Genomic DNA, 50,280 nt, shown 5'->3' with positions numbered 1-50,280 from the left:
TCCCCGCCGCTCCGCGGCTTCGCTCTGTTCTGGCCCGGCGCGGTGGGGGGTGGTAGTTAGTTGGTTCCGTTTGGCGCTCCCGGCCCCCCCCCACTACATGCGCCTCGGCTTTATTTGCCGCGTTCCAGCACCAGTAGCGGGTCGATGCGCGTGTCGAACCAGTTCATGCCCCAGTGCAGGTGGGGGCCGGTCGCTCGGCCGGTTGCGCCAACCGCTGCGATGTTCTGCCCCTGCTCGATCCTGTCACCGACCTTTACATCGATCCGCGATAGGTGCAGGAAATTGGAGCTGATGCCGAAGCCATGGTCCAGCACCAGGGTGCCGCCAGTCAGGTACAGATCCGGGCCTGCAAACGTCACGATGCCAGCTGCGGGCGCCTTCACCGGCGTACCCGTAGGCACGGCTATGTCCATGCCGGAATGGCCGCTGCCTGGCTGTCCGTTGTAGACGCGGGCATTGCCGAAGCGGCCGCTGATGCGGCCCTGCACCGGCCAGATGAAGGTCTGGGTGAAGTCGGTGCGGTTGTCGTCGCGCTTGCGCGATTCAGTCACCTGCGCCTGTTCACGGGCAATCCGCTCGGCGATTTCCGGCGGCGGATTCACCGTCTTTGGCGGCACGCCATTGACCCGCTCTACCGGCCAGTCGCGCGCAGTCACTGCAATCGAAACGACCTCGCTGCCGCCATCCGGGCGTTGCACCTGTACCTGCAGCGGGCCTTTCTCATCGCGGCCGATGCCGAACACCACGCTGCCGTAGCTGCTGACCCGCAGTTCACGGCCGGCATAGCGGACCGTACTGCCAGAGGGCACCTTGCCGATCACCATCGCGCCCTGCGAGGCGCTGGCCGGGAACACCACCCGGTTGTCGAGCAGGTTGCCGATGCCATCCTGAGCCTGCAAGGGTAGGGCGGTAAGCAGGGGCGCTGCCAGCAGCAGCGCGCCCATCATCAGGACCGAACGCATCAACGGTCGTAGGTCATGCGCTGGCCGGCCGGTGCGCCCACCAGCTTGCTGCCGTCCCACACCTGCTGGCCATTGACCCAGGTGGAGGCAATGCGCGAACTGAAGGTGGTGCCTTCAAACGGCGACCAGCCGCACTTGGACAGCACGTCCTCGCGCTTGACCGTGAACGGCACGTCCTCGACCAGCACCAGATCGGCGAAGTAACCCTCGCGCAGGAAGCCGCGTTCTTCCACGTCGAACAGCTGCGCCGGGGCGTGGGCGAACTTCTGCACCACCTGTTCGCGGGTCAGTTTGCCTTCGTGCACGCGCTCCAGCGCGGCGACCAGCGCGTACTGCACCAGCGGCAGGCCGGACGGTGCCTGTGCGTAGGGCTTCTGCTTCTCTTCCCAGGTGTGTGGAGCATGGTCGGTGGCCAGCACATCGAGCACGTCGTCGGCCAGTGCGGCGGTGATCGCCTCGCGGTCGGCCACTTCCTTGATCGCCGGGTTGCACTTGATCAGGTTGCCCTTGGTTGCATAGTCCGGGCGCGCGAAATGCAGGAAGTGCACGCAGGTTTCGGCGGTGATCTGCTTGCGGCTGCCGTCGGCGCGGATCAGTGGACCCTTCTCGAACAGTGCCAGCTCATCGGCGGTGGAGATGTGCAGCACATGCAGGCGGGTGCCGTGCTTCTTCGCCAGCGACATCGCCAGGCGGGTGGACTTGATGCAGGCCTCGCGCGAGCGGATATCCGGGTGCATGTCCGGGGTCAGCGCGTCGCCGTATTTTTCCTGGAACGCCTTCATGTTGGCGTCGATCATCGGCGTGTCTTCACAGTGCGTGATGATCGGGGTCGGGCACTCGCGGAAAATCGCGTCCAGGGTTTCCGGGTTGTCGACCAGCATGTTGCCGGTGGAGGCGCCCATGAACACCTTCACGCCCGGGGCTTTCTTCGGGTCGAGCACCCGGATCGCCTCCAGGTTGTCGTTGCTGGCGCCGTGATAGAAGCCGTAATTGGCCCAGGCGCGGCCCTTGGCCAGCGCGTACTTGGCTTCGAGGATGGTCGAATCCAGGGTCGGCGGGTTGGTGTTGGGCATGTCCATGAAGCTGGTCAGGCCACCAGCCACTGCGGCTGCCGACTCGCTGGCGATGTCGCCCTTGTGAGTCAGGCCTGGTTCGCGGAAGTGGACCTGGTCATCGATCATCCCGGGCAGCAGCCAGCGTCCGCCCGCGTCCACCACCTGCTCGCCATCGCGCGGGGTCAAGCCGCTGCCGATCTGCGCGATACGGTCGTTCTCGATGCGCAGGTCGCCGTCGAAGGTACGACCTTCGTTGACCATACGGGCATTGCGGATAAGCGTGGAGGACATGTCAGTGTTTTCCTGTGCAGCGGCAAGAGGGGGAATCGGCGCGCTCCGGGACCGGATCCAGTCCGCCCGGATGGAACGGATGGCAGCGCCCCAGCCGGCGCAGGGTAAGCCAACACCCCCGTAGCGGACCGTGTATACGGATCGCGTCCATGGAGTATTCCGAGCAGCTGGGATAGAAACGGCAGCGCGGCCCAAGCAGCGGGCTGATGAAGCGCTTGTAGGAGCGCAGTACGGCAATGAGGAGTCGGCCGATCACGGTTAAATGATAAGCCACTTGGCAAGCGAGCAGTATTTGTCGCAGGATGCGGGATGGCGCCGGTAAACACTACGTGCTTTCCGCTGCCAGCCAGGGGCGATGGCGCGCCTGGTTACGTTCCGAACTGCGCGAAACGGTCCGGTGACGCCACCGGACCTGTACTGCACGGGTCGGGCATCCGTTCACATACGGTGCCCGGCGCGGTTGCTGCTGCTGGTCGGGTAGGCTATAAAGGCCCGCTTTCCCGGGCCCCGGGGGAAACAAGGAAGAGCGTTTCGTGGCTGCTAAAAAACCTGCAAAAAAGGCCGTCAAGGTCGCCAAGAAAACCGCCAAACCTGTAGTGAAGAAGGCGGTGTCGAAGCCGGTTGCAAGCAAGCCGGTCGCCAAGGCTGCAAAGCCGGCCGCGAAGAAAGCACCCGCCACCAAGGCGGTTGCAAAGAAAACGCCGGTCAAGCAAGCAGCTCCTGCCAGCAAACCCGTCGCCAAGAAGGCTGCGGTTAAGACGGCAGTCGCTAAAAAGGCGGCCCCTGCCAAGAAGGCAGCGGTCAAAAAGGTGACCAAACCGGTTGCCGCGCCAGTTGCCAAGAAAGCAGCTGCGCCGGTTGCCAAGGCCACCAAGCCCGCTGCCAAACCCGTAGTCAAGAAGGTGGCCGAACCAGTGGCTGCCAAGACGCTCAAGACTCCTGTCAAACCCGTGGTCAAGTCCGTACCGAAGCCAGCTGCAAAGCCGGCGGCGGCCAAGTCTGTCCCGGTCGAAGTCGCCAAGACGGCCCCAGCTCCGGCACCTGCGCCGGTCGCTGCCAAGCCGGCTCCAGTGGCCAAGACCCCGCAATCCAAGAATCCCGTGCCTGTTTCGAAATCCAACGTCAAAACTCCCGTCAAATCCACCGCTCCTGTTGCCGTCCGTCCGGTCGGCAAGGTTGCAGTCGCTGTCACCGCGCGTTCGACCGCTCCGGCACCGCGCAGCAAGTACAAGGTTGTCGAATACAACATCGACGAGACCACTGGCCGTCCGATCCTGCCGGCTGGCTATAAGCCGTCCGCAGATGAGGAGTACATGAGCACGCTGCAGCAGGAGTACTTCCGCCAGCGCCTGTTGAACTGGCGTGCGGACTTGGTCGAGGAATCGAAGCAGACCATCGAGAACCTGCGCGAGGAAGTGCGTGACATCGGTGATGAGGCCGAGCGTGCAACCCGCGAAACAGAGAATTCGCTGGAACTGCGTACCCGCGACCGCTACCGCAAGCTGATCGGCAAGATCGACAGCACGCTCAAGCGTCTGGAAGCCGGCGACTACGGTTTCTGCGTCGATACCGGCGAAGACATCGGTCTGGATCGCCTGGAAGCCCGTCTCACCGCCGAGCGCACGATTGATGCGCAGGAGCGTTGGGAGCACCTGCAGAAGCAGCAGGGCGACTGAGTCCGGTTGTATCTGTTGAACAAAAACCCCGCTTCGGCGGGGTTTTTGTTTTTCGCTGCCCGGCAGGTCTTCTCAACCCACCGTCCTGCGCCGCGCTGACGCCCGGCAGTAACGAGGCAGCTGTCCGCTAAGGCAGAGTTGCCCACCTTGGCGGCATCAGCTGACCTGTACGGCTTGCTGCAGGCGCTGCAGATAGTCTTCGAAGTGCTTTTCCAGGTTGACCTTACCCGGGTGGCGCAGCCACAGCAGCTGTAAGCCATCCATCATGGCAATCAGTTCGGCGGCGATCTGGTCTGGATCAACTGAGGGGCTGATTTCACCGGTTTCCTGGCCATGCCGCAGGCTGTGCGCGATGTACTGCAGCATCAGTCCTGTGCGTTGGCGGAACCAGTCCTGTGCGGGATGATCGTCGCTGAGGCTTTCTGCGTTGAGCAGCGAGAAAGCCTTGATCACGCCCGGAATGTCGGCATTGGCGCGATTGGCCAGGCGCAACTGATCCAGCACCTCCGACCAGGGAAGCGGTGGTCCCGCTGCGGCATCTTCAAGCGTGTAATCCTGCGGGTAGCCTGGCAGGCGCGGACTGCGTTGATCGCGGACTTCCAATACCGCCAGCAGCATCTCGGCCTTGCTCGGAAAGTAATGCAGCAGGCCGGGCAGGGTGAGGCCGACATCGGTTGCGACCTCGGCGATGGAGGCATTGCTGTAGCCATCGCGCGCGAACACGCGCATTGCCGCATCCAGGATCTGTTGGCGGCGCATGTCGCCCTTTGGCGAACGTCGGCGTGGGCGGCTGACGGACGAGGTCTGCGTTGAGGTGGGCAAAGTTCAATCCCGCGTCGTGTGATCGCGCAGTGTATCCGCGCTGTCGGCCTGTGCCATCCGTGTTCAAGCTGTACCCACGTCACAGTTTTTGACAAACCTACCTGTCGATAGGTTTACTGCCGCGGCGTCGGCGCAACGGCCAAGAGTCGTACCGCTGTAACAACATCCCGGAGGGGGATTGCACGCAGTTGCACCGGGCCGCCGCAGTTATCGCGGTGGCATCGCAACGGCAAGCCCCACCTGATGAAGAACGTGCCGGAAGGCCGACGTCGGGGCAGCTGGTTGGACCAAGGCGTCCCCAATGCATGCCGAACTGTTGTGTCTGCGCGGGAGGCCGCCGGGATGGCGCTGGCTGCTCTTCATCAACCTGGGAGAGATAGGCAATGAACACGTATTGTTGTAACGGGAGGGGCATCATCTTCAGCAGGATGGTGATGGCCACTTGTCTGGGACTCGCCGCGTCAACGGCTTACGCCTTGCCTGGTGTCGAGTCTGTTGCTGCACAGTTGCCGGACGAAGCGTCCGCAAGTGAGCCGCAAGACGGCTCCTCATCGGCGTCGGAGTCAGCAACATCCACGCGCCCAAGTTGCCATGACTACGATGCTTTCGTCAGTCGCGGGTCGGAAGCGCCCATCATCACTACCTGCGAAACCCTGTCGCCGGAACTGTTGGGCCTGCGGCCGAGGTTGTACGACAACGGCTGGATGTTCATGGGTTACTACAGCGCCGCCGAGACCTATGATCTGCGCGGCCAGGAAGCGCGCCCGCAGACGTACAACGGACAGCGGCCCAGTTTCAGTGGGACGCTGGCGACCATCACCACCTACGACTTGTCGCGACTGGGTTGGTGGGGCAAAAAGTCGCAGCTCACCTTCGAAGTCAACAGTTGGCGAACCGTGTACCGGGACGCGGGCCTGAATGATGATGCTGCAGTCAGCCAGTTGTCGGTTGAACAGGAGTTTGCTGACGGCCGCGTACGTATCCAGTATGGCTACTACGGAATGCTGGGCCAGTTTATAGGCTTGTTCCTGGGTGCAAGTACGGCATCTTCCGCGCTTGGGCCCACCAGCATCATTCCCAACCTAGCCGGTATGGCAGCCTTCAAGCCCGTGCCGGGCATGGATATCCGCTTGTACTCGAAGAGCGGTCGCTTCTACGACCACTTTGGTGTGGCGCGCTCGCAGAGCCCCGACGGCTTTCTCGCCGACAGCGAGGCCAATCCAACCGGGTTGAAGTGGAGTGTGAAGGACGCCAAGCCGATCTACGTCAACGAAATCGGCTATCGGGTTGCCTCCAGCGCCAATACCCGCATGACTTGGATACGCCAAGGCACGGTTTACAACCGCACGCTCTACAGCGACTTCCGTAATCCGGATAGCAGGGGCACCAACCGCGCCTTCTACCTGGTGGCCGACCATCAGTTCACCCAGCCCGATGTATCCGTCCCCTACCGCGGCTGGTATTTCAACCTGAAAGCCAACTACGCCCCGGCCGAGCACAATATTTTCAGCTCCGACTACGCAGTGACCTTATACAGCCTGGCACCTTTCGCCAAGCGACCGGGTGACATGGTGTCGCTGGGTTATACCCGGACCGAGGTAAGCGATGACGCACGCCGCTACCTTGCTGCGCAGGGCATGGATCCGGTGCGCTTCAGCTCAACTGCTTCGGCTTCGTACGCCCTGCGCGCATTTCGTGGCATCTACTGGGTCAATACCTTGAGCTATACGCGCAACCCGGTAGTGGTCACGCAGCACCCTGATGCGGTGAATCTGCAGAGCCAGCTGACTTTCTCGTTCTAAGCCGTGACCGGCCACACCTGCTGGCCGCGCGTTCGCATTGCAGCAAGCCAGCGGGGAAGGATGGGCATGCGCCGACGGCGAGGTGGTGCCTGCGGTATCACCGAGATGACGATCAAGCGCTGCCTGGATGCGGGCGCGTCACTTCCATAGATGCAGCGTCCTGTGCTGATGCGCGGGCGCAAACCGGAGTATGTGAAATGGCAAAGATGCAGAAAACAATGGTTCCCGTGCCGCTGTTGATCAGCATGGCGGCAACTGTGCTGGTGACGAATCCGGTCCAGGCCAGGGAGCTTCCGCAGTTGGGGAAGGCGCCGCTTGCACAGGTGGTGGCGGCGATGACCTTGCAGGAAAAGGTCGAGCTGGTCACCGGCCAGGGCATGAGTTTCCCCGGACTGCCGGATGACATGCAGGCGCCGGTGGTCGGTGCCATTGAAGACAAGGTCGCCGGTGCGGCGGGTGCAACCGTGTCCGTGCCACGGCTGGGCATTCCGTCATTGGTATTGGCCGATGGTCCGGCCGGCGTGCGTATTGCGCCGACCCGCAAGGACGCGCCAGGCAAAAATTTCTACGCCACGGCATTTCCGATAGGCAGTGCCCTGGCCAGTTCCTGGGACACGGCCTTGGTGCGTCAGGTGGGCGCAGCCATTGCGGACGAGGCGGCGGCCTACGGTATCGATGTGATGTTGACGCCGGCGCAGAACATCCATCGCTATCCTTTGGGTGGGCGCAACTTCGAGTATTACTCCGAAGACCCGTTAGTCAGCGGTGAGACCGCAGCGGCGTTGGTGCAAGGTTTGCAGGAGCGCGGCGTGGGTGCGTCGGTAAAGCACTTCGCGGTCAACAACCATGAGTGGAATCGCAACACCCTCAATGCAAAGGTAGATGAGCGAACGTTGCGCGAGATCTACCTGAAAGGTTTCGAGATCTCGATGCGCAAGGGCCAGCCGTGGACGGTGATGTCCAGCTACAACAAGCTCAATGGTACCTATACCTCGGAAAGTCCCTGGTTGCTGAAGGATGTGCTGCGCGCGCAATGGGGTTACCAGGGCGTGGTGATGACGGATTGGTTTGGCGGGCAGGACGCGGTTGCGCAGATGCGGGCAGGCAATGAATTGTTGATGCCGGGCACCGGCAAGCAGCGCAAGGCGATTCTGGCAGCAGTGGGTGATGGCACGCTGGACGAGGAGGTGCTGGATCTCAACGTCACCAAGGTGCTGGAGCTGGTGCTGCGCAGCCGCGCATACAAGCGGCTCCCGCATTCGGATCAGCCCGACCTGCAGGCAAGTGCGGAAATCTCGCGCAGCGCTGCTACCCAAGGCATGGTACTGCTGAAGAATGAAGCTGCGACGTTGCCACTGCCTGCCGCGGCGCGGCTGGCTTTGCTGGGCCATGGCAGCTATGAGGTGATTGCTGGTGGCACCGGCAGCGGCGATGTCAACAAGGCCTATGTAATCAGTTTGCTCCGGGGGATGGAGAATGCAGGTTTCAGCAATGCAAGCGGACTCAATCGGTTTTATGGCCGCTATATCAGTGAGGAGTCGGCCAAGCTGCCGAAGACCGAGTGGTATCTAAGCAAGCCGCGTATTCCTGAACTTGAGATCGGCGATGCGCAGATGCAGCAACTTGCACAGCAGCAGGATCTGGCGGTCGTAACCATAGGTCGCGGCTCAGGTGAGTTCGTAGACCGAAAGGCCGACGGGGACTTCAGCTTGACCGAAGCCGAGCATGCACTACTGCAGCGCACTTCCAGGGCCTTCCATGCCCAAGGCAAGAAACTGGTGGTAGTGCTCAACGTCGGCGGAGTAATTGAAACTGGCAGTTGGAGCCGGCTTGCCGATGCCATCCTGCTGGCCTGGCAGCCGGGGCAGGAGGCCGGTAATGCCATTGCCGATGTGCTGTCCGGCGCGGTCAATCCTTCCGGCAAACTTGTCGATACGTTTGCGCTGCAGCTCAGCGATTACGCCGCCAGCAACGGGTTCCCAGGCAAGGTGCTGCAGGGGCCCGATCCGAATGCCTCGTCGATTTTTGGGCAGGTTGCCCGCGCCGCGGAGGTCACGTACAGCGATGGCATCTGGGTGGGCTATCGCCACTTTGATACGCACGAGGTGGACGTCGCCTATCCGTTTGGTTTTGGTCTGTCTTACACCACTTTCGGTTACAGCGATCTGCAGGTCGATGCCAGCCAACCGGATCTGGTGCGTGCCAGCATCAAGATCACCAATACCGGCAGGGTTGCCGGGCGCGAAGCAGCACAGGTCTACGTGAGTGCACCGCAGGGCGAATTGGAAAAACCTGCACAGGAACTGCGTGCGTTCGCCAAGACCGGTGAGCTGCAACCGGGGCAATCGCAGGTGCTGCAGTTCGAGATCGATGGCAAGGACCTGGCCTCGTTCGATACGGGCCGGGGCCGTTGGGTCGCCGATGCGGGCACCTACAGTCTGCGTGTAGGTGCGTCTTCGCGTGATATCCGTGCGCAGCAGGCGTTCGAGAAACCGCAAGTTGGCGACTACGCGCCGTGAAGGGTGTATTCGCTTGAGAAGGACTAGCCGGGGCGAGCTTGCTGCTTGCCCCGGCATTGGTCTGGCTACAGATCCTGCAGGTTGTCCAGCTTGCGCAGCTGCGGTGCTTTCCATGCGGTGACCGCGGCCACGCCGAGTACCGCGCAACCACCGATCACCACTGCCGTGACCAGACCCAGCAGGCGCGCCATGCTGCCGCCGTAGAACGCGCCCAGCTCATTCGATGAACTGATGAAGATGCCGTTGATCGACGACACCCGGCCGCGCATTTCATCCGGTGTTACCAACTGCATGATGGTCGAACGCACCACCACCGACACACCATCGCAAGCGCCGTAGAACACCAGAATGGCGGCAGACAGCCAGAAGCTCTTGGACAGGCCGAAGGCGATCACGCACAGGCCGAAACCGGCTACCGCGAACAGCAGTACGCGACCTGCATTGCGGCGCAGGGGATGGCGAGCCAGCCACAGGCCGACCGCGATCGAGCCCAGCGCCGGTGCCGCACGCAGGATGCCCAAGCCCTCCGGCCCGTAATGCAGGATGTCCTGGATGAAGGCCGGCAGCATCGCCACCACGCCGCCAAGCAGCACCGAGAACATGTCCAGCGCCATCGCGCCCAGCATGATCTGGTTGGACAGCACGAAGCGCGCGCCTTCGGCGATGCTGGCGAAGATCGGCGCGCGGGTCTGTGGTGGCGGGGGTTCGCTGACCTTGAGCGAGGCCAGTGCGATCAGTGCCAGCACGGCCATGGTCGCCGCCACGCCATAGGACAGGCCCTTGCCGCCAACGGCGACCAGTACACCGCCCAGTGCAGGGCCAATCACCATGCCCATCTGGAACACCACCGTGCCGAAGCCGGCGCCACGTGCGAACTGCTCACGCTTGAGCACGCGGGCGAACAAGGCGTTGTAGACCGGTGACAGGAAGGCGCGGACCATGCCGGTCAGCGCCACCGCCAGATAGATTGGCCAGACACCTTTGACCGGTAGCCAGCCGGTGGCCACGGCTACCAGCATCAAGGCAGTGGCGATCAGGCCGAGGCAGGCGGTCATGCCGAGCTTGCGGCGTGGCAGGTGATCGACCAGATAGCCGGCGAATGGCGCTACGCAGAAGTAGGGCAGCACCTCCGCCAGGCCGATCAGGCCCAGTGAGAATGGATTGCGGGTGACTTCATAGATGTGCCAGCCGACCGTGACCGCGACGATCTGGTAGGACAACATGCCGGCGATGCGGTACAGCAGCAGCTGGGTGTAGCCGGGCTGGCGCAACAACTCGGAGATGGAGCCGGTGTTGCTCACTGCTTGGCTTGGGCGGTGTCGCGGATGAAGGCCAGCATCGCGGCCAGGCCGTTGCTGCGGGTCGGCGACAGGTGCTTGGCCATGCCGATTGCAGACACGTAGTCCGGTTCGGTGGCGAGGATTTCAGCCGCCGAACGGCCCGAGTACACGCGCAGCGCCAGATAGATCAGGCCGGAGACGATGGCCGAATCGCTGATCGCGTGGAACACCAGCTTGTCGGCATCGCCTTCGGGCACGATCCAGACCATGGACTGGCAGCCGAGCAGGCGGTTTTCCTCGGTTTTCCATTCGTCCGGAAGCGCGGGCAGCTTGCGGCCGAGGTCGATCAGGTACTGGTAGCGCTCCGACCAGTCACCGAAGAAGGAGAACTCCTCGGCAATGGCGGCCTGGGCTTCGGCGGGTGTGGGTTCGAGCGGGAAGGGGGAGTTGATCATGGTTGGTCCTGTGCTTGGCCGGTCGCGTTGGTGGCGAGGGGCTTTGGTGTGGGTCGGGGCGCTGTTGCCCTCACCCCAACCCCTCTCCCGCCGGCGGGAGAGGGGCTCGCGGCAGTGCGAGTTGAAGCAGCACTGCGCAATTGCAGCTTTGAAGCCCCTATCCCGTTCACGGGAGAGGGTTGGGGTGAGGGGAGGCCTTACCCGCGTTTCCAGCGCACGCCCTGTGGCGTATCTTCCAGCACGATGTTCTCCGCAGCCAGCTGGTCGCGGATGGCATCGGCACGGCCGAAATCGCGCGCCTGCTTGGCGGCGATGCGTTCGTCGATCAGGGTCTGGATACGTGCATCGTCGCCGGCTTCGGCACCACGCCCGAACCATTCGGCCGGCGCCTGCTGCAGCAGGCCAAGAGCGAGGCCTGCGCCGAGCAGCTCACGCTTCAGGCGCGACTTCTCTTCGCTGGACTCGGCCTTGCGCGCTTCGCTGGCGATACGGGCCACTTCAGCCAACGCCAGCGGCGTATTGAGGTCATCGTCCAGCGCCGCCTCAACGCCGGCCGGAATCACGCCGTCAACACTGACATCAGCCAGATCACGCAAGGTGCCGTACAAGCGGTCCAAGGTGCGCACCGATTGTTCGATCAACGCATCGGACCACTCCAGCGGCTGCCGGTAATGCGCCGACAGCAACGCATAGCGCAGGGCTTCCGGCGGGTGCTGGCGAACCAGATCATGCACGCGCTCGATATTGCCGATCGACTTGCTCATCTTGGTACCGCCAAAGTTGAGCATGCCGTTGTGCAGCCAGAAGCGGGCGAAGGTCTGCCCGCCGTGGGCGCAGACGCTTTGCGCGATCTCGTTCTCGTGGTGCGGGAACTGAAGGTCGACGCCGCCGGCATGGATGTCGATGGTTGGGCCCAGATGGGCGGCTGCCATCGCCGAGCACTCGATATGCCAACCCGGGCGGCCACGGCCCCAGGGCGATTTCCAGCCGGGCAGGTCGTCGCTGGAGGGCTTCCACAGCACGAAGTCACCGGCATCACGCTTGTATGGGGCTACTTCGACGCGGGCGCCGGCTAGCATTTCGTCCGGGTCACGGCGCGAGAGCTTGCCGTAATCGGCGAAGCTGCTGACCGAGAACAGCACGTGGCCCTCGGCGACATAGGCGTGATCGGTGCTGATCAGCTGCTCGATCATGGTGATGATCTGCGGCATGTGCGCGGTGGCCTCCGGCTCGATCTCCGGCGGGACCACGCCAAGCGCGGCCATGTCCTCGCGGTAGGCGGCGGCAAAACGGTCGGTGATGGCTGAGATCGGCACGCCTTGGTCCTTGGCAGCGGCGTTGATCTTGTCGTCAACGTCGGTGATGTTGCGCGCGTAGCGCAATTTGCCGTGACGGCGACGCAGCAGGTCGGCCAGCACCCCGAACACCACCGGGCCGCGTGCATTGCCGATATGTACATAGTTATAGACCGTGGGGCCGCACACATACATGGTGGGGGCGGCGGGGTCGAGCGGAGCAAACGGCTCCAGCTGCCGCGTCAGGTTGTTGTGCAGGCGCAGGGTCATGGCAATCCGGGGGTAAGCGAACCCGCCAATTCTAGCTGTCCGGGCCGGGTCGGGCATCCCCGGGCTGGGCAATACGCGTACGGATGGGTAATGTTCAGGCCCGGGGCAGCTGTGCTGCCTACACTAGTACCCGTCACCCGTACCCAGCTCAAAGCCAAACCTTTTGATGAAACCTGCTCCATTGCTGTCGACGATCTGCCTGTTGGCTGGTGCCACTGTGCCCGCGCTTGCGCAGGAACCGGAGCAGCGCAATCGTGTGGTGATCATGGAAAACGTGCGCTATGACTATGCGCAGGTGCTCAATGTCGAGCCGGTCTTCCAGACCCTGCGTGCCAGCCGCACCGAAGAACACTGCGAGCCGGTATCCACGCGTACGCTGGCGCCGGTGCAGGTCAAGGGTGAGGAGGACAAGGGCGGGTTCCGTCGTTTCTGGGATTCCGTGCGTGGCATGTTCAAGCAGGAAGGGGAGGCGCAAGAAGAAGACATGGCGCTCGCCCCGCAGGGCGTTGGCGGTTCTTCCGCGCTGCTGACCCCGGAATGCAAGATCGTCGAGGTTGGGCGTGAATTCCGCCGACCTATCGCCTACGACGTGGATTACGTCTACAAGGGCATCAAATTCCGCTCACGACTGCCGGAAGACCCCGGTAACCGGCTTAAGCTACGGGTGTCGATCACTCCAGATATCGGCCAGGCACCGCCTGCCGCCACCAGCGTTCCGTGATGTTGCACCGCGCCACTTGCGCCGGCCTGACCCGCGTGCGAGTATGCGCGACGATGAAAGCCACCAGCTTCCAGCACGAAACCAGCACCGCCCGGATGGCCACCGGCATGACGTCGCGTGCCCGCCGACCGGAATCCCACATATTCGCTGGGTGACCGGAGCTTCGTGCTGTCCGTTCTGAAAACCCAGCCCAGGCTGGGTTTTTTCGTTTCTGGTTCGGCAAAAGTTTCAAACGCAATGAGCCGCGCGCATGCGCATCCGCCCACCGGCGACGGTGGTTTTCCGCAACAAAGGAAGGATCGATGTCTCTGAAGCACTTTTTGAACACCCAGGACTGGAGCCGCGCCGAGCTCGACGCGCTGCTCACCCAGGCGTCGTTGTTCAAGCAGAACAAGCTGGGTGATGACCTGAAGGGCAAGTCGATCGCCCTGGTGTTCTTCAACCCGTCCATGCGCACCCGCACCAGCTTCGAGCTGGGCGCGTTCCAGCTGGGCGGCCACGCGGTGGTGCTGCAGCCGGGCAAGGACGCATGGCCGATCGAGTTCAACCTCGGTACGGTGATGGACGGTGATACCGAGGAGCATATTGCCGAAGTAGCAAAGGTGCTGGGCCGTTACGTCGACCTGATCGGCGTGCGGGCCTTCCCGAAGTTCGTCGACTGGAGCAAGGACCGCGAGGACCAGGTGCTCAAGAGCTTCGCCAAGTATTCGCCGGTGCCGGTCATCAACATGGAGACCATCACCCATCCGTGCCAGGAGCTGGCGCACATCCTGGCGCTGCAGGAGCACTTCGGCACCAGCGACCTGCGCGGCAAGAAGTACGTGCTGACCTGGACCTACCATCCCAAGCCGCTGAACACCGCCGTGGCCAACTCGGCGCTGACCATTGCCACCCGCATGGGCATGGACGTGACCCTGCTGTGCCCGACCCCGGATTACATCCTGGACGAGCGCTACATGGGCTGGGCCGAGCAGAACGTGATCGAAAGCGGCGGCTCGCTGCAGGTCAGCCACGATATCCAGAGCGCCTATGCCGGCGCCGATGTCGTCTACGCCAAGAGCTGGGGCGCGCTGCCGTTCTTCGGCAACTGGGAGCCGGAAAAGCCGATCCGCGACCAGTACCAGCACTTCATCGTCGACGAAGCCAAGATGGCGCTGACCAACAACGGCGTCTTCAGCCACTGCCTGCCGCTGCGCCGCAACGTCAAGGCCACCGACGGCGTGATGGATTCGCCGCAATGTATTGCAATCAACGAAGCCGAGAATCGCCTGCACGTGCAGAAGGCGATCATGGCGGCAGTGATCGGCAAGTAATGCTCGAAGCCCCTCTCCCGCATGCGGGAGAGGGGTTGGGGTGAGGGCAGCTCCTCGCTCCACATGTCACCTCAACTTCATTACCCCCTCCCCAACCCCTCCCCCGGCGGGGGAGGGGCTTAAGAACCACAGCAGAGATTCCTTCCCCATGAGCAAAGACATCGTCCTCGCCTTCTCCGGCGGCCTCGACACCAGCTTCTGCGTGCCTTACCTGCAGGAACGTGGTTACAACGTGCACACCGTGTTCGCCGACACCGGCGGCGTGGATGCCGACGAGCGTGATTTCATCGAAAAGCGTGCGGCCGAGCTGGGCGTTACCAGCCACGTCACCGTCGATGGCGGCCCGGCCATCTGGAATGGCTTCGTCAAGCCGTTCGTGTGGGCAGGCGAGGGCTACCAGGGCCAGTACCCGCTGCTGGTCTCCGACCGTTACCTGATCGTCGATGCCGCGCTCAAGCGCGCCGCCGAGCTGGGCACCAACATCATCGCCCACGGCTGTACCGGCATGGGCAACGACCAGGTGCGTTTCGACCTGGCGGTGAAGGCACTGGGCGACTACCAGATTGTCGCGCCGATCCGTGAAATCCAGAAGGAACACACCCAGACCCGCGCCTACGAGCAGAAGTACCTGGAAGCGCGTGGTTTCGGCGTGCGCGCCAAGCAGCAGGCCTACACCATCAACGAGAACCTGCTGGGCCTGACCATGTCCGGCGGCGAGATCGACAAGTGGGAAGCCCCGGGCGAGGGCGCACGTGGCTGGTGCGCACCGCGCAGCGCCTGGCCGATCGAGCCGCTGACAGTGACCCTGAAGTTCGTCGAAGGCGAAGCTGTCGCCCTGGACGGCAAGGCACTGCCGGGTGAGCAGATCCTGGCCAAGCTCAACAAGCTGTTCGCGCAGTATGGCGTTGGCCGTGGCGTTTACACCGGTGACACCGTGATCGGCCTGAAGGGCCGCATCGTGTTCGAAGCACCGGGCCTGGTCTCGCTGCTCGCCGCGCACCGCGCGCTGGAAGACACCGTGCTGACCAAGCAGCAGAACCGCTTCAAGCCGGAAGTCGCGCGCAAGTGGGTGGAGCTGGTGTACGAAGGCTTCTACCACGACCCACTCAAGACCGACATCGAAGCCTTCCTGAAGGCCTCACAGGCCAAGGTAACCGGCGAAGTGGTGCTGGAAACCCGTGGCGGCCGCGTTGATGCAGTAGCCGTGCGTTCGGAGCACATCCTCAACGCCAAGGGCGCAACCTACGCGCAGTCGGCCGATTGGGGCGTGGAAGAAGCCGAAGGCTTCATCAAGCTGTTTGGCATGAGCTCGACGCTGTATGCGCAGGTAAACCGCTAAGCGCGCAACGCCCGCTGCTGAAGCCCCTCTCCCGTTCACGGGAGAGGGGTTGGGGTGAGGGGAGCTTTTGCTTCTGCTGTCGCTCTGCTTTCAAAGCAAACCCCGGCAAATCAAAAGCTCCCCCCATCCGCCCTCCGGGCACCTTCCCCCGCACGCGGGAGAAGGGATGCTCCCCCGATCATTGCTGTGATGACCTGCCTGCCACCATGACCAGCCTGCTCCAATCCACCCTCGATCACCTGGAAAAGCTGGTGTCCTACGACACCCGCAATCCGCCGCGTGCCATCACCACCGGTGGCATCTTTGATTACCTGCGCGACAACCTGCCGGGCTTCAATGTCGAGGTGATCGACCACGGCGCCGGCGCGGTCAGCTTCTACGCGGTGCGTGGCACACCGAAATACCTGTTCAACGTGCATCTGGATACCGTGCCGGACTCCCCGCACTGGTCCGCTGATCCGCATGTGATGCGTCGTTTGGACGACCGCGTTGTCGGCCTCGGCGTCTGCGACATCAAGGGCGCCGCTGCGGCGCTGGTGGCCGCCGCCAACCTGACCGATGGCGATGCTGCCTTCCTGTTCTCCAGTGACGAAGAAGCCAATGATCCGCGTTGCATCGCTGCCTTCCTGGCGCGTGGCATCGCCTATGAAGCGGTGATCGTCGCCGAACCGACCATGAGCGAAGCGGTGCTCGCACACCGTGGCATCAGCTCGGTGCTGATGAAGTTCCAGGGCCGCGCCGGCCACGCCTCGGGCAAGCAGGACCCATCCGCCAGTGCCTTGCACCAGGCGATGCGCTGGGGCGGCAAGGCGCTGGACCATGTGGAGTCGCTGGCGCATGCGCGCTTTGGTGGCCTGACCGGCCTGCGCTTCAACATCGGCCGCGTCGAAGGTGGCATCAAGGCAAACATGATCGCGCCCGAAGCCGAGCTGCGTTTTGGCTTCCGGCCGTTGCCTTCGATGGATATCGACGCGCTGCTCGGCACCTTTGCCGGCTTTGCCGAGCCGCAGGCCGCGCATTTCGAAGAAACCTTCCGTGGCCCGAGCCTGCCATCCGGTGATATCGCCCGCGCCGAGGAGCGTCGCCTGGCTGCGCGTGACATCGCTGACGAACTTGGCTTGCCAATAGGCAATGCGGTGGATTTCTGGACCGAGGCTTCGCTGTTCTCGGCCGGTGGTTACACAACCATGGTGTATGGCCCCGGCGATATCGCCCAGGCCCACACCGCCGACGAATTCGTCACGCTGGAGCAGTTGCAGCGCTACGCCGAGTCGGTGCTGCAGATCCTGCAACGCGGCGCCTGAGCCGCTCGTGGCCCGGCGGCTTGCCGCCGGCTCCTTTCCGCGACCTTCAACGTCGCCATGTAGATACAAGCAATGTCCCCAGCCATGCAGCCGCACCGCCAGACCCGCCAGACCATCGTCCGCCTGCTTTCGAGCATGGCCAGCGCGAAGGAAATCAGCCAGTACCTCAAGCGCTTTTCGCAGCTTGATGCCAAGCGCTTTGCCGTGGTCAAGGTCGGTGGCGCGGTGCTGCGCGACGATCTGGAAGCGCTGACCTCTTCGCTGTCCTTCCTGCAGGAGGTCGGCCTGACCCCGATCGTGCTGCACGGTGCCGGCCCACAGCTGGATGCCGAGCTGTCGGCTGCCGGCATCGAGAAGAAGACCATCGATGGCCTGCGCGTGACCTCGCCGGAAGCACTGGCGATCGTGCGCAAGGTGTTCCAGCAGTCTAACCTCAAGCTGGTCGAAGCGCTGCAGCAGAACGGTGCGCGCGCTACCTCGATCACCGGTGGTGTGTTCGAGGCCGAATATCTGGATCTGGATACCTACGGCCTGGTTGGCGAGGTGAAGAAGGTCAATCTGGCGCCGATTGAAGCCAGCCTGCGCGCCGGTTCGATTCCGGTGATCACCAGCCTGGGCGAAACCCCGAGCGGGCAGATTCTCAACGTCAACGCCGACTTCGCCGCCAATGAGCTGGTGCAGGAGCTGCAGCCGTACAAGATCATCTTCCTGACCGGCACCGGCGGCCTGCTCGATGAAGAAGGCAAGCTGATCGACTCAATCAATCTGTCCACCGAATACGAGCAGCTGATGCAGCAGCCGTGGATCCATGGTGGCATGCGGGTCAAGATCGAGCAGATCAAGGACCTGCTGGATCGTTTGCCGGAAGAGTCCTCGGTGTCGATCACGCGCCCGGCCGATCTTGCCAAGGAGCTGTTCACGCATAAGGGTTCCGGCACGTTGGTGCGCCGTGGCGAGAAGGTGCTGAAGGCAACGTCCTGGGATCAGCTTGATACCGCACGGCTGAAGTCGCTGATCGAATCGAGCTTTGGTCGCACCCTGGTGCCGGACTATTTCGAGAAAACCAAACTGCTGCGTGCCTACGTCAGCGAGAACTATCGCACTGCGGTGGTGCTCACCGATGAAGCCGAGGGCGTGTACCTGGACAAATTCGCGGTGCTCGACGACGCCCAGGGCGAAGGCCTGGGCCGCGCGGTGTGGAACGTGATGCTGGAAGAAACCCCGCAGCTGTTCTGGCGCTCGCGCAACGGCAACCCGGTCAATCATTTCTATTATTCCGAATCCGATGGCTGCTACAAGCTCGGTCATTGGAAGGTGTTCTGGTTCGGCGCCACCGACTTCGACAGCATCAAGGGCTACGTCGCGCATTGCGGTGAGCGCAAGCCGAGCCTGCAAGGGTGAGCATGGACCTTGCCGCCGCCGGGCACTGGAGCCAGGTGCCGACCCTGAAGGGCCAGCACGTGACGCTGGAGCCGCTGCAGCTCGAACACGTGCATGCGCTGCAGCGTGCCTTGGGCGAGGGCGAGTTGGCGCGCTGTTGGTATACCAACGTACCCGCGCCGGAACGCGCAGGCCATTACATCGTCGCCGCGCTGGAAGCACAGGCGCAGGGCAGGGTGCTCGCGTTCGTGGTCAAGGATGCCAGTGGCGAGGTTGTTGGCAGCACCCGCTACTACGCGCTTGAAGCCGACGTGCCGCGTTTGAACATCGGCTACACCTGGTATCACCCGCGCGTGCAACGCAGCGGGCTCAATACCGAGGCCAAGCTGTTGTTGCTGCGGCATGCGTTTGAAACCCTGGGTTGCATCAGCGTGGGCTTCGAGACCAGCTGGTTCAACCACGCCTCACGCACCGCCATTGCTCGCCTTGGCGCAAAGCAGGATGGCGTATTGCGCAGCCACAAGCGTCACGCTGACGGATCGCGTCGCGATACCGTGGTGTTCTCCATCATCGATACGGAGTGGCCGGCGGTGAAAACCCACCTGCAATTCCTTCTGGATTCGCATTCATGACTGACAAGAAATTCTCGGTAGGCATCGTTGGCGCGCGCGGTTACACCGGCGCCGAGTTGATCCGCCTGCTGTCCGCACACCCGCGCATCGAGCTGGCCTTCGTGTCCTCGCGTGAGTTGGATGGACAGCGCGTGGCTGACCACAACGATGCTTACAACGGCGAGCTGCGTTACGAAAGCCTGGACCCGGAGGCGGTCGCCGCCAAGGGCGTGGATGCAGTGGTGCTGGCACTGCCCAACGGCAAAGGCGAGCCCTTCGTGGCCGCACTGGATACAGCGGCACCGGATACCGTGATCGTTGATCTGTCGGCTGACTATCGTTTCGACAATAACTGGTATTACGGTCTGCCGGAGTTGACCCGAGCCCGATATGCCGGGCAGAAGCGGATCAGCAACCCGGGCTGCTACGCCACCGCAATGCAGCTGGCGATCGCGCCGCTGCTGAGCCAGCTGGCTGGCCCGCCGACCTGCTTTGGTGTGTCTGGCTGGTCTGGCGCTGGCACCACACCGTCGGACAAGAACAACCCCGAGCTGCTGCGCGACAACCTGATGCCTTACGCGCTGACCAATCACGTGCATGAGCGCGAGGTGTCTACCCAGCTTGGCGTACCGGTGGAGTTCATGCCGCACGTCGCGCCGCATTTCCGCGGCATCACCATGACCGTCAATCTGTGGCTGCAGCAGCCGCGTAGCCGCGAAGAGATCGTCGCGCTGTATGAGCAGCGCTATGCCAATGAGCCGCTGATTGAAATGGTCGATGAAGCTCCGTGGGTCAGCCGCATTGCCGGCAAGCACGGCGTGCAGATTGGTGGCTTCACCATGGCGCCAGGCAACAAGCGCGTGGTGGTTGTGGCGACCATCGACAACCTGCTCAAGGGCGCGGCTACGCAGGCGCTGCAGAACCTCAATCGGGCGTTGGGGCTGGACGAGCTGATGGCGGTTCCTTATTGATTTTTGGTGGAGTGGCGGCTGAGAGGTTGCCAGTTTCGCGGCTTATGCCGCTGCTACAAAGCTGTATTTATTGAGATCGACATGACTAATTTGCTTTGGCAGAAACCCGGCGTTGCGGTTGACGCGAAGATCCAGGCCTTCCTGGCCGGTGACGACGTCATCCTGGACCGTGAGTTTTTCCTGCACGATATCCAGGCGAGCACCGCGCATGCCGAGGGCCTGCAGCACATCGGCATCCTCAGTGCCGACGAGTTGGCTGCGCTGAAGCGCGAGCTGGCGATTCTGGCGGATGATTTCTACACCGGTGTGTTCGTGCTGGACGAGCAGTACGAAGATTGCCACTCGGCCATCGAGGCACGACTGACCGAGCGCCTGGGTGATGCTGGACGCAAGATCCACACTGGCCGTAGCCGCAACGATCAGATCCTGGTCGCTACCCGCCTGTGGTTGAAGGACAAGCTGGAGCGTGTGGCGCAGATCAGTACCGAGGTCGCCAAGGTTGCCTTGGACCGCGCTGCCGCCGAGCAGCTGCAGCCGTTGCCGGGCTATACCCACATCCAGCGCGCCGTGGTGTCCTCGGCGGGCATGTGGTGGGCGGGCTGGGCCGAGGCCTTCATCGACAATGCCATCCGTGCCCGTGACACGCGTGCGCTGATCGACACCAATCCGCTGGGTACGGCCGCCGGTTACGGCGTCAACCTGCCGCTGGATCGTGAGCACACCACCGCAGCGTTGGGTTTCTCGCGCATGCAGATCAGCCCGATCTACGCGCAGCTCTCGCGCGGCAAGTTCGAGCTGGCGGCCTTGGAAGCGCTGGGCGGCGCGACGCTGGACCTGCGTCGTATTGCGTGGGATCTGTCGCTGTTCACCACCGGTGAGTTCGCCTTCGTGGCATTGCCGGCGCAGTACACCACCGGCAGCTCGATCATGCCGAACAAGCGCAATCCGGACGTGATCGAGTTGATGCGCGCCACCCATGCCAGCATCGCCGCCGCGCGTACCGAGATCGAGCAGTTGCTTTCGCTGCCGTCCGGTTACCAGCGCGACCTGCAGAACTCCAAGGGCGCGATCGTGCACGGTTTTGGCCGTGGTCTGGCAGCGCTGGAGTTGTTGCCGGCATTGTTGTCGAATCTGGATTGGCGCGATGACAATATCCGCGCTGCGATTGATTCGGGTATGTATGCGACCGACGTTGCGGTGGAGGCTGCGGTGGCGGGAGTGCCTTTCCGGGACGCCTACAAGGCTGCAGCAGAGGCGGCGGATACGGCTGGGCAGGGGCGGACGCCTGAGGGCAGCTTGGCTGCGCGCGTGTCGCCTGGTGCTGCGGCGGATCTTCGACTGGAAGAGCTCAGTGCGCGCTGGAGCGCGTTGCAGGACTGATGGTTTGATACGGGCGCCGAAAGGCGCCCGTATTGGTTTGGGTTTTTGGCTTTGGTGTTGGCCGTGGCCGTTGCTGTTGCTGTTGCTGCTGTCGTGGCTGTTGCTCCGGCTCCGGCTCCGGCTGTCCCTTCTCCCGCTTGCGGGAGAAGGTGCCCGAAGGGCGGATGAGGGGGCTTTTGATTTTCTGCCTAGCTAGAAGCTTGCCCTCACCCCAACCCCTCTCCCGCAGGCGGGAGAGGGGCTTAAGCAATAGCCAAATCAACAGCCAAATCCAAGGCCACAGCCACAGCAAGTTCCAAGCGAAAGCAATCGCGCCAACTTCCGCTTCGGCGTGGTGTCATACGCAGCTAAAGGAGAATGTAATGAAGCTCTATCTGGTACTGGCAATGCGCAAGCCGTCATTCGACGACGCAGTGATTGCCCCACACATAGCTTTCCTCAACGCACTCGTTGCGAAAGACCAGCTGCACATGACCGGCGGCTTCAGCGACGGCACGGGCGGTGCTTATGTGTTGAAGAACATCGACACGCTGGAGGCAGCCCAAGCCATCGTGGGCACTGATCCGCTGGCCATCCAAGGCAGCTCCGAGCTGACCATCCACGAGTGGAATACACGCTGAGCCCATGATCCAGACTTCGTTCTCACCGTTCACCGAACAAGCGTTGCCGCAGTGGCGCCGCGCCGTCCTCAAGGTCGGTAGCAGCCTGCTGGCCGCCGATGGTGGTGGTCTGACCCCGCGCTTCGCACTCGGTTTGGCGCAGTTTGTCTCGGCCAATGTGCTGGCCGGGCGCGAGGTGGTGATCGTCTCCTCCGGCGCCGTAGCAGCAGGCCGCGCCATCGTGCCCAAGGCAGCCGAGGCTGGCGCGGCAATGGCAGCACGGCAGGCACTGGCTGCGCTGGGCCAGGCGCAGCTGATCGGGCTGTGGCAGCGCTTCTTCGAGCGCCCGGTGGCACAGGTGCTGCTTACCCACGACGACCTGCGCAATCGCCGTCGCTACCTCAATGCGCGCGCAACGCTCAACGAACTGCTGGCGCTCGGCGCGCTGCCGGTCATCAACGAGAACGACACCGTGTCGGTGGACGAGCTCAAGCTTGGCGACAACGACAATCTAGCCGCCATCGTCGCGGCGTTGGTCGATGCCGACGCGTTGTTCATCGCCACCGACATCGATGGCCTTTATACCGCTGATCCGCGCAGTAATCCCGATGCGCAACCGATCAACGAAGTCACTGAGCTGACCGCGGAAGTATTGGCGATGGCCGGTGGCAGCGGTAGCGCAGTTGGCACTGGCGGCATGCATACCAAGCTGCAGGCCGCCGCCAAGGCTGGTGCCGCTGGCATCGATACCTTCCTGTTCAATGGCCGCAGTGGCGATGTAGTGCGTGGGCTGGCGCAGGGGAGGCTGCACGGTACCCGCCTGCACGCCGGGCAGTCACGTATCGCTGCGCGCAAGTATTGGCTGAAGCATGCGCCGCTTGAGCCGGGCGCGATCCTGATCGATGCCGGCGCGGCGCGCGCATTGCGCGACAAGGGCGCCTCGCTGCTGCCCGGTGGCGTGGTGGGCGCGGAAGGCGAGTTCCGTCGTGGCGACATGGTGGAAGTGCGGTTGTTCGATCCGCAGGGGCAACAGCGCGTGGCTCGTGGCGTCAGTCAGTATTCCGCCCTCGATATCCGCCGTATCAGCCAGCACCACACCAGCGAGATTGAATCCATCCTTGGCTACAACTACGGCGACAACGTGGTCCATCGCGACGACCTGGTGTTGCTGTGAGTTTTCCCTTGATCATCGGCAGGACAGAACATGAGTGATATCCGCACCCTTGCATTGCGATGCCGCGATGCCGCGCAGCAGCTGGGCCTGCTTTCCAGTTCCGCCCGCAGCGCGCTGTTGAAGTCGATGGCCGCTGCGTTGGAAACCGATGCTGGCAGCATTCTTGCTGCGAACGCACGCGATCTGCAGGCCGCACGCGAGAAGGGCGTTGGTTCGGCAATGCTGGATCGTTTAGCGCTGAATCCAGAGCGCCTGCTTGGTGTTGCCGATGCGCTACGCGAAGTCGCCGTCTTGCCGGACCCGGTGGGAGAGGTGACCCGCGCCTACGAGCGCCCCAACGGCATTCGCGTGCAGAAGGTGCGGGTTCCGCTGGGCGTGATCGCGATGATCTACGAGGCGCGTCCGAACGTGACTGCCGATGCCGCAGCGCTGTGCATCAAGGCCGGCAATGGCGTGATCCTGCGCGGCGGTTCTGAAGCCATCCATTCCAACACGGCGATTGCTGCCAGTCTCAAGCGCGCATTGCGCGAGGCAAATTTGCCGGATGCGGCACTCACGCTGGTTGAAGACCTGCGCCGCGAGACCATGCTGGAGCTGCTGCAGCTCAACGACATCATCGATCTGGCGATTCCACGTGGCGGCGAAGGCCTGATCCGCTTCGTCGCCGAACATGCGCGGGTGCCGGTGATCAAGCACTACAAGGGCGTCTGCCATCTGTTTGTCGATGACAGCGCGGATCTGCAGCTGGCGGTGGATCTACTGATCGACGGCAAGGTTTCACGGCCATCCGCCTGCAACTCGTTGGAGACCTTGCTGGTGCACGAGGCGATCGCGCCTCGGTTCCTGCCGCTGGCGGCGGCTGCGCTGCGCGAGCGCGGCGTTGAGCTGCGTGGTGATGCAGCGACCCAGGCCTTGCTTGCGGACATCGTGCCGGCAACAGAAGAGGACTATGCCGCCGAGTACCTGGATCTGATTCTCGCGATCCGGGTCGTACCGGACATGGCTGCGGCCATCGCCCACATCCAGACCTTCACCTCCGATCACACCGAAGTCATCGCCACCGGAAATCCGGCGCATGGCGAAGCCTTCGTGCGTGCATTGCGTTCGGCAGTGGTGATGGTCAATGCCTCTTCACGCTTCTCCGATGGCGGCGAGCTCGGCCTGGGGGCGGAGATCGGTATTTCCACCACGCGCCTGCATTCCTACGGCCCGATGGGCTTGGAGGCGTTGACAGTGGAGCGCTTCGTGGTGCGCGGTGAGGGGCAGGTAAGGCATCCGTTGAAGTAATTGTGGCAAGCAACCGTTGTAGCCCGGGTATGCCGTGAAGCACCCCGCCGCTTCGGCGTGCACAAAGCTCCGGTCCTTCCAGCGCCGCCGGCTTCGCGGCTTACACCGCTCCTACAAGATCCGGTCAGCCGCGGGTGCTTGCTCGAATACGAAAAACCGCCGATTCACATCGGCGGCTTTTCTGTATCAATCGCGGCTTACTTCCAGTGATCTTCCAGCTGCTGCGGTTTGCAGGCAAACCACGCGCCGGTCAGCAATACGCCTGAGCAGCAGGCGAGGAAGGCAAACGACCATGTCCAGCCATCGCTCATGCCATGCAGCCAGCCGAACAGCAGCGGGCCGAGGCTGGCCAGGCTGTAGCCCACGCCCTGCATGAAGCCGGACAGCGCCGCAGAACCTGCCTGGCTGCGGGTGCGAAGATTGATCAGGGTCAGGCCGAGCGGGAAGGTCGATGGGCCAAGACCAGCGATGACCGCCCACAGCAGCGGGGCGCTCATCGGTGCCCACAACAGGCCAGCGAAGGCAATCATGTTCAGCACGAACACCATCGCTGCGATTGGGAAGGGGTTCCGCATGCGTACCGCCAATGCCGGCACCAGCAGCGAGGGCAGCAGGCCGATGGCCGAGTACACCGCAACCATCACGCCGCCGAATGACTCGCTGGCGCCGGCTTCCACCATCACCTTTGGCAACCAGGTGAATAGCGAATACGTGCCCAGCGAGGTCATGCCGAACATCAGTGCCATGCCCCAGCCCAGTTGCGTCTTCCAGACGCGGCCGGCGGCATGTTCGGGATTGATAGTGGTTGTTTCCACGCGCGGGGCGCTGCGTGCCAGCAGGATCCAAGGCAGCAATGCAGCTATCGACAGCATCGACCACATGCCCAGGGAAATACGCCAGTCGAACTGATCGGCCACTGGCACTGCCAGTAGTGCAGGCACCATCGTGCCGGCCTGCAGTACCGAGATGTAGACCGTGCTCAGCGTTCCCACGCGATCGGCGAAGTAACGCTTCACCAGCGGTGGTACTACCACATTGCCCATGCCCATGCCGGCCAAGGCGACGGCCGAACCGAACAGCAACATACCGACGTCGTTGGCGAAGGCACGCAGCAGCAGGCCGATGGTAGCCAACACCATGGTCAGCACGGCGGTGCGTTCCAAGCCGATGGCGCGGGTGATGCGTGGCGTGGCCAGGCCGAACACGGCGAAGGCGGCGGTCGGCATCATGCCGAGCACGCCGGTCATGGTGCTGCCGAAATCGAAGACGTGGCCGAGCCGGTCCAGTAACGGCGTCAGCGAGGTGACCGCGCTACGCAGATTGGCTGAGACCAGGACGATGGCGACAAACGCCAGCAGGCGGCCCTTGAGCAGGGGATGCCGGATGAGGGACTGGGCGGGCGTGGACATTGCTTACTCCGACGCGGTGGGTGGCGTCGTTTGAAACCCACCAAAAACAAAAGCCGACCAGAGGCCGGCTTTTGTCAAATTGGTCGGGGAGACAGGATTCGAACCTGCGACCTCTACGTCCCGAACGTAGCGCTCTACCAGACTGAGCTACACCCCGAAGGAGCCGCTTATGATAGCGGTGAACCTCGTGCCTTGCAAGTTCTTTTGTTCAGCCAACGCTGCCTGCAAGGCGTGGTGCGTTGACTGCCAGCAACTGTTTACTGGCGAATAAAAAGCCTGGAAAACGTTGCCGTTATTCCAGGCTTTTTTACCGACCCTTTGGTCGGGGAGACAGGATTCGAACCTGCGACCTCTACGTCCCGAACGTAGCGCTCTACCAGACTGAGCTACACCCCGCGAAGGGAGCCGGAAAGATACGCTCAGTCCGGCGTTTTGGCAATACCTTCACGCAATTTTTCAGCGCTTTGCATCGATCTTGTTTGCTTCGCGCGCTTCAAACCACATGCCGTTGAGGATGGCGACCGTCGCAGCAAGGCCCGCACCCAGAATCCAAGCGAAATACCACATGAGTTGTCTCCTTAGTGTTTTGGTTGCGAATCAGTAGGCGTTCGGGTTTTCACCCATTTCTTCCAGCGTGGTCTTGCCCTTCATGACGCGGTACACCCAGGTGGTGTAGGCGATGATGATCGGCAGGAACAGGCCGGTGGCCAGCAGCATCACCCACAGCGTCAGGTGACTGGAGGAGGCATCCCACAGCGTCAGGCTGGAGCCCGGGCTGGTGGAGGAGGGCAGCAGGAACGGGAAGATCGCAAAGCCGACGGTGAGGATGATGCCTGCGATGGAAGCACCCGAGGCGAGGAAGGCCAGGCCACCACGACGCTTGCGCAGCAGCACCGCACTGGCCAATGCACCCAGCAGACCCACCACCGGTGCCAGGATCGTGGCCGGCATGGAGCTGTAGTTGTGCAGCCAGCCGCCAGCGGCGGAGAACTCAGCAGTCTTCAGCAGCGGATTGCTGGCACCGTCGGTCACCACCTGCGAGGTGATCTGGTAACCCGGCAGACCGAAGGCAACCCAGGCACCAGCAAGTGCGAAGAGCACGAACGATGCGATGGCGGCGATGCTGCCGATCTTTGCCGAACGCTCAGCGACCGGGCCGCTGGTCTTGAGTACCAGCATGGCGGCACCGTGCGAGACCAGCATTGCCACGCTGACCAGACCAGCCAGCAGCGCAAACGGGGTCAACAGACCGAGCAGGTTGCCGGTGTAGAACACGCGCTGGGTGTCGTCGAAGTGATACGGCACGCCGAGCAGCACGTTGCCAACTGCCACGCCCATGATCAGCGCCGGGATGAAGCCGCCAATGAACAGCGCCTTGTCCCAGTTGTTGCGCCAGCGTTGGTTCGGCATCTTGCTGCGGTACTTGAAGCCAACCGGGCGCAGGATCAGGGCGAACAGGATCAGGAACATCGCCAGGTAGAAGCCGGAGAAGCTCACCGCATACAGCGGCGGCCAGGCGGCGAAGATCGCACCGCCACCGAGCACCAGCCACACCTGGTTGCCTTCCCATACCGGGCCGATGGTGTTGATCACCAAGCGACGCTCTTCATCGGTCTTGGCAACGAACGGCAGCAAGGTGCCAACGCCAAGGTCGAAGCCGTCCATTACCGCGAAGCCGATCAGCAGGATGCCGAGCAGCAACCACCAGATCACGCGCAGCGTTGTGTAGTCCAGAAGAATGAATTCCATGAGTGTTCTCCTGCCTTATGCCTGGCCGTTGCCGGAGGCATTGGCGTGGTTGGTTGCGACGGCCGACTGCTGCAGTGAGGGCAGGATTTCGTCCGGGCCCTTGCGGATGGCCTTGAGCATCAGCTTGACTTCGATCACCAGCAGCACCGTGTACAGCGCGGTGAAGCCGACCAGCGTTGCCAGAATTTCGTAGACGGCCAGGCCGGAAGCCGCGTAGAAGGTCGGCAGCACGCCATCAACGGCCCACGGCTGACGGCCGTACTCGGCGATGAACCAGCCGCATTCGATCGCGATCCACGGTGCCGGCAGCGACCACAGGGCAACCCGCAGGAAGGTGCGCTTGTGCTCGAAGTTGTTGCGGCAGGAGTAATAGAAGGCCAGGGCGAAGAAGCCAATCATGTAGATGCCCAGGCCGACCATGACGCGGAAGGTCCAGAACAGCGGGCCAACCGTCGGCACAGTATCCAGCGCGGCCTGTGCGATCTGCTCGGGCGTGGCGTTCTCGATGTCGTCGCGGTAGCGCTTCAGCAGCAGGCCGTGGCCCAGATCCTGCCAGTGGCGGTCAAAGACTTCGCGGGCTTCAACGTCGCTCTTGTCGGCGCGGATGCGTTCCAGCGCGGCGTAGGCGATCTGGCCACCCTTGACGCGACCTTCGGCCTGCTTGACCAGATCCAGGATGCCCGGGATCTCTTCATCCAGCGAACGGGTGGCGATCAGGCCCATCACGTACGGGATCTGCACTTCGAAGTCGTTGCGCTGTTCCTGCTGGTTCGGGATGCCGAAGGCAGTGAACGGAGCCGGAGCCGGGTGGGTGTGCCACATGCCTTCGATGGCAGCCAGCTTCATTTTCTGGTTTTCGGCCGTGGCGTAACCGGACTCATCACCCAGCACGGCGACCGAGATGGAAGCCAGCAGGCCGAACGCCGAAGCCACTGCGAACGAGCGGCGGGCGATGTCACGGTGCTTGCCGCGCAACATGAAGAACGCCGAGATCGACATCACGAACATCGCGCCAGCCACATAGCCGGCTGAAACGGTGTGCACGAACTTGGCCTGGGCTACCGGGTTGAGCAGCACGGCGGCGAAATCCACCACTTCCATGCGCATCGTTTCCGGGTTGAACACCGCACCCACCGGGTACTGCATCCAGCCGTTGGCGATCAGGATCCACAGTGCCGACAGGTTGGTGCCCAGCGCCATCAGCCAGGTCACGGTCAGATGCTGCACCTTGGACAGGCGGCCCCAGCCGAAGAAGAACAGACCGATGAAGGTCGCCTCCAGGAAGAACGCCATCAGGCCCTCAATGGCCAGCGGTGCGCCGAAGATGTCACCCACATAGTGGCTGTAATAGGACCAGTTCATGCCGAACTGGAACTCCATCACGATGCCGGTACCCACACCCATGGCGAAGTTGATGCCGAACAGCACGCCCCAGAACAGGGTCATGCGGCGCCAGACATCCTTGCCGGTCATCACATAGACGCTCTCCATGATCGCGATCATGAAAGAGAGCCCCAGCGTGAGCGGGACGAAAATGAAGTGGTACATCGCGGTCAGCGCGAACTGTAGACGTGACAGTTCTACGACTGTTGAGTCGATCATGGCCTGGCTACCTCGTGGGAATTGGGCGTCATGGAGTGGCTGGGAGGGGTTCTATGGCAGCGATACTCCCCGTTCAGGCCTGCCAATGCCTTGATCTGGATCAATGTGGGCTGGCTGTCCAACGCCGATCGTGCAGGGCCGGCAGGCTGGGTACGGCTTGCTTACAATCACCTGGTTCTCCTTCACCTGAGTTGTCAGTCTTGAGCGAAGTTCCACATTCCAACGCGGTGCAACAGCAACGCCGCGTACAGCAGCAGTGGCTGGCGGCTTTGGCGTCCGGTGCCCGGTCGCAGCAGCGTTTGGCGGCCTTGGCCGTCTGTACTTCAGGTGCGCTGCTGATCGTGCAGGCTGGCGCCATTGCCTGGTTGATCCAGAGCATAGTCGTGGAACGGCTGAATTGGGTACAGGTAATTCACGGTTTCTGGATATTGGCGGCCGTGCTGGTGCTGCGCAGTCTGCTGGGCGGGGTCGCGCAGACCGCTGCGGGCAAAGTCGCAGACAGTGCCAAACTCGCGCTGCGTGAGCAGGTTTATCGACGTTTGATGGCACGCGGACCGTTGTGGCTGCGCCGTCAGCGCACTGGTGAGCTGGGTGAGTTGCTGCTGTCACATGGTGACGCGATCGAGGGCTATTACGCCGGATTCCAGCCGGTGCGGGTGGAAGTGGTGGTGGTGCCGCTGCTGATCGCCGCCGCCGTGGCCTATGTGGACTGGGTAGTGGCGCTGATCTTCATCTTCACCGCGCCGCTGGTGCCGTTCTTCATGATGCTGGTGGGGTGGGGTGCCGAGGCCGCCGGTCGGGCACAGCTGGGTGAGCTGGCGCGCATGAGCGGTCACTTTGCCGACCGCATCAAGGGCCTGGGCCTGTTGCGGCTGTACGGGCGCGGTGAAGCCGAGCTGGAGGGCGTTGCCGCCGCCGCCGATGGCGTGCGTGAGCGCACCATGAAGGTGCTGCGCATCGCCTTCCTGTCCTCCACGGTGCTGGAATTCTTCGCCTCGGTCAGCGTGGCGATGGTGGCCTTGTACCTGGGCCTGAGCTACCTGGGCCTGATGTCGTTGCATTCGGTGGTGCCGACGCTGGGCACCGGCATGTTCTGCCTTCTGCTGGCGCCGGAGTTCTATGCGCCACTGCGGCGTTTGGCCGCGCATTACCACGACCGCGCCAATGCCTTGGCGGCAGCGGCTGAAGTCGAGCGCCTGCTGGTTGACGATCAGGATCCGGCGACAGTTGCTGCCGCCGCGGCACCGTTGGTGGCGCCGGAACCGGCACAGCTGCATGCGCCGCTGGTTTCGGTGCGCAATGCCGCGCTGCGTCCGCAAGGCGCGGCCCATGACGTGTTGAAGGACTTTTCGCTTGAGATCGGTGACGGTCAGCGTCTGGCCCTGATCGGCCCCAGTGGCAGCGGCAAGAGCACCTTGCTGGAAGCCCTGGCCGGCTGGCTGCCGCCGCGCGAAGGTCGCATCGTGGTCCGCGACGGTGTGCGCATCGCTTACGCCGGCCAGCGCCCGTATCTGTTCCATGGCTCGATTGCCGACAACCTGCGCATGGCCGATCCCGCAGTGAGTGCGGCGCGGTTGCAGGCGGTGGCTGAAGTCGCGCAGGTGATGCGTTTCGCCAAGGATTTGCCGCTTGGCTTGAACACCGTGATCGGCGAGCGTGGATTCGGCCTGTCCGGAGGCGAGGCGCGGCGCATAGGGCTGGCGCGGCTGTTGCTGCTGGAGCCGGATCTATTCCTGCTGGACGAGCCCACGGCATTTCTCGATCCGCAGACCGAAGCGGATCTATTGCAGGCACTGGCCGCACATACCCGTGGGCGCACCGTGCTGATGGCTACTCACAGCGAGGCGGCGATGCGCTGGGCCGACAAGGTCATCGATCTGCAGGATTGCGTGCAGACTGAAGTGCAGGGAGAGCGCGCATGAGCCCGCAGACGATGCGTGATGTTTTCAAACGCCACCGCTGGCGGCTGGCACTGGCGACACTGCTGCTGTTCACCACGATGGTTGCCGGTGTTGGTTTGTTGGGCTTGTCCGGTGGCTTCCTTACCGCCGCAGCGTTGGCTGGTGCCTTGGGGATGGGCAGTACTTTCAATTTCTTCTCACCTTCGGCCGGCATCCGCGGGTTGACGATGGCGCGCATCGCGTCGCGCTATTTCGAAAAGCTGGTCGGCCACGACGCGACCCTGCGGATAGCCCGTGACTTGCGCGTGTGGTTCTTCCAGCGGGCGCTGCCATTGGCACCAGCGCGGCTGGGCAGCAGCCGTACCGGTGAGCTGTTGGCGCGTTTGATCACAGATATCGGCGAAGTCGATGGCTTGATGGTGCGTGCCATCAGCCCCTTGTTGGCCTTGGCGGGTATCGCACTGGCAACGGTTGCGGGAGCAGCGCTGATCTATTGGCCCGCGGCGTTGCTGTTGTTGGTGCTTGCTGTATCGGTGGGTATTGGCGTGCCAGTGTTTGCGGTGCGTCGCGGCGATGCGGTCGAGGCCGAGCGCGCACAACAGCGCGCCAACTTGCGCACCTTGGCATTTGAAGGTTTGGAGGGAGCAGCTGATCTCACCGCGCTGGATGCCCGCGATGACTGGGCGCTGCGTGTGGATGCAGCGGCGCAGCAGCTGGCGCGCAGCGATCAACGGCGTCGTGGCCGTCTGATCGGTGGCAACGTGTTGCATTCGGCGCTGGCTGGGTTTGGCCTGTTGGCGATGCTGTGGCTGGCGTTGACGGCGTTCCAGGCTGGCATGGTGGATGCGCCATTCGCCGCAACGCTGGTGTTCCTGACCGTGGCGCTGCTGGAAGTCGCAGCAGGCAGTGGCATCGCCTGGCAGGCCCTGCAGTCGGCGCGGGTCGCCGGCAAGCGCTTGCGGCAGATTGTTGATCAGGCACCAGCCGTGCAGGACCCGGCGCAGCCTCGCGCCGTGGCCGCGGATGCCGCCGCGATAGTGTTCGAGCAGGTGGTGTTCGCCTGGCCGGGCGAGACACGGTGCCTGCTCGATGGCGTGGATCTGCAACTGGCGCCGGGTGATCGCATCGCCATTCGTGGCGACAGCGGCTGCGGCAAGACCACCTTGTCGGCCTTGTTGCTGCGGCTATGGGACCCGAAGCAAGGGGCAGTGCGCTTCGGCGGTGTCGACCTGCGTGAGTTCGCCCAGGACGATTGGTATCGGCAGATAGCCTGGTTGCCGCAGGGCGCGCCAGTGTTCGCCGGCAGCATTGCGGAGAATCTGCGGTTGGGTGATCCCCAAGCCGGTGATGACGTCTTGTGGAATGTGCTGGCGCAGGTGCGCTTGAGCGATTGGGCGCAGCAACAAGGTGGGCTGGGGGCGTGGGTAGGCGAGAACGGTGCCACCATGTCGGCGGGTCAGGCGCGGCGTTTGGCCTTGGCGCGTGCCTTGTTGCGCAATGCGCCGATCATGGTGCTGGATGAGCCGACCGAAGGTCTGGACGTGGATACCGCGCATGCCTTGTTGCTCGATTTGGCCGCGGCGCTGGGCCAGCGCAGCCTGCTGATGATCACCCACGATCGCCTGCCGGATGGCGTGGTGCAGCGTGAGTATCGGCTGCAGCAGGGAAAGCTGGTCAAGCATTGAGCAGATTGGAGCCGGGCGTGGCCCGGCTCGGACGTTATCGTGGCGGGGGCGCGATGGCGCGCGTCATCAGCCTGGTTTCCGTTGCTGCCAGCGCCTGAAGCAGTAGGCAACGATGCTGGCGACAGGCACGGTGATCATCGGGCCGAACAGGAAGGCCAGCCCATCCTGCGCGTCGTGGTGGCCTGTAACGTCCCACACAAAGCGCAGGCCCAGATACGGGGCGAGCAGGCCGCCGAGCAGTGCGGCAAGCAGAACCGCAAGCCAGGTACGACGGCAGGATGCGGCTGTGGCCATGCCAAGGCCGACGCTGGCTGCAATTGCGACCAACCAGAAAGTCATGCGGAGCTCCTGTTTGACGGGCTGAAGGCCGGGTTGCTCATCGTCGCGACATCATTGCATGGGCTGGCGGATGATGGTCTTCCACTTCTCTGGAGCGGCCTTTCTGATGTCACTCAGGTAGATCTCGTGGTGCTTGCCGCGCAGCGCAGAGCGTTCGCCAATGAAGTCATGCACGCGTTGAATGCTCGGGCCTTCATTGGAAAATGGGCCGACATGCAACAGCTGGGCGCAGCGGCCCTCATGGAACTCCTCAAATCGCAGCTTTGACAGGCCAGGCAGTGGTTTTTTCTGCAGCGCGCTGATGATCGCGGCATCCACATCGTGAGCGCTGACCTGCGCTGGTTGCATGATCATCATTGTCCACCGCCAATGCTGCTTCTCATCACGCTGGAAGCTGGCCATGTCATCTGCCCACCACAGCCCCTCCAGCGGCATCACGCCATAGTCCAGGCGCCCGGCTTTCTTGAGAGCGAACTTGATGGTGTAAGCGACGGAGAACAGCGCTTCCACTGCATCCTTGTAGTCCTGAGACGTATTTGGATTGCCGGCGCCATCAATCATAAGAAAGTTGAAGGCAGGAACTGCCGCCTCGGCCACATCCTTGGCCGAGGGTTTGTAGAGCTGCTTGAACTGGTTCTTCAGGTCGATCTTGTCCATGGAACCTCCGATTGGATGAAGCGGGGCGATGATGTTGGCGGCAAGGAGCCGCTCGACCATCAACGGTTGCTGCCATCCACATAAGGCCGTGATTGCAGGATGATGATGTCATTGCCCACCACTGCCCACTCGATATCCTGGTCGATACCGCCGAGGGCTTGTTTGGTACGGCCGCCAACCGCGGCCAAGCGTGCGATCAAGGCATCGGTCAGTACCTGGCGCGAACCGGTGAGCGGCACTTCGCGCACGCCGCCGCTGGCATTGGCGACCAGTTGGGTGTCTTCGGCGGAGCGGCTGAGTACCTGCACGGCCTTTGACCAGTTCGAGTACATCACCTGCTCAGCCTGTCGTTTGCCTTCCACCACGCGGATGCCGAGGCCGCGCTTGGCCGAGATATAGGTGATGTGGCGGCGTCCTGCGTCGAATGGATCGCGGGTGATCATCACCCCGGAGCTGTCCGATGGCGCTGCCAGCTGCACCAGCACCGACATCGCAACCGCGTCCTGGCCCAGGCCTGCGGCACTGCGTGCTTCATAGGCTTCGAAGTTGTAGACCGATGCCCAGACCGTCTGCACCGCACGTACCAGTGCATCGGCAGCGATCACATTGGGCACTGTCGTATACAGGCCGGCACCGCTGAAGTTGGGCAGGTCTTCGGAGTTGGAGGAGCTGCGCACGAATACTCCGCGCCCCTGCAACTGGCCTTGCCACTGTGACTGCAGGCTGCGGACCAGTGCCGGATCCGGCGCGGCGTTGGCGATCTCGGCGCGCAGCGCGGCGAGTGCTTCGCGGCGGACATTGGCATCGGTGGCAAAGCCCGGCCGTTGCTGCAGTGCCGTCAGCCGCTCACCGATGCGCAGCCTCTGCATCGCAGACTGGTAGTGCGAGAAGGGAACGCAGAAACCATCGGGAACCCGGGCCGACGGCGGCAATGCGGATCTCAAGGTGCCCAGGTTCGCGGCCTTGACCCCGCAATGGCTGCTGTCCTTGGCGCGCAGGGCTGATAGTGGCTTCAGGGAGATCACCGACAGGTCGGGCCGGGGCAGGTTGCGTACGGGGGTTTGGGTTGTTCGGGAAGGCGAGGATGCCGGGCGCAGGGCCGGGCGCACCTTGTAGTTGTTATTGGTGACTTCCAGTTCGATCCATTGCCCGTCATAGACGCCCAAGGCAGCCTGCGCGTCGCGGACATAGACGTTGGGGATACGCCAGCCTTTGGCCAGCAGGTTGACGTGCGACAGCAGTGTCGACGGTCGCTGGGTAACCAGCCCGGCAACCGGCGACAACGAAATGGGAACCTCATCCAGTACCACGATGTCCTGTGGCGACAGATCGCTGGCCTGCTCGACCGAGCGGATGATGCGCAAGCGGCCGTGGGCGGTGCCTGTGTTCAAGGGCAGGAAGGACTGCTCGCGCAGCAGTGCCTCCTGGGTGACGAAAGGGAGACCGGTCGTGCGTGCGGTTTGTTCGTGCAGGGTGGAGTTTGTTTTGAAGCGGATCTGCTCGTAGAACGAGGCGCGTAGCAACTGATCGGTCTGCCTGAGCAGTGCGGGTGTAAGCAGATCGCCTTCCCAGAATTCGTAGGTATAGCCGGGCAGGTCGCGCTGCCAGCTCACCGTGCCAAACAGGAAGCGGCGCTGTGGATCCTTGTACTGCGCGTTGAGAGTTGCCTTGTCCAATTGGGCAACGAGCCGTTCGCGACGCACGAAGGTTTCGTGCAGCTCGAAGCGCGGCGTGTTGATGTAATAGATGCGAACAGGATCACGTCGATCGATGGTGAAGATCAGGTGCGGCATTTCTAGCGGTGTGCCGGGATTGTAAATCCGGGCAAGACGCATGAAGTCGTCGCGGCTGCCGATGCGCGGCAGCTGGGCCGGGGCCTGGCTGCTATTGGTTGCGGGCGCGGCGACGTCAGGCCGGTACTCGTAAGGCGAAGGCTTGCGGGCGGTCTGCGCCAGGGTGCTTTGTAGGCCTATCAGCGCGAAAACACTGAAAGCGACAAGCCGCAGACAAGCGTTGCGGAAGGCGGACTGCTTACGGGCTCGATCCATGATGCCGTGCTGGAGCTGGAGAAGCGCGAATGATAAGCCACTGGCACCGGCGCGGCCGTGTAGCCAGTGGCTACGGGGTTGAAAACAGCAGATTCTGATCCACGTCGCTTTCCGCTGCCGTAGGGACAAGTGCAGCACGTCGGAAGGTTGGGCTCCGTTGGACTGGAGGGTGCTCGGCAGGAGCCCCCGGGTGCGCCGTGCTTACCCGGGCTACTTACTTGGTGAGGCTGGCGGCAACCCTGCTGGGGTTACAGCGGGAGGCTAAGCTTGCCGCTGGCCACGAGCCAAATCGCGGTGACGTTGAGCACAACCGTCAACCAGAACACCAGCTGGAAACTGGTCTTGCTGGTCTTGTGGCGGAACAGGCCCTGGCCGATCAGCGCGCCCGGCCAGCCGCCAAGCAGGGCAATCAAATGCAAGGTGTTCTCCGGCGTGCGTTGTTGACCATGCGCTGCCGCACCCTTGTCGTACAGATAGAAACCCAGCGCAACGATGCTCATGCCGCCAATCACGGGCAAGGTCCAGTCCGGCACCAGCTTTGCAAGCCATAAGCCGAGCATGCAGAGCAGGGCGCCAACGCCAAGTAGGACATGTGGCAAGCGTGCTGTGATCGGGGCTCTTTTTGGTTTTGTAACTGTGGTTTTGGAAGCAGTTACGCAGCGTATGGCAACCGCATTGAGGCGGCCTCGATCATCTTTGCGTACTGCGTAAATGATCAGCATCCCATTGGCGGGCCGCTGGCTGCGCTGCTCGAAGGCCTTGATGTGGACGAAGGCCCGATCACCGCCGCCGTTGGGTATAACGAAGCCGAAGCCCTTGTCATCGTTCCAATCCTGCAGCCGGCCTTGATAGCGCATCGAGCTTCCACCTGTTCGTTTGCGTTATTGCAGCGCAAATGCCGGTGGCAGGGAAGTCCGGGACGAAGCGCGGTGCGGATTGCAGGGCTGGTCGGCAGTGTTTTTGTGGGAGCGGATGCAGCTGCTCAGGGTTCGTCGCGAATTCGCAGGAAGCGTGGGAAGCGTGGCAGGCCGTGTACGGTCAGGCCGTTGTAGCGATAGGTTATGCGGCTGCCGATGGCGGGTGGATGCGCGCGCTGCGCATCACTGAGGCCGCTGCCAATGCGGAACTGCGCGCCACTATCGGTACGCATCAGTAGCGCGCCAACCATGCCGGTGTACTTTCCCTTGCCCGGCGCATAGCCGATCACATGGGCTTCAGCGTCATCATGAAGCTTTAGTTTGAGCAGGCCAGTGCTGCGGCCCTCGCTGTATTGATTGTCCTGATGATGCAGCATCAAGCCTTCGCCGCCGGCTTTGGCAATCGCGCGAAGCTGGCGATGCAAGCTTGCAGTGTCGGGTATGCGTTGCTGTTCGATGGCAAGCAGGTGGGGGTTGGCTTGATTGGCGATGATTCTGCCCAGTTGTGCGTGGCGTTGGGCGAAGCCGCCGCTTGCATCAGGCAGGTCAAATGCCATGAAGCGGAGCCTGCGCCACTGCAGCTGATCGGCCGGGCTACTGCGGATGAGGGCGCTGGTTGCTTCGAACTGACCCCGCGCCATCCACAGTTCACCGTCGATCTGTTGCTTGGGCCAGCCTTGGGTGAACCATGCCGGCGACGGAATGCGGTGGCCGGCACGCGTCCACAGCGCATGCCCATCCCAGCGGGCGCGCACGCCATCGAGCTTTTCACTGACCAGATAGCGCGATACATCCGGGCCATCCTGCCAGGAGCTGGCCAGCATCAAGGGCGGTGCGGCCGCGTGCGCGCTGTTGAGCGTGTTACCCAGGAAGAACAGCAGAATCAGCAGCAAGACAGGCATGGGCAACCTCCTGTTATCGGAGGTGTAAGCATCTGATGCTGTGAACGCAGGCAGCCATCGGTGGCTGCCTGCATCTATGGTCAGAGCGTCAGTTATGCAGTTGTCGGCAGCGTCTGCAGGAACTGTGCAACGGCTGGGCCGAAGCGGTCGTAATCGACCAGGAAGGCATCGTGGCCTTGCGGTGAATCCATGCCGATGAACTGGGTATCGGCACCGCCCGCGCGCAGGCCGTCGGCGATCTGTTGCTGCTGTTCCACCGGGAACAGGATGTCGGTATTGGCGCCGATGGCGAGCGCGCGCTCAACCCGGATCTTCGCCAGCCCGGCCAGCACATCGCCGTCGGCGTATTCGGCCAGGTCGAACCAGTCCATGGAGCGGCCGAGGTAGAGATAGCAGTTGGGGTCGAAGTGGCGCACGAAGCGCCGCGCGTGGCCTTCCAGATAGCTCTCCACCTGGAATTCGAGGCCGAACGGATCTTCATCGGTCTGGTCCGAGTCCAGCCGCACGCGGCCGAAGCGGCCATCCCATTCCAGTGCCGAGCGATAGGTGATGACGCCGAGTTTGCGCGCCATGCGCATGCCCGACTCGGGGTAGTGCACTTCGTCGTAGTCGCCGTTGTTCCATGCCGGATCGAGGCGGATTGCTTCGCGCTGCAGCGAGCGGATGGCGATCGAGAACGGCAGGGCGCGGGCGCTGCCGGAGATGTTGATATGGGTACGGGCGATGCCGGGGTGCTGCAGCAACACCGCCAGTGCGGTCATGCCGCCCATCGAGTTGCCGATCAGGCAGGCAAGTTGGGTGATGCCGAGTGCGCACACCACTTCGGCGGCGGCGTTGGCCACATCCTCAATCGACAACTCAGGGAAGGAAAGACGGTAGGTCTTGCCGGTGGCCGGGTCCAGCGATGCCGGGCCGGTAGAGCCCTTGCAGCTGCCCAGCGAATTGACGCAGATAACGAACCAGCGGTCGGTATCAATCGGGTTGCCGGGGCCAAGCATCGGCTCCCACCAGCCGGTGGCCGGGTTGTCGGCATTGCTGGCGGCGTGTGCATCGGGCGACAGACCGGTGACGATCAGGATGGCATTGCTGGCATCGGCGGCCAGGCTGCCCCAGGTTTCGTAGGCGACATGGGCGCCGATCAGGCTGCCACCGCGCTTCATCGGGAACGGCGAGGACAGCGCGTGGAAACGGCTGCCATCAGGAATAAATTCAGTCATCTGCCAATTTTAACGGGGATGCCGGGCGCATCTTCGCATGGATGATAACCAGTGGTTATTTGGGTATTGCTGGGTGGGCGATGGGCGGCTGGTGGCGCGGGCGCTCGAAGCGCGTCCGCGAAGCGGTGCGGTGCGGTTGGGATTCCCGCTGTGCGTGAACGGCTACGGGCGGGCCACAGTGACGCCAGTGCTGGCCGGAGTGCGCACTTTGTAGGAGCGGCGTAAGCCGCGAAGCCGACGTTGCTGAAGCACATGGCATCTGTGCCATCTGATTGATGTGCTTGCTTCGCGGCTTACGCCGCTCCTACAAAAAAGCCTGCAGCGGCTTATTGACCCAGCGTGATCGTCAACGACTTGTCAGTCGGCAGCTTGACCTTGAGCGGTACCGACTCGATGTCGCCTTCGCCACGCATGGCGGTGCCACTGGCGGACAGGCGGGCAAAGACTTCCACTTCCTGCAGGTCGGACAGCTTCTGCGTTGGCATCGGGCTGTCGCCGTCGTCGAGGGTGACGGTCAGTGGCGCTGCCTGTGCCGGGTGGCGCTCGACGGCGACCGGCATCGGCGGGCCACCGGGGATGCGGGCGATGACGAATACGGTGTCCTTGCCGGAGGCGACGCGTTCGGCCAAGGCCGGTGCCAGCGTCACCGTCACGGTGATGCCGGAGCTGCTGGGCGCTGCCGCTGCCGGGGCGGTGCCCGCAGTAGTGTTCGGCGTCTTGCCACGGGCGATATCGATCTGAGCCTGCAAAGCGGTGGCGGCGGCGGGCTCCAACCGGGACAGCAGGCTTTCCCAGGTCTGCGCGGCCTGTTCGTTCTGTCCTTGCTGGCGTTGGACGATGCCGGTTAGCCAGATCACGCGCTCGTTGTCCGGTGCGATCTGGCGGGCGCGGGCTAGCCACTGTTGCGCGGTGGCGTCGAACAGGAACTTGGGGTCAGCCTGGGCGCGGGTTTGTGCGGCTTCGACCAGCAGGCCCGGTTCGTCCGGCGCCAGTTGTGCGGCACGCTGGTAAGCGGTGGCGGCATCGGCAACCTTGCCGATCTCCAATTGCGAGCGGGCCAGCAGCACCCAGCCGTCGACGCGCTCCGGGTTCTGCTTCAAGGCATCCTGCAGTTGGGCGATGCCTTCCTCGATGGTCTGCGGTGCGGCGGCGGCTTCGGGCTGCGGCTGCAGCGCTGCCGGGGTGCCCAGCAACTGGTACAGGCCCAGCGTGGCGACCAGCGCCATCGCAACCAGGCTGCCCCAGATCCGTCGTTTGCCGGCGCGCCACAACGGCCACAAGGTGATGCCGGTGGCCACTACCGCCAGCACTGCAGCACCAGCCAGGAACCCAGCATTTACCATTCGCGTTCTTCCTGACTGGCGTCGTCATTGCTGGCAACGGGAACGGCGCGGCCACGCCGCCGCACGTACACAATCAACAACACGGCGCCCGTCAGCAACAGCAGGCCCGGGCCAAACCAGAGCAGGGCGGTGCCGGCTTCCAGCTGCGGGCGGTACAGCACGAATTCGCCGTAGCGATCGACCAGGAACTGCTTGATCTCAGCGTCGCTGCGGCCTTCGTGCATCAGCTTGAGCACTTCGCGGCGCAGATCGTGAGCGATCTGGGCGTCGGAGTCGGCCAGCGATTGGTTCTGGCATTGCACGCAGCGCAGTTCGGCGGTCAGTGTGTGGAAGCGCACTTCCTCAGCGCGGTCGCGGTACTGCAGCGGACTGGGGTCGCCGGTAGGCTGTGCGCTGGCACTGAAAGCCAGGCACATCCACAGCAACACACCAGCCCAGGCTTTCATCGGGCGGCTCCCAGATCCGGTGCGCCGTGTTTGCCACCGGCGGCGGCTTCCACTTTTTCCAGCGCAGGAATCAGTTGCTCGTCCATGACCTGTTGGGTGATGGCGCCGCTGTACTTCCAGCGCACGATACCGCTGCCATCGACCAGGAACGTCTCCGGCGCGGCGGCGATGCCCCAGTCCAGCGCGGTGCGGCCTTCCTGATCGGCCAGCACCACCATGTAGGGGTTGCCCAACTGCTCAAGCCAGCGCAGTGCTTCGCTGGGCTCGTCCTTCCAGTTGTAGCCGATCACGCGCACGCGCTTGGTTTCGGCAAAGCGGGTGAGGATGGGGTGTTCGTCGCGACAGGTCGGGCACCAGCTGCCCCAGACGTTGAGCAGATAGGGGGCGCCACGCAGCTGCTTGTCGGTGACGTGCACGCTGGGGTCATGCAACACCGGCAAGGAGAATTCCGGGGCAGGTTTGCCGATCAATGCGGACGGCAGGCTGTCGCGATCGGGCTTGCCGGAGCGGCTCACGCCATACAGCATCAAGCCCATCAGGCCGAGGAAGAACAGCGCGCCAAGGACGATGGCGACCGGCGGCAAGCGATGCTTGGGTTTGGATTCGGGTGATGGATTAGTCATTTCGATTTCTCAGGCAGCCGGCGGAAACGGCGGTCGATGGCGGTAATGAAACCGCCCAGCGCCATCAGCGCCGCACCAAGCCAGATCCAGCGGACAAAAGGTTTGATCTGTACGCGCACGGCCCAGGAGCCGTTGCCCAGTGATTCTCCCAGTGCAACGTAGATATCGCCACCCAGGGCGGGGTGAATGCCGGCTTCGGTCATCGGCTGGCCGCCGCTGGCATACATGCGCTTTTCCGGGTGCAGGCGGGTAATCAGAGTGTCCCCGCGCAATACCTGCAGGTGGCCGCGGTCGGAGTGATAGTTGGGGCCGTCGGTAGCATCCACACCTTCGAACAGCAGCGTGTAGCCGCTAGCGTCGATGGATTTGCCCGGTACCAGCGCGACTTCATGCTGCACATGCAGAGCTTCCACCAGCAGCGCACCGACCAGGAACACAGCGACGCCGAAGTGGGCGATCAGCATGCCCCAGGTTTCGGCATTGAGCCGGCCGCTCTTGCGCAGCCGCGCCCACAGGTAGTAGCCGGTGCCGCCGGCCACCCATGCAGCACCAGCAATACCGATGCCGGTCTTGAACTTGCCCTGCGGTGCCATCCACCAGCCAATGATGCCCAGAATGATGGCCAGCCCAGCCCACGGTGCCAGCAGTGCCAGCGTGCGCAGGCCTTGCTCGCGCTGCCAGCGACTGAGCGGGCCAAACGGCAACAGCACGATCATCGGTGCCATCAACAACACGAACAGCGTGCCGAAGTAAGGCGGGCCTACCGAGACCTTGCCCATATCCAGCGCATCGGCCAGCAGCGGATACAAGGTGCCGAGCAGCACCATGGCGCAGGCGCAGCTGAGCAGCAGATTGTTGGCCAGCAGCAGGCTTTCGCGCGAGTTGAGTGCAAAGGCGCGGCGTGGGTCGCCGCTGTTACCACCGATGCCGGGGGCACGTATCGCATAGAGCAGCAGCGAGCCGCCAACCACGATGCCGAGGAAAATGAGGATGAACAGGCCGCGTGAAGGATCGGCGGCAAAAGAATGGACACTGGTCAGCACGCCCGAGCGGACCAGGAAGGTGCCGAGCAGGGACAGCGCAAACGCGGCGATTGCCAGCAGCAGGGTCCAGCCGACAAACACGCCGCGTTTTTCGGTGGCGGCTTGTGAGTGCAGCAGGGCGGCGCCGACCAGCCAAGGCATGAAGCTGGCGTTCTCCACCGGGTCCCAGAACCACCAGCCACCCCAGCCCAGCTCGTAGTACGCCCACCAGCTGCCCAGCGCGATGCCGATGGTCAGGAAGCCCCAGGCCGCATTGGTCCACGGCCGGGTCCAACGCAGCCAGCGCACGTCGATGCGGCCGTCAATCAACGCCGCAATGGCGAAGGCGAACGGCACCGCGAAGCCGACGTAGCCCAGATACAGCAGGGGCGGGTGGATGATCAGGCCCGGGTCCTGCAACAGGGGGTTGAGATCGTGGCCTTCGCTTGGTGCTGGCAGCAGGCGCGCGAACGGATTGGAGGTGAACAGCAGGAAGGCGAGGAAGCCGACGCTGATCATGCCCATTACCGCCAGCACCCGCGCAATCACCTCGGGCGGCAACTGCCGCGAGAACGCAGCAACCGCGGCGGTCCACAACGCCAGCACCAAAGACCACATCAACAACGAGCCTTCGTGCGCGCCCCATACCGCCGAATAGCGGTAGATCATCGGCAGCAGCGAGTTGGAGTTGTCGGCGACATAGCGCAACGAGAAATCCTGTCGCACAAAGGCAATCGTCAGCACCACGAAGGCGGCCAGCACCGTGCTCAGCTGCAGCATCGCCGCTGGGCGTGCGATCGCGGTGAGCGCCGGAATGCCGCGTTGGGCGCCGATGAGTGGCAGGACGCTTTGCAGCAGGGCTGCCAGCAGGGCGAGGATCAGTAATACCTGTCCGATTTCACCGAGCACTCAGGGTGTTTCCGTAGTTGGGGTGGTGGCCGGGACCTGATGCTTGTCGTGCGCCACGCCCATCTTGTCGGCCAGCTCCTTGGGCATATAGGTCTCGTCGTGTTTGGCGAGCACGTCTTCGGCGACGAATACGCCGTTGGCCATGCGCCCGGTGGCGACCACCGCCTGACCTTCGCGGAACAGGTCGGGCAGGATGCGGTCGTAGGTGACGGGCAGCATCGCGTCGCCGTCGGTGACCTCGAAGCGCGCCAGCAGCGCACCCGGTTCGCGCTTGAACGAGCCCTTGGCAACCATGCCGCCCAAGCGGAAGCGCGCGTCAGGCGCGACCTGGCCGGCTTTGACTTCGGCTGGCGTGTACAGATAAGCGATGTTGCGCTGCAAGGCGGTGCTGACCAGGGCGACGGCGGCGCCTGCTACCAGCAGCGCCAGCAAAACCCACAACAGGCGACGGCGCTGGGTCGGGCTCATCGGCTCAGTTCCTCGTCAGCCGGCGCTGCGACGGTGCGGCTGGCGCGATTGATGCGTGCGCGTGCCTCGCGCAGCTGCTGGCGGATCTGCAGGCGCGGCATGATGAAGTCCCAGGCCAGTACGATGAAGAACACGGCATAGGCCAACGCCACGTACTTGAAGTAGGTCATGCCGATTTCTCCAGCCTCTCGCGCAGCCAGGTCTTGCCGACTTCGCGGCGCAGGTTGTCGGCGCGGGCGCGCGACAGCAGTGAACCGACGAACCAGAACTTGGTAGCCAGCACCATGATCCACAACGGCAGGATCATGCTGCTGTCCATGCTGGACTCGCCAAACACGCGGATGGTCTGGCCCTGGTGCAGCGAGTTCCACCACACCACCGAGTAACGAATGATCGGCAACATCACCACGCCGACAATGGCCAGCAGGCCGGCGGCGCGGGCAGCGGCGCGGCGGTCATCGATGGCGCCGTACAAGCCCATCACGCCCAGATACATGAACAGCAGGATCAGTTCGGTGGTCAGGCGCGGATCCCAATCCCACCAGGTACCCCACATCGGCTTGCCCCAGATGCTGCCGGTGAGCAGGGTGATCAGGGTGAATGCGGCGCCGATGGGCGCGCAGGCCATGGCCAGGATCTCGCAGAGCTTGATCCGCCAGATCAGCGCAATGGCGCTGTAGAAGGCCATCAGTCCGAATACGAACAGGCTCATCCAAGCCGACGGCACGTGGATATAAAGGATGCGGAAGCTGTCGCCCTGCTGGTAGTCAGCCGGCACCACTGCCAGCGCCTGCCACAAGCCGAAGCCGAACAGCGGCAGTGCGGCGATATAACACCAAGTGGACCAACGGGCGGCGAAGGTGTCGAAGTAGGGCGGTGAGCCCAGCTTGTGAAACCAACCAACTAAACCTTTGAACATCCGCTCGCTCGCTGAGGAAGACGATGACCAGACCGCGATCAGCGGCCCGACCGGCTGGGCGGTGCGGGCTGCACCACCGTTGCTGTTTTCAGACTAGCGCAAGATACCGCAAATTCAGAAAAACGGCGGGGAGTGGCAGGTCGGCTCGAGGGTGGCGTCTCTGATCGCCGGAGCAGGGTGCCCGGAACTGCAGAAAGCAGCAGGGATGTAGGCGTGCCGCAGGGACTGCGATCGACATGTTGCAAGGGCCAGTGGTCGTGGCGGCATCGATGGCGTCGCTACGGACTGGCTGCAGGCAGGCCTGCAGATAGATGCCGCTGATTAGGGCGTGGCCTATTCGCGGCCAGCTCGCCCGCTCAGCTTCGCGGCAGGGCGCCGGCCATGAACAGGCGTACGGCTGCACGTGCCTGCTCCTGCGCGCGGGGCAGGTCACTGGCAACCACGCGGCCATTGACCGAGCGCAGGATCAAGCCGCCGATCACCACCATGTAGAAGAAGTGCGCGGCTTGTTCGGGGTTTTCGATGTACATGCGCCCGGCGGCAGTTTCGCGGGCGAAGTACTGGCTGAGCAACACTTCCATCGGTGCCACGCCGTGGGCATGGAACCAATCGCGTAGCCCGGGTTGGTTCATGCCTTCGGAAATGACCACACGGTGGCAGGCCAGACGCGCGGGCGAGAGTACCTCTTCGGCCATCTGGCTGGCGGCTTCTTCCAGTGCTTGGGTAGGCGGCAAGGGCGATTGCAGCAAGGTGTCCAGGCTGCGGCCGAAATCATTGATGCTCTGTTCCATCAAGGCATGGATCAGGCCTTCCTTGTCGCCAAAGGCGCGGTACAAGGTGGCCATCGAGCCGCCTGCGCGTTTGACGATGTCCGCAAGTCGCGCGGCTTGATACCCCTTTTCGTTGAAGACTTCGGTGGCGGCTGCAAGAAATTTTTCGACGCGCAGCTCGCCACGGCGTTGCAGCTCGACCACGGGACGGGGCGGCAAGGTAGGTTTGTCTACGCTCGGAACTTCCGTGTGGGGCCGCTCAGCCATGTGCTTGGTTCAGTTTGTGAAGTCAGCGTCAAGAATAGCGCTGTTTTGCGCTCAGGAGTTGGCGATGCGGATTGCCGCTGCCGCGGTGAGTGGGGCGAGCAGCGCGCTGACCAGCAAGCCGGCCGCCAATATCAGCAGCGCGCCGCTGGGATCAAAGCCCTGCGCCGCTGCCGCCACCGCGCCTGCGCCGAACACCAGTACCGGTACGTACAGCGGCAGAACCAGCAGCGCCAGCAGGATGCCGGCGCGGCGCATGCCCACGGTCAAGGCCGCGACCACCGCGCCGAGCAGGCTCAATAACGGCGTGCCAAGCGCCAGAGCGGTGATCAGCACCGGCAGTTGCTCGCGTGGCAGGTGCATCAGTTCGGCCAGCAACGGGCTGACCAGCACCAGCGGAAACGCGGTGGTCAACCAGTGCGAGAACACCCGCACCGCGACCAGCCAGGCCAGCGGCACCGGCGACAACAGCCATTGCTCGAGCGAGCCATCCTCGGCATCGCTGCGGAACAAAGTGTCCAGCGATAGCAGGCCGGCCAGCAGAATCGAAAGCCACAACACCGCCGAAGCAACGCTCTGCAGCAGCCTGGGGGCGCCACCAAGGGCCAGTGCAAACAAGGCGACCACCAGCAGCGCGAACAGGATCGGTTGCGCGGCATCGCCGCGGCGACGCCATAGCAGCTTCAGGTCTCGCGCCAGCAGCGCGCGGGCGGCGGAGAGCAGGGTTGGCTGTGGACCGGGCAGGCTCATGCCGCGTCCTCCTGCGCTGTCTGGTTGGCCAACGTAAGGGTGCGATTGCGTACCGGCGGTGCCGCGTAGGCGCCGTGGGTAGTCACCAGTGCGCCGCCACCACCGCGCAGGTGCGCGGAAATCATCCGGTTGACCAGGTTGATCCCATCCAGATCAAGGTTGGCGTAGGGCTCGTCGAGCAGCCAGATCGGTGCCGGTGACAGCCAGATCCGGGCCAGTGACAGGCGCTTCTTCTGGCCAGCTGACAATTGCCGGACCAAGGTGTCCTCATAGCCGGCCAGGCCGACGATGGCCAAGGCGTTGCCCGGCATTTGTCGCGCGCGGCGACCCTGCAGCCCGCACAGGAAATGCAGGTTTTCCAGGCAGCCAAGGTCCTGTTTGAGCGCGGTCAGATGACTCAGGTAGGCGATGTAGCGGGAGCGATCACTGCTGTTGGCAGGCCGCCCGTCGATCTCGATCCTGCCTTCGTCCGGGCGCAGCAGTCCCGCCAATACGCGCAACAGAGTGGTTTTGCCTGCGCCATTGCTCCCTTGCACCAACAGTGCTTCGCCTGCATCCACGTGCAGGTCCAATGGCCCGAATACAGGATCGTCGTTGCGGGTGAAACGCAGGCCGCGTGCGTCGAGCAGCGGCGGGATGTTTGCGGTTTCAATCATCGGATCGGGCGTTTCCGTCCTTGAGAGGTGGCGCAGGCTGGGCAGCGCATCGGGGCGCGCAGTATAGCGCCGGGCTGCGCCTGTCCTGCGTTGCACGGGCACGGTTCCGATGGTTGATCGGGAGGCCGAGACCGGCGGGTTTGCGTACACTCGGTGTTTTCTCCCCCGGCGTGTACGTACCCATGCATCCGCAGACCAAGTTGCCCAAGGTGGGCACAACCATTTTTACCGTGATGTCGCAGCTGGCCGCCGAGCACGGTGCGGTCAATCTTGGCCAGGGTTTTCCGGACTTTTCCGCCCCGCAGCGCTTGATCGATGAAACCGCGAAAGCCATGCGTGAGGGCCTGAACCAGTACGCACCGATGACCGGCGTGGCACCGCTGCGCCAAGCCATCGCGCAGAAGGCACTGGATTGCTATGGCGCGCAGGTTGACCCGGATAGCGAGATCACCGTCACCTCCGGCGGCACCGAGGCGATCTTCAATGCCATCCACGCCGTGGTGAGGGCCGGTGAGGAAGTGATCGTGCTGGACCCGGCCTATGACTGCTATGAGCCGGCGATCGATCTGGCCGGTGCGCGCGCTGTGCACGTGCCACTGGACCCGCAGACCTTTGCGGTGGATTGGGATCGCGTGCGCGCGGCCATCACCCCGAATACGCGCATGTTGATGGTCAATACGCCGCACAACCCCTCCGGCGCGATGTTGACTGCCGATGACATGCAGGCATTGGCCGATGTATTGCGTGGCACCGACATCTACCTGATCTCCGATGAAGTGTACGAACACATCATCTATGACGGTGCGCGTCACGAGTCGGCATTACGTTACCCGGAGCTGCGCGAACGTGCGTTCGTGATATCGAGCTTCGGCAAGACCTACCACTGCACCGGCTGGAAGATCGGCTATGCCATCGCGCCACCGGCTATGACCGCTGAGTTCCGCAAGGTGCACCAGTACAACACCTTCGCCACCTACAGCCCGGCGCAGTATGGTTTCGCCGCGATGATCCGCGATGAGCCTGAGCATCACCTGGAGCTGGGTGCGTTCTACCAGAGCAAGCGCGACCGCTTCCGCGAACAGTTGCTGGGCACGCGCTTGAAGCCGCTGCCGGTGCCAGGTGGTTATTTCCAGCTGGTCGACTATTCGGCGATCAGCGACCTGCCGGACCATGAGTTCGTACGCTGGCTGACCATCGAGAAGGGCGTCACCGCAATTCCGTTGTCACCGTTCTACGAAACCCCGCCGGCTGGGCAGCGTCTGGTGCGGCTGTGCTTCGCCAAGAACGATGCGACGCTGGATGCGGCTATCGAGCGCTTGGTGAAGCTATGACGGACGCTGGGCTCGGCGACGATTGGAAGGTGCAGCTGCGCTATGGCCGGATCAGTACGCCGTTCAAGCATTACGCGCTTGTTGCGGATGGCTCTGCCGGGCAATTGGCAGATGGCTTCGAGTGTCGCTCTGGCCCGGCGGTGATGGCGATGAAAGGATGGGCGACAGATACGGCCGAGGCCGTGGACATGATTCGCTACGTCAGCGAGCAGATCGGTTTTTCGATTACTGGGAAAATCGAGGTCTACGAAGCCGAACTGGACGAGCCACCACGCGAGCGGCCCTTTGCTTACAACATTTCGTTCGTGCCCTATTCGGATGGTAGTGATTCTGATGAATGATCTCCGTATCTCTCTCGTGCAAGGTGACACCCGCTGGCACGATCCGGCGGGTAACCGGGCCTATTACGGTGCTTTGCTGGCACCGCTGGCAGGCAATACCGACCTGGTGATCCTGCCGGAGACCTTTACCAGTGGCTTTTCCAACGACGCGATTGATCAGGCTGAAGACATGGAAGGCCCGACCATTGCATGGGTCGCGGAACAGGCGCGCGCGCTGGGTGCGGTAGTGACCGGCAGTGTGCAACTGCGGGTTGATGGCAGCGTCTACAACCGCCTGCTATGGGCCACGCCTGAAGGCGAGTTGCACTATTACGACAAGCGCCACCTGTTCCGCTACGGCGGCGAGCACAAGCGCTATGCCGCAGGCAACGAGCGGCTATGCGTGGAATGGAAGGGTTGGCGGATCAATCCGCAGATCTGCTACGACCTGCGTTTCCCCGTGTTCTGCCGCAACCGCTTCGATGTGGAGCGGGCAGGGCAGATGGATTTCGACCTGCAGATCTTCGTTGCCAACTGGCCATCGGCGCGCGCCTACGCATGGCAGACTTTGGCGCGTGCGCGCGCGATTGAAAACCTCTGCTATGTGGCAGTGGTGAATCGCATCGGTGTGGATGGCAATGGCCTGCACTATTCCGGCGACAGCGCGGTGATCGACTTCCTCGGTCAGCCGCAGCTGGAGATCCGCGAGCGCGAGCAGGTGGTCACCACCACCATCTCGGCGCAGGCGCTGGCAGCGCATCGCGAGCGCTTCCCGGCGATGCTGGATGCCGATGCGTTTACCTTGGGCGGGCCGGTGGTGCTTCGCTGAACGCCGGCCGGGCGGCGGGTCTGCAGGCTCTTTGCAAGGCGCAGGGGGGCTGTCAGGCTCGATGCCGGTTCAATCAAGCAGAGGATGCGTGATGAAGAAGACGATGGCGATGGCTGCGGTGCTGGCGTTGGGCATTGCGCCCGCGGCGCAGGCTGCGGGCAATATCGACTGCGAGCTGCATTACAACCTGACCGGTTGGTCGATGTTCTACAAGACCTCCAGCGGCACCGGTACGATTACCTGCGACAACGGCGCCAGCATCCCGGTCAAGATCAGCGCCAAGGGTGGTGGTCTGACTGTGGGCCGCACCACCATCACCGATGGTCGCGGGAGGTTCAGTGGTGCGTATTCGCTCAATGATTTGTTGGGGACCTACGCAGCAGCTGAGGCACATGCCAGCGCGTCGCGTGCCAATGATGCGCAGGCGATGACCAAGGGTGACATTTCGCTTGCGTTGGCCGGTACGGGGCATGGCTGGAGTATCGGTGTTGGGTTTGGCAAGTTCGTGATTGAGCGGCGCTGACCCTTTGTGGCGGTGAGCCGTAGAGCAGGAGCTCGCCCTCATCCGCCCCTCCGGGGCACCTTCTCCCGCTAGCGGGAGAAGGGCCAGAGCCGAAGCAAGGGCCAGAGCCGAAGCAAGGGCCAGAGCCGAAGCAAGGGCCAGAGCCGAAGCAAGGGCCAGAGCCGAAGCAAGGGCC

47 protein-coding genes and 2 tRNA genes are annotated in these 50,280 nt (G+C 63.2%); 20 read left to right on the top strand and 29 right to left on the bottom strand.

Annotated features, from left to right (window positions below; genetic code table 11):
- Positions 1 to 110: 110 nt before the first annotated feature.
- Genes ACVOK8_RS10725 through yidD form a run of 3 tightly spaced genes read right to left on the bottom strand, consistent with a single transcriptional unit; the run spans position 111 to position 2,582 of the window.
- Positions 111 to 962, bottom strand: coding sequence for a M23 family metallopeptidase (locus ACVOK8_RS10725; protein WP_481566796.1), 852 nt, complete (start codon positions 960 to 962; stop codon positions 111 to 113).
- The gene (locus ACVOK8_RS10720; protein WP_481566795.1) at positions 962 to 2,308 is read right to left on the bottom strand and encodes a dihydroorotase; all 1,347 of its coding nucleotides are present in this window, start codon (positions 2,306 to 2,308) and stop codon (positions 962 to 964) included. Before ACVOK8_RS10720 ends, ACVOK8_RS10725 begins: the two co-directional genes overlap by 1 nt.
- 1 nt (position 2,309) lies before the next feature.
- Positions 2,310 to 2,582 carry a membrane protein insertion efficiency factor YidD gene (gene yidD / locus ACVOK8_RS10715; RefSeq protein ID WP_481512077.1) on the bottom strand — a complete coding sequence of 91 codons (273 nt, stop codon included), beginning with the start codon at positions 2,580 to 2,582 and terminating at the stop codon, positions 2,310 to 2,312.
- A 259-nt stretch (positions 2,583 to 2,841) separates the two neighbouring features.
- On the opposite strand from yidD, the gene dksA reads away from it, so the two are divergent.
- Entirely contained in the window at positions 2,842 to 3,984 is a 1,143-nt protein-coding gene (gene dksA / locus ACVOK8_RS10710; protein ID WP_481566794.1) for an RNA polymerase-binding protein DksA, read from the top strand.
- Positions 3,985 to 4,140: 156 nt separating this feature from the next.
- Here the strand turns inward: dksA and ACVOK8_RS10705 are convergent, their stop codons facing one another.
- Positions 4,141 to 4,806 carry a TetR family transcriptional regulator gene (locus tag ACVOK8_RS10705; protein WP_481566793.1) on the bottom strand — a complete coding sequence of 222 codons (666 nt, stop codon included), beginning with the start codon at positions 4,804 to 4,806 and terminating at the stop codon, positions 4,141 to 4,143.
- 434 nt (positions 4,807 to 5,240) lie between these two features.
- Here ACVOK8_RS10705 and ACVOK8_RS10700 point away from each other — a divergent pair, with 434 nt between their 5' ends.
- On the top strand, positions 5,241 to 6,608 hold the full coding sequence (locus ACVOK8_RS10700; RefSeq protein WP_481566792.1) for a carbohydrate porin: 1,368 nt from the start codon (positions 5,241 to 5,243) through the stop codon (positions 6,606 to 6,608).
- 197 nt (positions 6,609 to 6,805) lie between these two features.
- Positions 6,806 to 9,127: a beta-glucosidase gene (locus tag ACVOK8_RS10695; protein WP_481566791.1), complete on the top strand. Its 2,322-nt coding sequence runs from the start codon at positions 6,806 to 6,808 to the stop codon at positions 9,125 to 9,127.
- A gap of 65 nt (positions 9,128 to 9,192) precedes the next feature.
- On the opposite strand, the gene ACVOK8_RS10690 is transcribed toward ACVOK8_RS10695, so the two are convergent.
- From ACVOK8_RS10690 to cysS, 3 genes are all read right to left on the bottom strand, one after another.
- Positions 9,193 to 10,428, bottom strand: coding sequence for an MFS transporter (locus tag ACVOK8_RS10690; RefSeq protein ID WP_481566790.1), 1,236 nt, complete (start codon positions 10,426 to 10,428; stop codon positions 9,193 to 9,195).
- On the bottom strand, positions 10,425 to 10,862 hold the full coding sequence (locus ACVOK8_RS10685) for a SufE family protein (protein ID WP_481566789.1): 438 nt from the start codon (positions 10,860 to 10,862) through the stop codon (positions 10,425 to 10,427). The genes ACVOK8_RS10690 and ACVOK8_RS10685 overlap by 4 nt, the downstream gene beginning before the upstream one ends.
- A 197-nt stretch (positions 10,863 to 11,059) precedes the next feature.
- Complete coding sequence (gene cysS / locus ACVOK8_RS10680) at positions 11,060 to 12,427, bottom strand: cysteine--tRNA ligase (protein WP_481566788.1); 1,368 nt, start codon at positions 12,425 to 12,427, stop codon at positions 11,060 to 11,062.
- A 166-nt stretch (positions 12,428 to 12,593) separates the two neighbouring features.
- On the opposite strand from cysS, the gene ACVOK8_RS10675 reads away from it, so the two are divergent.
- The 11 genes from ACVOK8_RS10675 (at position 12,594) to ACVOK8_RS10625 (ending at position 24,506) form a co-directional block, all read left to right on the top strand.
- Positions 12,594 to 13,148: a hypothetical protein gene (locus tag ACVOK8_RS10675; protein WP_481566787.1), complete on the top strand. Its 555-nt coding sequence runs from the start codon at positions 12,594 to 12,596 to the stop codon at positions 13,146 to 13,148.
- Positions 13,149 to 13,450: 302 nt separating this feature from the next.
- Entirely contained in the window at positions 13,451 to 14,461 is a 1,011-nt protein-coding gene (locus tag ACVOK8_RS10670; RefSeq protein ID WP_481566786.1) for an N-acetylornithine carbamoyltransferase, read from the top strand.
- A 148-nt stretch (positions 14,462 to 14,609) separates the two neighbouring features.
- Positions 14,610 to 15,800: an argininosuccinate synthase gene (locus ACVOK8_RS10665; RefSeq protein ID WP_481553995.1), complete on the top strand. Its 1,191-nt coding sequence runs from the start codon at positions 14,610 to 14,612 to the stop codon at positions 15,798 to 15,800.
- Between the two features lie 206 nt (positions 15,801 to 16,006).
- Positions 16,007 to 17,104, top strand: a complete 1,098-nt coding sequence (locus ACVOK8_RS10660; RefSeq protein WP_481566785.1) for an acetylornithine deacetylase — start codon at positions 16,007 to 16,009, stop codon at positions 17,102 to 17,104.
- Positions 17,105 to 17,176: 72 nt separating this feature from the next.
- Positions 17,177 to 18,505: an acetylglutamate kinase gene (locus ACVOK8_RS10655; protein ID WP_481535604.1), complete on the top strand. Its 1,329-nt coding sequence runs from the start codon at positions 17,177 to 17,179 to the stop codon at positions 18,503 to 18,505.
- Between the two features lie 2 nt (positions 18,506 to 18,507).
- Positions 18,508 to 19,116 (top strand): GNAT family N-acetyltransferase, encoded by a 609-nt coding sequence (locus ACVOK8_RS10650; RefSeq protein ID WP_481566784.1) that lies wholly within the window; start codon positions 18,508 to 18,510, stop codon positions 19,114 to 19,116.
- A complete protein-coding gene (gene argC, locus ACVOK8_RS10645) occupies positions 19,113 to 20,066 on the top strand; it encodes an N-acetyl-gamma-glutamyl-phosphate reductase (protein ID WP_481566783.1) in 954 nt (317 codons plus the stop codon). The genes ACVOK8_RS10650 and argC overlap by 4 nt, the downstream gene beginning before the upstream one ends.
- 81 nt (positions 20,067 to 20,147) lie before the next feature.
- Positions 20,148 to 21,446: an argininosuccinate lyase gene (locus tag ACVOK8_RS10640; protein WP_481566782.1), complete on the top strand. Its 1,299-nt coding sequence runs from the start codon at positions 20,148 to 20,150 to the stop codon at positions 21,444 to 21,446.
- A 362-nt stretch (positions 21,447 to 21,808) separates the two neighbouring features.
- Positions 21,809 to 22,066 carry a YciI family protein gene (locus ACVOK8_RS10635; RefSeq protein ID WP_481566781.1) on the top strand — a complete coding sequence of 86 codons (258 nt, stop codon included), beginning with the start codon at positions 21,809 to 21,811 and terminating at the stop codon, positions 22,064 to 22,066.
- A gap of 4 nt (positions 22,067 to 22,070) precedes the next feature.
- A complete protein-coding gene (gene proB, locus ACVOK8_RS10630; protein ID WP_481566780.1) occupies positions 22,071 to 23,219 on the top strand; it encodes a glutamate 5-kinase in 1,149 nt (382 codons plus the stop codon).
- A gap of 30 nt (positions 23,220 to 23,249) precedes the next feature.
- The gene (locus tag ACVOK8_RS10625; protein WP_481566779.1) at positions 23,250 to 24,506 is read left to right on the top strand and encodes a glutamate-5-semialdehyde dehydrogenase; all 1,257 of its coding nucleotides are present in this window, start codon (positions 23,250 to 23,252) and stop codon (positions 24,504 to 24,506) included.
- A 197-nt stretch (positions 24,507 to 24,703) separates the two neighbouring features.
- Here ACVOK8_RS10625 and ACVOK8_RS10620 read toward each other — a convergent pair whose 3' ends face one another.
- From ACVOK8_RS10620 to ACVOK8_RS10595, 6 genes are all read right to left on the bottom strand, one after another.
- The gene (locus ACVOK8_RS10620; RefSeq protein ID WP_481566778.1) at positions 24,704 to 25,915 is read right to left on the bottom strand and encodes a CynX/NimT family MFS transporter; all 1,212 of its coding nucleotides are present in this window, start codon (positions 25,913 to 25,915) and stop codon (positions 24,704 to 24,706) included.
- An 80-nt stretch (positions 25,916 to 25,995) separates the two neighbouring features.
- Positions 25,996 to 26,072 (bottom strand) — tRNA-Pro (locus tag ACVOK8_RS10615).
- A gap of 162 nt (positions 26,073 to 26,234) precedes the next feature.
- A tRNA-Pro gene (locus ACVOK8_RS10610) sits at positions 26,235 to 26,311 on the bottom strand.
- 60 nt (positions 26,312 to 26,371) lie between these two features.
- On the bottom strand, positions 26,372 to 26,482 hold the full coding sequence (cydX, locus tag ACVOK8_RS10605) for a cytochrome bd-I oxidase subunit CydX (RefSeq protein WP_282269734.1): 111 nt from the start codon (positions 26,480 to 26,482) through the stop codon (positions 26,372 to 26,374).
- Positions 26,483 to 26,512: 30 nt separating this feature from the next.
- Positions 26,513 to 27,664: a cytochrome d ubiquinol oxidase subunit II gene (gene cydB, locus ACVOK8_RS10600; RefSeq protein ID WP_481566777.1), complete on the bottom strand. Its 1,152-nt coding sequence runs from the start codon at positions 27,662 to 27,664 to the stop codon at positions 26,513 to 26,515.
- A 15-nt stretch (positions 27,665 to 27,679) separates the two neighbouring features.
- Positions 27,680 to 29,266, bottom strand: coding sequence for a cytochrome ubiquinol oxidase subunit I (locus ACVOK8_RS10595; RefSeq protein ID WP_481566776.1), 1,587 nt, complete (start codon positions 29,264 to 29,266; stop codon positions 27,680 to 27,682).
- A 200-nt stretch (positions 29,267 to 29,466) separates the two neighbouring features.
- Here ACVOK8_RS10595 and cydD point away from each other — a divergent pair, with 200 nt between their 5' ends.
- Both cydD and cydC read left to right on the top strand, forming a co-directional pair.
- Positions 29,467 to 31,188 carry a thiol reductant ABC exporter subunit CydD gene (gene cydD, locus ACVOK8_RS10590; protein WP_481566775.1) on the top strand — a complete coding sequence of 574 codons (1,722 nt, stop codon included), beginning with the start codon at positions 29,467 to 29,469 and terminating at the stop codon, positions 31,186 to 31,188.
- Positions 31,185 to 32,852 carry a thiol reductant ABC exporter subunit CydC gene (gene cydC, locus ACVOK8_RS10585; RefSeq protein WP_481566774.1) on the top strand — a complete coding sequence of 556 codons (1,668 nt, stop codon included), beginning with the start codon at positions 31,185 to 31,187 and terminating at the stop codon, positions 32,850 to 32,852. Before cydD ends, cydC begins: the two co-directional genes overlap by 4 nt.
- A gap of 66 nt (positions 32,853 to 32,918) precedes the next feature.
- On the opposite strand, the gene ACVOK8_RS10580 is transcribed toward cydC, so the two are convergent.
- From ACVOK8_RS10580 to ccmA, 16 genes are all read right to left on the bottom strand, one after another.
- A complete protein-coding gene (locus ACVOK8_RS10580; protein ID WP_481566773.1) occupies positions 32,919 to 33,191 on the bottom strand; it encodes a hypothetical protein in 273 nt (90 codons plus the stop codon).
- A gap of 51 nt (positions 33,192 to 33,242) precedes the next feature.
- Positions 33,243 to 33,848 carry a GyrI-like domain-containing protein gene (locus ACVOK8_RS10575; RefSeq protein WP_481566772.1) on the bottom strand — a complete coding sequence of 202 codons (606 nt, stop codon included), beginning with the start codon at positions 33,846 to 33,848 and terminating at the stop codon, positions 33,243 to 33,245.
- 59 nt (positions 33,849 to 33,907) lie between these two features.
- Positions 33,908 to 35,896, bottom strand: coding sequence for a PEP/pyruvate-binding domain-containing protein (locus ACVOK8_RS10570; RefSeq protein WP_481566771.1), 1,989 nt, complete (start codon positions 35,894 to 35,896; stop codon positions 33,908 to 33,910).
- Between the two features lie 248 nt (positions 35,897 to 36,144).
- Positions 36,145 to 36,753 carry a DUF1294 domain-containing protein gene (locus tag ACVOK8_RS10565; RefSeq protein ID WP_481566770.1) on the bottom strand — a complete coding sequence of 203 codons (609 nt, stop codon included), beginning with the start codon at positions 36,751 to 36,753 and terminating at the stop codon, positions 36,145 to 36,147.
- Positions 36,754 to 36,878: 125 nt separating this feature from the next.
- Complete coding sequence (locus ACVOK8_RS10560) at positions 36,879 to 37,715, bottom strand: DNA ligase (protein ID WP_481566769.1); 837 nt, start codon at positions 37,713 to 37,715, stop codon at positions 36,879 to 36,881.
- Positions 37,716 to 37,807: 92 nt separating this feature from the next.
- Positions 37,808 to 38,932 carry a homoserine O-acetyltransferase MetX gene (metX, locus tag ACVOK8_RS10555; RefSeq protein WP_481566768.1) on the bottom strand — a complete coding sequence of 375 codons (1,125 nt, stop codon included), beginning with the start codon at positions 38,930 to 38,932 and terminating at the stop codon, positions 37,808 to 37,810.
- A gap of 326 nt (positions 38,933 to 39,258) precedes the next feature.
- Complete coding sequence (locus ACVOK8_RS10550) at positions 39,259 to 40,275, bottom strand: tetratricopeptide repeat protein (RefSeq protein ID WP_481566767.1); 1,017 nt, start codon at positions 40,273 to 40,275, stop codon at positions 39,259 to 39,261.
- The gene (locus ACVOK8_RS10545; protein WP_481566766.1) at positions 40,269 to 40,721 is read right to left on the bottom strand and encodes a cytochrome c-type biogenesis protein; all 453 of its coding nucleotides are present in this window, start codon (positions 40,719 to 40,721) and stop codon (positions 40,269 to 40,271) included. The genes ACVOK8_RS10550 and ACVOK8_RS10545 overlap by 7 nt, the downstream gene beginning before the upstream one ends.
- Positions 40,718 to 41,344: a DsbE family thiol:disulfide interchange protein gene (locus tag ACVOK8_RS10540; RefSeq protein WP_481535583.1), complete on the bottom strand. Its 627-nt coding sequence runs from the start codon at positions 41,342 to 41,344 to the stop codon at positions 40,718 to 40,720. The genes ACVOK8_RS10545 and ACVOK8_RS10540 overlap by 4 nt, the downstream gene beginning before the upstream one ends.
- The gene (locus ACVOK8_RS10535; protein ID WP_481566765.1) at positions 41,341 to 43,275 is read right to left on the bottom strand and encodes a heme lyase CcmF/NrfE family subunit; all 1,935 of its coding nucleotides are present in this window, start codon (positions 43,273 to 43,275) and stop codon (positions 41,341 to 41,343) included. Before ACVOK8_RS10535 ends, ACVOK8_RS10540 begins: the two co-directional genes overlap by 4 nt.
- Positions 43,276 to 43,743: a cytochrome c maturation protein CcmE gene (gene ccmE / locus ACVOK8_RS10530; RefSeq protein WP_481566764.1), complete on the bottom strand. Its 468-nt coding sequence runs from the start codon at positions 43,741 to 43,743 to the stop codon at positions 43,276 to 43,278.
- Positions 43,740 to 43,913: a heme exporter protein CcmD gene (ccmD, locus tag ACVOK8_RS10525; protein ID WP_481566763.1), complete on the bottom strand. Its 174-nt coding sequence runs from the start codon at positions 43,911 to 43,913 to the stop codon at positions 43,740 to 43,742. The genes ccmE and ccmD overlap by 4 nt, the downstream gene beginning before the upstream one ends.
- Positions 43,910 to 44,662 carry a heme ABC transporter permease CcmC gene (ccmC, locus tag ACVOK8_RS10520; protein WP_481566762.1) on the bottom strand — a complete coding sequence of 251 codons (753 nt, stop codon included), beginning with the start codon at positions 44,660 to 44,662 and terminating at the stop codon, positions 43,910 to 43,912. The genes ccmD and ccmC overlap by 4 nt, the downstream gene beginning before the upstream one ends.
- Before the next feature lie 356 nt (positions 44,663 to 45,018).
- Entirely contained in the window at positions 45,019 to 45,651 is a 633-nt protein-coding gene (locus ACVOK8_RS10515) for a TetR/AcrR family transcriptional regulator (RefSeq protein WP_481566761.1), read from the bottom strand.
- Positions 45,652 to 45,750: 99 nt separating this feature from the next.
- Complete coding sequence (gene ccmB / locus ACVOK8_RS10510) at positions 45,751 to 46,446, bottom strand: heme exporter protein CcmB (RefSeq protein WP_481566760.1); 696 nt, start codon at positions 46,444 to 46,446, stop codon at positions 45,751 to 45,753.
- Entirely contained in the window at positions 46,443 to 47,102 is a 660-nt protein-coding gene (ccmA, locus tag ACVOK8_RS10505; RefSeq protein WP_481566759.1) for a heme ABC exporter ATP-binding protein CcmA, read from the bottom strand. Before ccmA ends, ccmB begins: the two co-directional genes overlap by 4 nt.
- Before the next feature lie 182 nt (positions 47,103 to 47,284).
- On the opposite strand from ccmA, the gene ACVOK8_RS10500 reads away from it, so the two are divergent.
- The 4 genes from ACVOK8_RS10500 (at position 47,285) to ACVOK8_RS10485 (ending at position 50,105) form a co-directional block, all read left to right on the top strand.
- Positions 47,285 to 48,433 carry a pyridoxal phosphate-dependent aminotransferase gene (locus tag ACVOK8_RS10500; protein ID WP_481566758.1) on the top strand — a complete coding sequence of 383 codons (1,149 nt, stop codon included), beginning with the start codon at positions 47,285 to 47,287 and terminating at the stop codon, positions 48,431 to 48,433.
- The gene (locus tag ACVOK8_RS10495) at positions 48,430 to 48,774 is read left to right on the top strand and encodes a hypothetical protein (protein ID WP_481566757.1); all 345 of its coding nucleotides are present in this window, start codon (positions 48,430 to 48,432) and stop codon (positions 48,772 to 48,774) included. Before ACVOK8_RS10500 ends, ACVOK8_RS10495 begins: the two co-directional genes overlap by 4 nt.
- Positions 48,767 to 49,582: an amidohydrolase gene (locus ACVOK8_RS10490; RefSeq protein WP_481566756.1), complete on the top strand. Its 816-nt coding sequence runs from the start codon at positions 48,767 to 48,769 to the stop codon at positions 49,580 to 49,582. Before ACVOK8_RS10495 ends, ACVOK8_RS10490 begins: the two co-directional genes overlap by 8 nt.
- Positions 49,583 to 49,673: 91 nt before the next feature.
- On the top strand, positions 49,674 to 50,105 hold the full coding sequence (locus ACVOK8_RS10485; protein WP_282273098.1) for a hypothetical protein: 432 nt from the start codon (positions 49,674 to 49,676) through the stop codon (positions 50,103 to 50,105).
- Positions 50,106 to 50,280 lie beyond the last annotated feature (175 nt).

The sequence above is a fragment of the Stenotrophomonas sp. STEN083 genome, from assembly GCF_056759195.1.
This window is presented reverse-complemented; position numbering and strand designations above follow the sequence as displayed.

Excerpts from the sequence above, each read along its gene's own strand:
- ACVOK8_RS10725 (WP_481566796.1), bottom strand. The coding sequence starts at position 962 with ATGCGTTCGGTCCTGATGATGGGCGCGCTGCTGCTGGCAGCGCCCCTG.
- ACVOK8_RS10720 (WP_481566795.1), bottom strand. The coding sequence starts at position 2,308 with ATGTCCTCCACGCTTATCCGCAATGCCCGTATGGTCAACGAAGGTCGT.
- ACVOK8_RS10700 (WP_481566792.1), top strand. The coding sequence starts at position 5,241 with ATGGCCACTTGTCTGGGACTCGCCGCGTCAACGGCTTACGCCTTGCCT.
- ACVOK8_RS10695 (WP_481566791.1), top strand. The coding sequence starts at position 6,806 with ATGGCAAAGATGCAGAAAACAATGGTTCCCGTGCCGCTGTTGATCAGC.
- ACVOK8_RS10685 (WP_481566789.1), bottom strand. The coding sequence starts at position 10,862 with ATGATCAACTCCCCCTTCCCGCTCGAACCCACACCCGCCGAAGCCCAG.
- cysS (WP_481566788.1), bottom strand. The coding sequence starts at position 12,427 with ATGACCCTGCGCCTGCACAACAACCTGACGCGGCAGCTGGAGCCGTTT.
- ACVOK8_RS10675 (WP_481566787.1), top strand. The coding sequence starts at position 12,594 with ATGAAACCTGCTCCATTGCTGTCGACGATCTGCCTGTTGGCTGGTGCC.
- ACVOK8_RS10670 (WP_481566786.1), top strand. The coding sequence starts at position 13,451 with ATGTCTCTGAAGCACTTTTTGAACACCCAGGACTGGAGCCGCGCCGAG.
- ACVOK8_RS10665 (WP_481553995.1), top strand. The coding sequence starts at position 14,610 with ATGAGCAAAGACATCGTCCTCGCCTTCTCCGGCGGCCTCGACACCAGC.
- ACVOK8_RS10660 (WP_481566785.1), top strand. The coding sequence starts at position 16,007 with ATGACCAGCCTGCTCCAATCCACCCTCGATCACCTGGAAAAGCTGGTG.
- ACVOK8_RS10655 (WP_481535604.1), top strand. The coding sequence starts at position 17,177 with ATGTCCCCAGCCATGCAGCCGCACCGCCAGACCCGCCAGACCATCGTC.
- ACVOK8_RS10650 (WP_481566784.1), top strand. The coding sequence starts at position 18,508 with ATGGACCTTGCCGCCGCCGGGCACTGGAGCCAGGTGCCGACCCTGAAG.
- argC (WP_481566783.1), top strand. The coding sequence starts at position 19,113 with ATGACTGACAAGAAATTCTCGGTAGGCATCGTTGGCGCGCGCGGTTAC.
- ACVOK8_RS10640 (WP_481566782.1), top strand. The coding sequence starts at position 20,148 with ATGACTAATTTGCTTTGGCAGAAACCCGGCGTTGCGGTTGACGCGAAG.
- ACVOK8_RS10635 (WP_481566781.1), top strand. The coding sequence starts at position 21,809 with ATGAAGCTCTATCTGGTACTGGCAATGCGCAAGCCGTCATTCGACGAC.
- proB (WP_481566780.1), top strand. The coding sequence starts at position 22,071 with ATGATCCAGACTTCGTTCTCACCGTTCACCGAACAAGCGTTGCCGCAG.
- ACVOK8_RS10625 (WP_481566779.1), top strand. The coding sequence starts at position 23,250 with ATGAGTGATATCCGCACCCTTGCATTGCGATGCCGCGATGCCGCGCAG.
- ACVOK8_RS10620 (WP_481566778.1), bottom strand. The coding sequence starts at position 25,915 with ATGTCCACGCCCGCCCAGTCCCTCATCCGGCATCCCCTGCTCAAGGGC.
- cydX (WP_282269734.1), bottom strand. The coding sequence starts at position 26,482 with ATGTGGTATTTCGCTTGGATTCTGGGTGCGGGCCTTGCTGCGACGGTC.
- cydB (WP_481566777.1), bottom strand. The coding sequence starts at position 27,664 with ATGGAATTCATTCTTCTGGACTACACAACGCTGCGCGTGATCTGGTGG.
- ACVOK8_RS10595 (WP_481566776.1), bottom strand. The coding sequence starts at position 29,266 with ATGATCGACTCAACAGTCGTAGAACTGTCACGTCTACAGTTCGCGCTG.
- cydC (WP_481566774.1), top strand. The coding sequence starts at position 31,185 with ATGAGCCCGCAGACGATGCGTGATGTTTTCAAACGCCACCGCTGGCGG.
- ACVOK8_RS10580 (WP_481566773.1), bottom strand. The coding sequence starts at position 33,191 with ATGACTTTCTGGTTGGTCGCAATTGCAGCCAGCGTCGGCCTTGGCATG.
- ACVOK8_RS10575 (WP_481566772.1), bottom strand. The coding sequence starts at position 33,848 with ATGGACAAGATCGACCTGAAGAACCAGTTCAAGCAGCTCTACAAACCC.
- ACVOK8_RS10570 (WP_481566771.1), bottom strand. The coding sequence starts at position 35,896 with ATGGATCGAGCCCGTAAGCAGTCCGCCTTCCGCAACGCTTGTCTGCGG.
- ACVOK8_RS10565 (WP_481566770.1), bottom strand. The coding sequence starts at position 36,753 with ATGCGCTATCAAGGCCGGCTGCAGGATTGGAACGATGACAAGGGCTTC.
- ACVOK8_RS10560 (WP_481566769.1), bottom strand. The coding sequence starts at position 37,715 with ATGCCTGTCTTGCTGCTGATTCTGCTGTTCTTCCTGGGTAACACGCTC.
- metX (WP_481566768.1), bottom strand. The coding sequence starts at position 38,932 with ATGACTGAATTTATTCCTGATGGCAGCCGTTTCCACGCGCTGTCCTCG.
- ACVOK8_RS10550 (WP_481566767.1), bottom strand. The coding sequence starts at position 40,275 with ATGGTAAATGCTGGGTTCCTGGCTGGTGCTGCAGTGCTGGCGGTAGTG.
- ACVOK8_RS10545 (WP_481566766.1), bottom strand. The coding sequence starts at position 40,721 with ATGAAAGCCTGGGCTGGTGTGTTGCTGTGGATGTGCCTGGCTTTCAGT.
- ACVOK8_RS10540 (WP_481535583.1), bottom strand. The coding sequence starts at position 41,344 with ATGACTAATCCATCACCCGAATCCAAACCCAAGCATCGCTTGCCGCCG.
- ccmE (WP_481566764.1), bottom strand. The coding sequence starts at position 43,743 with ATGAGCCCGACCCAGCGCCGTCGCCTGTTGTGGGTTTTGCTGGCGCTG.
- ccmD (WP_481566763.1), bottom strand. The coding sequence starts at position 43,913 with ATGACCTACTTCAAGTACGTGGCGTTGGCCTATGCCGTGTTCTTCATC.
- ccmC (WP_481566762.1), bottom strand. The coding sequence starts at position 44,662 with ATGTTCAAAGGTTTAGTTGGTTGGTTTCACAAGCTGGGCTCACCGCCC.
- ccmB (WP_481566760.1), bottom strand. The coding sequence starts at position 46,446 with ATGAGCCTGCCCGGTCCACAGCCAACCCTGCTCTCCGCCGCCCGCGCG.
- ccmA (WP_481566759.1), bottom strand. The coding sequence starts at position 47,102 with ATGATTGAAACCGCAAACATCCCGCCGCTGCTCGACGCACGCGGCCTG.
- ACVOK8_RS10500 (WP_481566758.1), top strand. The coding sequence starts at position 47,285 with ATGCATCCGCAGACCAAGTTGCCCAAGGTGGGCACAACCATTTTTACC.
- ACVOK8_RS10495 (WP_481566757.1), top strand. The coding sequence starts at position 48,430 with ATGACGGACGCTGGGCTCGGCGACGATTGGAAGGTGCAGCTGCGCTAT.
- ACVOK8_RS10490 (WP_481566756.1), top strand. The coding sequence starts at position 48,767 with ATGAATGATCTCCGTATCTCTCTCGTGCAAGGTGACACCCGCTGGCAC.
- ACVOK8_RS10485 (WP_282273098.1), top strand. The coding sequence starts at position 49,674 with ATGAAGAAGACGATGGCGATGGCTGCGGTGCTGGCGTTGGGCATTGCG.